The 56,271-nt window shown below is 46.9% G+C and carries 51 protein-coding genes; 31 read left to right on the top strand and 20 right to left on the bottom strand.

Going from position 1 to position 56,271, the window contains the following annotated elements:
* Positions 1 to 125 precede the first annotated feature (125 nt).
* From MJZ25_11125 to MJZ25_11115, 3 genes are all read right to left on the bottom strand, one after another.
* The gene (locus MJZ25_11125; protein MCQ2124726.1) at positions 126 to 521 is read right to left on the bottom strand and encodes a hypothetical protein; all 396 of its coding nucleotides are present in this window, start codon (positions 519 to 521) and stop codon (positions 126 to 128) included.
* Between the two features lie 207 nt (positions 522 to 728).
* Complete coding sequence (locus MJZ25_11120; protein ID MCQ2124725.1) at positions 729 to 1,733, bottom strand: hypothetical protein; 1,005 nt, start codon at positions 1,731 to 1,733, stop codon at positions 729 to 731.
* Positions 1,734 to 1,875: 142 nt separating this feature from the next.
* Complete coding sequence (locus tag MJZ25_11115; protein ID MCQ2124724.1) at positions 1,876 to 2,874, bottom strand: hypothetical protein; 999 nt, start codon at positions 2,872 to 2,874, stop codon at positions 1,876 to 1,878.
* Positions 2,875 to 3,066: 192 nt separating this feature from the next.
* Between MJZ25_11115 and MJZ25_11110 the strand changes: the two genes are divergently transcribed.
* Both MJZ25_11110 and MJZ25_11105 read left to right on the top strand, forming a co-directional pair.
* Positions 3,067 to 4,278 (top strand): exonuclease SbcCD subunit D, encoded by a 1,212-nt coding sequence (locus MJZ25_11110; protein MCQ2124723.1) that lies wholly within the window; start codon positions 3,067 to 3,069, stop codon positions 4,276 to 4,278.
* Complete coding sequence (locus MJZ25_11105) at positions 4,278 to 7,097, top strand: SMC family ATPase (protein MCQ2124722.1); 2,820 nt, start codon at positions 4,278 to 4,280, stop codon at positions 7,095 to 7,097. The genes MJZ25_11110 and MJZ25_11105 overlap by 1 nt, the downstream gene beginning before the upstream one ends.
* Here the strand turns inward: MJZ25_11105 and MJZ25_11100 are convergent.
* From MJZ25_11100 to MJZ25_11075, 6 genes are all read right to left on the bottom strand, one after another.
* Positions 7,094 to 8,014: a hypothetical protein gene (locus tag MJZ25_11100; GenBank protein ID MCQ2124721.1), complete on the bottom strand. Its 921-nt coding sequence runs from the start codon at positions 8,012 to 8,014 to the stop codon at positions 7,094 to 7,096. The genes MJZ25_11105 and MJZ25_11100 overlap by 4 nt on opposite strands.
* A gap of 278 nt (positions 8,015 to 8,292) precedes the next feature.
* Complete coding sequence (locus tag MJZ25_11095) at positions 8,293 to 9,786, bottom strand: hypothetical protein (protein ID MCQ2124720.1); 1,494 nt, start codon at positions 9,784 to 9,786, stop codon at positions 8,293 to 8,295.
* Between the two features lie 178 nt (positions 9,787 to 9,964).
* Entirely contained in the window at positions 9,965 to 10,120 is a 156-nt protein-coding gene (locus MJZ25_11090; GenBank protein ID MCQ2124719.1) for a hypothetical protein, read from the bottom strand.
* Positions 10,121 to 10,151: 31 nt separating this feature from the next.
* Entirely contained in the window at positions 10,152 to 10,808 is a 657-nt protein-coding gene (locus tag MJZ25_11085) for a hypothetical protein (GenBank protein ID MCQ2124718.1), read from the bottom strand.
* 32 nt (positions 10,809 to 10,840) lie between these two features.
* The gene (locus tag MJZ25_11080) at positions 10,841 to 13,399 is read right to left on the bottom strand and encodes a DEAD/DEAH box helicase (protein ID MCQ2124717.1); all 2,559 of its coding nucleotides are present in this window, start codon (positions 13,397 to 13,399) and stop codon (positions 10,841 to 10,843) included.
* 600 nt (positions 13,400 to 13,999) lie between these two features.
* Positions 14,000 to 16,351, bottom strand: coding sequence for a hypothetical protein (locus MJZ25_11075; GenBank protein ID MCQ2124716.1), 2,352 nt, complete (start codon positions 16,349 to 16,351; stop codon positions 14,000 to 14,002).
* Positions 16,352 to 16,427: 76 nt separating this feature from the next.
* On the opposite strand from MJZ25_11075, the gene MJZ25_11070 reads away from it, so the two are divergent.
* Entirely contained in the window at positions 16,428 to 16,760 is a 333-nt protein-coding gene (locus MJZ25_11070; protein MCQ2124715.1) for a hypothetical protein, read from the top strand.
* Positions 16,760 to 17,212 carry a hypothetical protein gene (locus MJZ25_11065; protein MCQ2124714.1) on the top strand — a complete coding sequence of 151 codons (453 nt, stop codon included), beginning with the start codon at positions 16,760 to 16,762 and terminating at the stop codon, positions 17,210 to 17,212. The genes MJZ25_11070 and MJZ25_11065 overlap by 1 nt, the downstream gene beginning before the upstream one ends.
* A gap of 3 nt (positions 17,213 to 17,215) precedes the next feature.
* On the opposite strand, the gene MJZ25_11060 is transcribed toward MJZ25_11065, so the two are convergent.
* Positions 17,216 to 17,590 carry a hypothetical protein gene (locus MJZ25_11060; GenBank protein MCQ2124713.1) on the bottom strand — a complete coding sequence of 125 codons (375 nt, stop codon included), beginning with the start codon at positions 17,588 to 17,590 and terminating at the stop codon, positions 17,216 to 17,218.
* 394 nt (positions 17,591 to 17,984) lie between these two features.
* On the opposite strand from MJZ25_11060, the gene MJZ25_11055 reads away from it, so the two are divergent.
* From MJZ25_11055 to MJZ25_11035, 5 genes are all read left to right on the top strand, one after another.
* Entirely contained in the window at positions 17,985 to 18,542 is a 558-nt protein-coding gene (locus MJZ25_11055) for a chromate transporter (GenBank protein MCQ2124712.1), read from the top strand.
* 55 nt (positions 18,543 to 18,597) lie between these two features.
* Positions 18,598 to 19,227: a chromate transporter gene (locus tag MJZ25_11050; GenBank protein ID MCQ2124711.1), complete on the top strand. Its 630-nt coding sequence runs from the start codon at positions 18,598 to 18,600 to the stop codon at positions 19,225 to 19,227.
* A gap of 9 nt (positions 19,228 to 19,236) precedes the next feature.
* Positions 19,237 to 20,472 (top strand): dicarboxylate/amino acid:cation symporter, encoded by a 1,236-nt coding sequence (locus MJZ25_11045; GenBank protein MCQ2124710.1) that lies wholly within the window; start codon positions 19,237 to 19,239, stop codon positions 20,470 to 20,472.
* 151 nt (positions 20,473 to 20,623) lie between these two features.
* Entirely contained in the window at positions 20,624 to 21,004 is a 381-nt protein-coding gene (locus MJZ25_11040) for a hypothetical protein (GenBank protein MCQ2124709.1), read from the top strand.
* Between the two features lie 28 nt (positions 21,005 to 21,032).
* Positions 21,033 to 22,412 carry a formylglycine-generating enzyme family protein gene (locus MJZ25_11035; GenBank protein MCQ2124708.1) on the top strand — a complete coding sequence of 460 codons (1,380 nt, stop codon included), beginning with the start codon at positions 21,033 to 21,035 and terminating at the stop codon, positions 22,410 to 22,412.
* 264 nt (positions 22,413 to 22,676) lie between these two features.
* On the opposite strand, the gene MJZ25_11030 is transcribed toward MJZ25_11035, so the two are convergent.
* Complete coding sequence (locus MJZ25_11030) at positions 22,677 to 23,984, bottom strand: glycosyltransferase (protein MCQ2124707.1); 1,308 nt, start codon at positions 23,982 to 23,984, stop codon at positions 22,677 to 22,679.
* Positions 23,985 to 24,019: 35 nt separating this feature from the next.
* Positions 24,020 to 24,517: a hypothetical protein gene (locus MJZ25_11025; GenBank protein MCQ2124706.1), complete on the bottom strand. Its 498-nt coding sequence runs from the start codon at positions 24,515 to 24,517 to the stop codon at positions 24,020 to 24,022.
* 31 nt (positions 24,518 to 24,548) lie between these two features.
* On the opposite strand from MJZ25_11025, the gene MJZ25_11020 reads away from it, so the two are divergent.
* The 4 genes from MJZ25_11020 to MJZ25_11005 all read left to right on the top strand — a co-directional run bounded on the left by MJZ25_11020 (position 24,549) and on the right by MJZ25_11005 (position 29,131).
* The gene (locus tag MJZ25_11020) at positions 24,549 to 26,429 is read left to right on the top strand and encodes a DUF4954 family protein (GenBank protein ID MCQ2124705.1); all 1,881 of its coding nucleotides are present in this window, start codon (positions 24,549 to 24,551) and stop codon (positions 26,427 to 26,429) included.
* 16 nt (positions 26,430 to 26,445) lie between these two features.
* Positions 26,446 to 26,997, top strand: a complete 552-nt coding sequence (locus tag MJZ25_11015) for a M48 family metallopeptidase (protein ID MCQ2124704.1) — start codon at positions 26,446 to 26,448, stop codon at positions 26,995 to 26,997.
* A gap of 264 nt (positions 26,998 to 27,261) precedes the next feature.
* On the top strand, positions 27,262 to 28,239 hold the full coding sequence (locus MJZ25_11010; GenBank protein MCQ2124703.1) for a hypothetical protein: 978 nt from the start codon (positions 27,262 to 27,264) through the stop codon (positions 28,237 to 28,239).
* A gap of 271 nt (positions 28,240 to 28,510) precedes the next feature.
* Entirely contained in the window at positions 28,511 to 29,131 is a 621-nt protein-coding gene (locus MJZ25_11005; protein ID MCQ2124702.1) for a hypothetical protein, read from the top strand.
* 121 nt (positions 29,132 to 29,252) lie between these two features.
* On the opposite strand, the gene MJZ25_11000 is transcribed toward MJZ25_11005, so the two are convergent.
* The 4 genes from MJZ25_11000 to MJZ25_10985 are packed head-to-tail and all read right to left on the bottom strand — an operon-like array spanning position 29,253 to position 33,447.
* Positions 29,253 to 30,632, bottom strand: coding sequence for a Na+/H+ antiporter NhaC family protein (locus MJZ25_11000; protein MCQ2124701.1), 1,380 nt, complete (start codon positions 30,630 to 30,632; stop codon positions 29,253 to 29,255).
* A 39-nt stretch (positions 30,633 to 30,671) separates the two neighbouring features.
* Positions 30,672 to 31,562: an MBL fold metallo-hydrolase gene (locus MJZ25_10995; protein ID MCQ2124700.1), complete on the bottom strand. Its 891-nt coding sequence runs from the start codon at positions 31,560 to 31,562 to the stop codon at positions 30,672 to 30,674.
* A gap of 4 nt (positions 31,563 to 31,566) precedes the next feature.
* Positions 31,567 to 32,070 (bottom strand): hypothetical protein, encoded by a 504-nt coding sequence (locus tag MJZ25_10990; GenBank protein ID MCQ2124699.1) that lies wholly within the window; start codon positions 32,068 to 32,070, stop codon positions 31,567 to 31,569.
* Positions 32,071 to 32,079: 9 nt separating this feature from the next.
* Entirely contained in the window at positions 32,080 to 33,447 is a 1,368-nt protein-coding gene (locus MJZ25_10985) for a sodium:solute symporter (protein MCQ2124698.1), read from the bottom strand.
* Between the two features lie 156 nt (positions 33,448 to 33,603).
* On the opposite strand from MJZ25_10985, the gene MJZ25_10980 reads away from it, so the two are divergent.
* The 13 genes from MJZ25_10980 (at position 33,604) to MJZ25_10920 (ending at position 46,716) form a co-directional block, all read left to right on the top strand.
* Positions 33,604 to 34,413 carry a TIGR02147 family protein gene (locus MJZ25_10980; GenBank protein ID MCQ2124697.1) on the top strand — a complete coding sequence of 270 codons (810 nt, stop codon included), beginning with the start codon at positions 33,604 to 33,606 and terminating at the stop codon, positions 34,411 to 34,413.
* Between the two features lie 16 nt (positions 34,414 to 34,429).
* On the top strand, positions 34,430 to 36,625 hold the full coding sequence (locus tag MJZ25_10975) for a hypothetical protein (GenBank protein MCQ2124696.1): 2,196 nt from the start codon (positions 34,430 to 34,432) through the stop codon (positions 36,623 to 36,625).
* Positions 36,626 to 36,751: 126 nt separating this feature from the next.
* Positions 36,752 to 37,255, top strand: a complete 504-nt coding sequence (locus tag MJZ25_10970; protein ID MCQ2124695.1) for a hypothetical protein — start codon at positions 36,752 to 36,754, stop codon at positions 37,253 to 37,255.
* Positions 37,256 to 37,620: 365 nt separating this feature from the next.
* On the top strand, positions 37,621 to 39,090 hold the full coding sequence (locus MJZ25_10965; GenBank protein ID MCQ2124694.1) for a putative DNA binding domain-containing protein: 1,470 nt from the start codon (positions 37,621 to 37,623) through the stop codon (positions 39,088 to 39,090).
* 755 nt (positions 39,091 to 39,845) lie between these two features.
* Complete coding sequence (locus tag MJZ25_10960) at positions 39,846 to 40,856, top strand: DNA cytosine methyltransferase (GenBank protein ID MCQ2124693.1); 1,011 nt, start codon at positions 39,846 to 39,848, stop codon at positions 40,854 to 40,856.
* Between the two features lie 2 nt (positions 40,857 to 40,858).
* Positions 40,859 to 42,349, top strand: coding sequence for an AAA family ATPase (locus MJZ25_10955; GenBank protein ID MCQ2124692.1), 1,491 nt, complete (start codon positions 40,859 to 40,861; stop codon positions 42,347 to 42,349).
* 103 nt (positions 42,350 to 42,452) lie between these two features.
* Positions 42,453 to 42,977, top strand: a complete 525-nt coding sequence (locus tag MJZ25_10950) for a hypothetical protein (protein ID MCQ2124691.1) — start codon at positions 42,453 to 42,455, stop codon at positions 42,975 to 42,977.
* Between the two features lie 10 nt (positions 42,978 to 42,987).
* Positions 42,988 to 43,164 carry a hypothetical protein gene (locus MJZ25_10945; GenBank protein MCQ2124690.1) on the top strand — a complete coding sequence of 59 codons (177 nt, stop codon included), beginning with the start codon at positions 42,988 to 42,990 and terminating at the stop codon, positions 43,162 to 43,164.
* 260 nt (positions 43,165 to 43,424) lie between these two features.
* Complete coding sequence (locus MJZ25_10940; protein MCQ2124689.1) at positions 43,425 to 44,666, top strand: LlaJI family restriction endonuclease; 1,242 nt, start codon at positions 43,425 to 43,427, stop codon at positions 44,664 to 44,666.
* Positions 44,667 to 44,739: 73 nt separating this feature from the next.
* Positions 44,740 to 45,198 carry a hypothetical protein gene (locus tag MJZ25_10935; GenBank protein ID MCQ2124688.1) on the top strand — a complete coding sequence of 153 codons (459 nt, stop codon included), beginning with the start codon at positions 44,740 to 44,742 and terminating at the stop codon, positions 45,196 to 45,198.
* A gap of 232 nt (positions 45,199 to 45,430) precedes the next feature.
* Entirely contained in the window at positions 45,431 to 46,015 is a 585-nt protein-coding gene (locus MJZ25_10930) for an NADH peroxidase (GenBank protein MCQ2124687.1), read from the top strand.
* 36 nt (positions 46,016 to 46,051) lie between these two features.
* Positions 46,052 to 46,459, top strand: coding sequence for a transcriptional repressor (locus MJZ25_10925; protein MCQ2124686.1), 408 nt, complete (start codon positions 46,052 to 46,054; stop codon positions 46,457 to 46,459).
* 29 nt (positions 46,460 to 46,488) lie between these two features.
* The gene (locus tag MJZ25_10920) at positions 46,489 to 46,716 is read left to right on the top strand and encodes a hypothetical protein (GenBank protein ID MCQ2124685.1); all 228 of its coding nucleotides are present in this window, start codon (positions 46,489 to 46,491) and stop codon (positions 46,714 to 46,716) included.
* Between the two features lie 47 nt (positions 46,717 to 46,763).
* Here the strand turns inward: MJZ25_10920 and rsmA are convergent, their stop codons facing one another.
* Entirely contained in the window at positions 46,764 to 47,543 is a 780-nt protein-coding gene (gene rsmA, locus MJZ25_10915; GenBank protein MCQ2124684.1) for a 16S rRNA (adenine(1518)-N(6)/adenine(1519)-N(6))-dimethyltransferase RsmA, read from the bottom strand.
* A 67-nt stretch (positions 47,544 to 47,610) separates the two neighbouring features.
* Complete coding sequence (locus MJZ25_10910) at positions 47,611 to 48,480, bottom strand: patatin family protein (GenBank protein ID MCQ2124683.1); 870 nt, start codon at positions 48,478 to 48,480, stop codon at positions 47,611 to 47,613.
* A gap of 32 nt (positions 48,481 to 48,512) precedes the next feature.
* Here MJZ25_10910 and MJZ25_10905 point away from each other — a divergent pair, with 32 nt between their 5' ends.
* Entirely contained in the window at positions 48,513 to 49,052 is a 540-nt protein-coding gene (locus MJZ25_10905) for a hypothetical protein (GenBank protein MCQ2124682.1), read from the top strand.
* Here the strand turns inward: MJZ25_10905 and MJZ25_10900 are convergent.
* Complete coding sequence (locus MJZ25_10900; protein MCQ2124681.1) at positions 49,049 to 50,656, bottom strand: hypothetical protein; 1,608 nt, start codon at positions 50,654 to 50,656, stop codon at positions 49,049 to 49,051. The two genes, MJZ25_10905 and MJZ25_10900, sit on opposite strands and share 4 nt — an antisense overlap.
* A 153-nt stretch (positions 50,657 to 50,809) precedes the next feature.
* Here MJZ25_10900 and MJZ25_10895 point away from each other — a divergent pair, with 153 nt between their 5' ends.
* From MJZ25_10895 to MJZ25_10885, 3 genes are all read left to right on the top strand, one after another.
* Positions 50,810 to 51,019: a glycoside hydrolase family 5 protein gene (locus MJZ25_10895; protein MCQ2124680.1), complete on the top strand. Its 210-nt coding sequence runs from the start codon at positions 50,810 to 50,812 to the stop codon at positions 51,017 to 51,019.
* A gap of 126 nt (positions 51,020 to 51,145) precedes the next feature.
* Positions 51,146 to 52,681 (top strand): phosphomannomutase, encoded by a 1,536-nt coding sequence (locus MJZ25_10890; protein MCQ2124679.1) that lies wholly within the window; start codon positions 51,146 to 51,148, stop codon positions 52,679 to 52,681.
* 58 nt (positions 52,682 to 52,739) lie between these two features.
* A complete protein-coding gene (locus tag MJZ25_10885; protein ID MCQ2124678.1) occupies positions 52,740 to 53,672 on the top strand; it encodes a hypothetical protein in 933 nt (310 codons plus the stop codon).
* Here the strand turns inward: MJZ25_10885 and MJZ25_10880 are convergent.
* Complete coding sequence (locus MJZ25_10880) at positions 53,628 to 54,629, bottom strand: sigma-54 dependent transcriptional regulator (protein MCQ2124677.1); 1,002 nt, start codon at positions 54,627 to 54,629, stop codon at positions 53,628 to 53,630. The two genes, MJZ25_10885 and MJZ25_10880, sit on opposite strands and share 45 nt — an antisense overlap.
* 223 nt (positions 54,630 to 54,852) lie before the next feature.
* On the opposite strand from MJZ25_10880, the gene MJZ25_10875 reads away from it, so the two are divergent.
* Positions 54,853 to 56,172, top strand: coding sequence for an aspartate kinase (locus MJZ25_10875; GenBank protein ID MCQ2124676.1), 1,320 nt, complete (start codon positions 54,853 to 54,855; stop codon positions 56,170 to 56,172).
* Positions 56,173 to 56,271 lie beyond the last annotated feature (99 nt).

The following is a 56,271-nucleotide window of genomic DNA, read 5'->3' as shown; positions in this document are numbered from 1 at the left end:
GTAGGTCGCTGCTGGATTCACGCCCCCCTCGAGGTAAACCTCAAGGGGGGCTTTTTTTATCCTCTGGTTGGCAAAAGGCGGCAGCGTTGAGCTGTCGCCTTTTCTGTTTGTGGCTAAGGTAAGGGTTAGCGGTGTTTGGCCTGGTAGGCAGCGAATGCCGCCTGGCTTTCGGCGCGGCTGGCGTCCATGAGGGCCTGGGAGGCGTTGCCGACCCACTTCTGGGGGATGGCTGCCGCGGCGGCACCTCCAGCGGCTCCAAAAGCTGCCCTATAAGCGCCACTAGCGTTGCCGTCTACAGCGAGTCCGTCTTCCAGGTCGGAGAGTTTGTCGTTTACATCGGCAAGTTGCTCGCTGGTGGCGGCAATGCGCTGCTGCAGAGCCTGCACGTCCTGATCGCTCAGGGCGAATCCATACTTCTCGAGGCGATGCTCAGCGAAGTTCAGACGTTTAATGAGCTTGTTCTTTTCGTTTTTCAGCTGGTAGTAGTTTTTCATAAAAATCTCCCTTTTTAGGATTGTCATGTTTCGCTAGAATCCATCGGCGAAAACTCGCTTTGCGCGATGGATACAATTATTGCTAGCGATTTTTGATCAAAACAATCCGTGGGTTTTTATAGAGCCCGCCGGGAGATTATTTTTTTATAAAACGACATTTGTCAATCGGAACAAAATCCAGAAGAACTTCTCCGATATTCGAAATATAGGAACAGAAATTCCAACCGTCAAGATTTAGTTATCGGAAGCTTGATTCCCGCCGTATACTTCCTTGCAGCGTTCAATGCCTTCGAGAAATTCTTCGCGGACTGTAGATTTGCACTGGGCTTCCTTTTCATCGCGGGCCTTGACGTCTGCTGCGTATTCCTCGGTTTCCTCTACGGTTCCATCGACGCATACAAATTTTGCGTTCTTCCCGCTCTTCTCGATGGTCTTGGGATAAGAAATTGTCGTAGCTCCAGAACATTGATTCATAGGTCCTACAATGCTTACTATGCCATACAGCGGCTGTTCCGGATTTAGAATATAATGCAATTCATCTTTAATGCAACTTTTGACAATATCCAAAATCGTGGGATCTTTTTCTATTTCATTATAAAGATCCTCTGAAGCTTGGTTGGACAATTTTTCACACTCAGATTCTGAAATGGCGTAATAGTCTTTATTGTATGTGTCTCGACTCTTGATTCCGCCGTGATCATCGCAATAGGTGGTAGTCTTGTTCAGGCTGTCGATAATCCCTGCTTCGTATTCTTTGCTTAGGCGAGCACTTTCTGCAACCACTCGGCTGTTACGTTCGTTCAATCCCTTTTTTGTATAAAGGGTATCGTGTACCCAGTGGGAAGGAAGGGTGTCAGGATCGGTGGGAGTTTCAAAATAGCTGCTGGGGCAGTTTGTATAAATCTTTTTGGGTGATGGGATCTGAGAGCCGTCGCAACAGGTGTACAGCGTGTCCATTTTTCCGCCGGCGCAACGTAGGTCGGAATTTTCCACCGCCAAGTTGAATGTTTCAGTGTCCTTGCAGGCTTCTTCCACACTCTGGTAGGAGCTGGAGCTTTCCGGCTCGGGCAAGGCTTCTTCACTGGAAGATGACGGTTCATCTCCAGATTCGATGGATGCGGAACTTTCCGGATTATTAGTGTCGGGGGAAACAGCGTTGCCCTTGTCTTCTCCGCAGCCTGCCCAGAGGATTGCCGCGGTGGCTAACATAACGTTTTTCCAACATTTGCGAATATTCATACTTAACCTCCCTTCATATTCACCAAAAGAAATGTATAAAAAGAATGCGGGAAAATTTTTTTCCGCATTTCAAATAGTGTTGTTTTTTGTTGTATGGCTCACAACCGCGAAAAATGATTCGAAGCCGCGAGGTTTTAGCAGCTTAGCCGTTCACCTTCCAGAGGGCGGGAATGGGGCTTGCGCTGTCGTAGATATCCTCGGCTTCGCGCATGGGCACGGACTTGCTCTTGAGAGGAAGCATGCGGTGAGCGTCTGCGTTGGCGGCACTATTGAATTCGACAGCCTTCTTGTACCAGCGAAGGGCGATGTTGTACATCTTTGCGCGTTCCAGGATTTTGCCCACGGCGATGTAGGCGCTACCGAATGCGGCGCTGTCGTCACCGGAGAACTTGTGGTACGCATCCAGTTCGCTTTCCCAGAAGTCCACTTCTTCGTAGCAAGGCGGTACCACGGTTTCAGCGATGGTCACGGCGTCCATGTTGCCGGCCTTGGCGGCTTCTGCGATGGCGACGATGGATTCTGCAAGTTCCTTACGGCCAGTCTTCTTTGCGATTTCAAGCCAGGGGGCCATGTAGCGGGTGACACCGTGGAAGGACTGCATGCGGGCAAGTGCAGCGTTTGCATCGGCGAGGCCTGCGTCCTTAGCCTTCTTGAACCAGATAGCGGCCTTGGCGTAGTCGCCTGCGGCTTCGCACTTCTTGCCGAAATCGTTTGCCATGTTGCCGGATTCTGCAGCGGAGATGGCGGCCAGTTCTTCGGCGGAGCTGCCGTCTTCATCAAGTTCGCTTGCGGAGAGGTACATTTCGTAGGCGGCATCCAGAAGGCCTGCCTTTACGAAGTAGGCGGCAAGGGCAAGGGAAAGCTTGCGGGTGTAGGGCGGATTTTCCAGCACATAGTTCTGCCAGTCTGCGGCTTCACCTGCGGGCGGCACAGCGTCAGATTCAGCACCTGCGGCAATGGCTGCGGCGTGGCCCTTGGCCTGGGCGATCTTGTCCATGGCCTTGCGGTAGTCGGGGGCTGCGGAGTCCAGGTCCGTTGCGCTTTCCATGAGGGCGAGGAGGGCCTTGGCGATGGCGAAATGACCTTGGTTCTTTGCCATGACCAGACGACTGTAGTAGCTAATGACTGCTGCGGTTTCCATATAAATACCCTCAATAAAAAAGATTCTTGAGACAAACGCCCCGATAGGTGTATAAATAGAATTTTTTGTGATTACCCGCCGGCCACCCATGGGAAAAACGGCCATTTTTGACATTTTATGACGTTCTGGCGATACTATATTTGTACGACAGACGGTTTGATTGTGCGTCTTCTTGAATAGGAGTCTTAAAACATGAAGTTTCTGCATTTGGCTGACTTGCATATCGGTAAGCGAGTATGCGAACATTCCTTGATAGAAGACCAGAAGTATATTCTTGGTGAAATTCTCAAGATTGTAGAAGTCGAGAATCCCGATGCAGTCCTTATTGCCGGAGATGTCTATGACAAGTCCGTTCCCAGCGCCGAGGCGGTGGATGTACTGGATGATTTCCTGGTGAACTTGTCTGCGACTGGCACCAAGACTTTTGTATTGAGCGGCAATCATGATTCCGCAGAACGAATCGCGTTCGGCGGCCGCCTTATGGCTGGCCGTAACGTGTTCATGTCCCCGGTTTATTCCGGCAGGTTTGAACCCGTTACCCTGAAGGATGAATTTGGCGAAGTTGATGTGTGGATGCTTCCCTTTGTCCGTCCGGCAAATGTGCGTGCTGGTCTGGGAATGGGTTCCGAGGCGGATGTAGAACGTGAAGAAGTTACAGACTATACCAGCGCAATTCAAAAGGCTGTCTCGAAAATGCAACGTACAGCCGGTCGCCGCAATGTTTTGGTTGCCCACCAGTTTGTGACAGGTGCACAGGTTGATGAAGGTGGATCCGAAGAATTCGTTGGTGGCTTGGATAATGTGGAAGCCTATGCATTCAATGGTTTTGACTATGTGGCCCTGGGACATATACACCGTAGCCAGAATGTGGTAAAGGATGGAAATGGTGTCGGTCGAATCCGCTACAGCGGAACCCCGCTCAAGTATTCCCTTTCCGAGGCATCCCATGTAAAGTCTGTGACTATTGTGGAACTTGGAAATGTGGGTTCCACCGCAGAGGAACTAGCAGAGTTGCAAATACGCGAAGTCCCTCTCACGCCTATGCGTGATGTCCGCAAGATTGAAGGTGAGTTTGCTGAATTGGTTTCTGCTGGATTCCGTGACGCCCAGGTTCGCGGTGGCAAGAGCCTTTCCGACTATGTCTACTGCGTTCTAACGGATGAAAATGATGTTTCCGATGCAGCATCCAAGTTGCGCGCCTATTATCCCAATTTGATGGCATTGTCCTATAACAATTCCCGCACCAGAAGTGTCGCGAATCTTGATTTTGAAAATGTAGATCAAAAGTCTCCCATGGAAGTGTTCAGCGATTTTTTCAAGGAGATGAATAATCGAGAAATGGATGAGGACGAAAGTAATTTTGTCAATTCTTTGGTTCAGGATATTTGGAAGGGGGAAAACTAATGAGACCTTTGAAACTTGTTATCACTGGTTTTGGCCCCTATGCCGAACGTACTGAAATTGATTTTGAAAAGTTGGGTACGCATGGCCTCTACTTGATTAGCGGCGATACTGGTGCCGGCAAGACTACCATTTTTGACGCTGTGACCTATGCTTTGTTTGGAAAGGCAAGCGGCAATAATCGTGATGATGCCAAACTTTTCCGTTGTTTGAACGCCAAGCCGGAAACACGCACCGAAGTGGAATTGACTTTCGCATACGATTGCAAGGAATACCGCATTTGTCGAAATCCGGAATATGAACGCCCTAAAACTCGTGGCGAGGGGATGACAAAGGAAGCCGCTTCCGTTACCTTCTTTTATCCCGATGAAAGTGGCAAGGTGACTGCGACGAGCCGCTCTGTTTCCAAGGACAAGGATGTCGCTGAAGCCGTAAAGGCTGTCATGGGTGGTTTGGATCGTGATCAGTTTACGCAAATCGCTATGATCGCTCAGGGCGATTTTATGAGCCTCCTCCTGGAAAAAACGGATAAGCGAAAGGAAATTTTCCGCAAGATTTTCAAGACAGATAACTTTGAAAAACTTCAGAGGAAGTTGAGCGAAGAGTCTGCCAAGTTTGGCAAGACTTGCGATACCTTGGTACAGACGGCTTGCACTTATGTTTCTGGCATTCAGTGTGGCGAGCAGTCGAATTATACCGAAGATGTATCTGAACAGGTCAAGATGGCCAAGGGTATGTGCATCGGTGACTGGGATGAAGTCTGCGAACTTTTGAAGAAGCTTGTCACCGAAGACGATGTTGTTGTAAAGGCTTCTGAAAAGGAACTGGAAAATCTTAAGGATAAAATTTCCGAACAGGACAAGGAACTTGGCAAGGCTAGTGGTGTCGTAAAGAGCCGTGGCGAATTGAAGAGTGCCCAGGAAAAGCTTCCTCAAAAAGAAGCTGAACTAAAAGAAAAACTTGATGCCAAGACTGCTCAGGAACAGAAACAGCCTGAACGTGATGAACTGCAGAAGCAGATTACCACCATCACAAATTCTTTGCCGCAGTACGATGGTCTGGAACAGAAGCGTACTGAGTTGAAGCAGAAGGAAGCTGCACTAAAATCCGGCCTAGAAAAATTCAATTTGGAAAGTGCAGCAGTTAAGGCACTGGAAACTGAAATTCAGAAATTGAAGATTGAACTTTCCACACTTTCCAATGCAGGCGCAAACAAGGTCAAGCTGGAAACCGATATCAAGGATCTGGAAAAACGCCAGGACGATATTAAATGTGTTGCAGTTCAGCAGAAAGCATATAATGAGGAATTGGACAAATTAAAGAAGGCTCAAGGCGAATTCCTTAAGGCTGAATCTAGTTACAGTGCATTTCATGACGAGTACGAAAATAAGCATCGTGCTTTCTTGAATGAACAGGCAGGCATCCTTGCGGACGCCTTGGAAGAAGGCTGTGAATGTCCGGTTTGCGGCTCTACTCATCATCCTCATAAAGCCTGCAAGTCCATGGAGGCTCCTACTCAGGCAGAACTTGAAATTTTGAAGGACCGCGTGTCTGTTGCGGAAAAAAATCGTAACGCTAAAAGTGAAGATGCTGCCAAGTTGAAGGAAAAGTGCGATGTCCTGAAAACTGCACTTCAGGAAGAATTGAATAGTCTCTTCGGGGAATGCGCTATTGAAGATGCAAAGGAACGTGGCAACGAAGAGTTTTTGAAAAATCGCGACGCGTTGCAGCGTCTCAATGGTGAGCTGGCTACAGAAACACAGAAGGTTGCTCGCAAGCAGGAACTGGAAAATCTGGAAGCAGGAATCCCTGCCAAGGAAAATATTCTGGAAAAGAAGCGTTCCGCCAATGAAGAACTTGGCCGCAAGAATGCTGCTGCTGATCAGGAAATTGAAAGTCTGAAGATTGCTATTGAAGATTTGCTTAAGGGACTTGCTTTTGAAAGTAGGGCTCTCGCCTTCAGCGAAATTCAGAAGTTACAGACATCTTTGAATGCATCCAGCAAGGCGCTGGAATCTGCAGTAGCTGCCTACAATGATTGTGTAGGTGAAGTCAAGGCTTTGAACGGCCAAATCGATGGTCTGAAAAAATCTTTGGAAGGCGCACCGGAATATGACTTGTCTTCGCTAGAAACTGCAAGCCAAGCGTTGAAGGATTTACAGCAAAAGAAAATTAATGTGTGGAATATCGCCTCCGGACGCGTGAAGCAGAATATGAAAACTCTGGAAAATATCCAGAAGCTTGCTGCTGACTTGGGTGATGCCAGCAAGAAACGTCAATGGCTCAAGAATCTTGCAGACACGGCAAATGGCGGCCTCAGCGGCCGTGAAAAGCTGATGCTGGAAACTTACGTACAGACTTCCTATTTTGACCGTATTATCCGTCATGCCAACAGACGCTTCCATCTTTTGTCCAACGGCCAGTACGAATTGATTCGCCGTGAGGAAGCTTCCAATAACAGGAGCCAAAGCGGTCTCGACTTGAACGTTATTGACCATGTCAGCGGTAAGCAACGTGAAGTGAAAACTTTGAGCGGTGGCGAAAGTTTCCTTGCGTCTCTATCGCTTGCCTTGGGCCTTGCCGACGAAGTACAAAGTTCCGCCGGTGGCATCCAACTGGACACCATGTTCGTGGACGAAGGCTTCGGTTCCCTAGACGATGAAAGTCTCAAGTCCGCCATCAATGTACTTCAGAATCTTGCCGGCGATCACCGCTTGGTAGGTATCATCAGCCATGTGAACGAACTTGAAAACAAAATCGAGAAGATTGTTCGCGTCACGAAGGACGAGAACAAAATCAGTCGTGTTCAGATAGAATGCTAGTTCAGCAGTCTCGAGACGCACAAGGCGAATTCGTCGCTATTGTCGATTACATACGAAGTTGAGTAGATTTTGCCGTCCTCATCGCTATAGGCGAATGTTGCCAAATCTTCTGCATTTTCGGCTTTGCACAGTTCCTTTGTGGGGGCTAAATCGGCATGTCTAAAATTACATGTGTCGCCTTGGATTTGAATGGTGGCTGAAATCAGCGCATTTCCGTCATTCAATGAATCTAGCTGCACGTGTTCTACATTTACTGTGATTTCTTTTCCCTTGAAGGAAAGTCTCTGGAAACGGTCGGTACTTTCGTGAATTACGATGCCCTGCCTATAAATCATGTCTTCCAGAAAATCGGGCGCCTTCTTAGTAAAATGCCAATGCCCGAAATTGCAGTTGTACCCTTCGGCACCGCAACTGTACAGATCATAAATGAAATAGGAATTGGCGAGATCAATTTCCGATTCAACAGGCTCCTGTTCAGAATTGTCGGCGTTTGACTGTTCCGTGGTGTAGATAAATTTGTCGGTAATCTCCATTACGTCTTCACTGCTGTCGTAATTCCAGGTACCGTAAAGAGAATTGTCGCCGCCAACCTTGGTATATGTGAGGGCGCTGGAAGGTCCCTCTTCCTTTTGCCACATGGTAAGTTTATTCGCCGTGAGTGTGTACTGCATTTCCAAGGTAAACTGCAATGACATAGTATCCCACTTTGTGGAATATTTTTCACCATCTTTAATAAGTTGGCAGGCGTTGTAGTAGTAATCAATCTGCATAGTCAAGGAATTTTCACTTTGGTCTATGCTGATGGGAAATTGCGAGTTCCATTTAGATTCGCCATTCGGGTTGCTAATGGATTCTTCACTGGTGCATGCAGCGAGAATGGCCATGCCGAGAAACGGCAAGAGCTTTATCTTGTTCATCTTAACCTCCAAAAAAAGTTGTGCAGATAATTTAATATACGAAACGAAAACGGCAAGGGTTTTTCTTCCCTTGCCTTCATTTTGCAAACAATTGTTTGCAAAATTTGATAGCGAGAGCGTTTATGCTCTCATTAGCAAATTGCAGCGCAAAGGCCCTTTGGGCCCATTGTTTGCAGAGCAAACTTCGCCTCAGCAATGTAAGCAAGTAAACTTGCTTCCGCAGCATTCGGCTTACATTTGCTTGCAAAATTTGATAGCGAGAGCGTGGCAAACCAACGCTACGTGGGGAATAGGAAGGTGTTTCGTAGGTCCTTTGCACAGTTACTGAATCCGGAAGCGGTTTCGCTGGCAGTGGAGGCGGTGCTGGCGATATAACGGTCGTCGCTGCCAAAGGAAATTCTGCCGTGATTATTGTGGTGGTCGTTAAAATCCAGGTTGAATGGCTTCAGAAGGTGTTTTTTCTTGTCAAGTTCACCACCGACAGTAGCGTTCTTCAGGGCTTTCGTATCGTTGCAATATTGTTCAAAAGCCTTCTCAAGATCAGGATTGGCGTCGATGATGGCTTGCCACACGTCAATGCTTCGCGTGTGGGGAGAGTTGTTTTTTGTGGGCGTCTTGTCGATGGCCTTGTGCAGGGCGCTTAAAATCGCGATGCCAAATTCATTCTCGTATTTTTCACCTTCATTTTCCGGCGCTGCCAAAAGTCCGTAGATTCCATTGCCCATGTTTTGCTTATTGAGTCTGCCCTTGAGGGAGGTGATTTTCCCGTTAGCCGTGTCAAGATCGAGCGTCAGTTGATTTATACGTTCGTTCTTTTCTGTGGCTTCCGTTTCGAGCCTTTCCAGCTCTTGGTCAAAGTGTTCGCAGAATTCCTTGACATCGCCTCTGGCGGCTTCCTTTGCGCGGGCTTCGGCGCTATCGGCACGCTTCTTTAGTACCCTGAGACGTTTCTTTTGCTCTTCGATATTTTGGATGTAGGTTTTCTGGTTCTTCTTTAAGTCGCGATTGATATTTGTGAGCTGCTCGTTCTTTTCGGACAGTTCCTCGTTCTCGCTTTTGTATTTTTCCAGTTGTTCTTGGAGTTTTGCAATGTCCTGGGAGGTTTCGGACTCTGTAGCTGTTGATGATTCAGCTTCAGGGCTGTCAGCTTCGACGTTTGTCGAGGTTTCAATAACCGCGGTCTCTGCGTTTGGCGCAGCTTCGTTCACGGCCTCGGTAACCGCGTTTTCGGCGGATCGCACTTCCATGGTATCTACATGGAGAAACTTTCGTTGATAGTTGATAATTCTTAAAATCCAGTGGAGAGGAGTCTGGTCCAGCAGAATTCGCGGAGCAGATGATGTCCACGTGAAAGGAGTGCTTTCCTTGATTATGTTTCCGTACAGTATGCTCCATAGAGAGAAGAATTTTTTCTCTATGGGCTTGCCTTGCGGAAAGTTCAACATTGTTACGTAGATTTCGCCTGTGAATTCTGAGTCACCGAAGCGCATGACCATCTTTGTTTTTACTGCGCAATCGCCCTGCAGAAGCAAGGTTCCTTCAAAGAGGAGGCCTAGCATCTTTCGGCTTCCATTGATGAATTCGTCACTTATGATTCCTTCGATACAGGGACTACTGAGATCGCCGTCCGAAGAAATGAATCTTTGTGCAGCCTCGACAATGCTGATATCCGATAAACGCCTTACACCATCTTCCCATGAAAGCAAACACTGCTTAAGAACATCGGCAGTTGTTGGGCGTGCAGAGAAATGTGAAACTAGAGTCAGAGTCATAGAATTAAAATACAAATGCCATAATGAAAAAAGTTGGCACAGCCGTAATAAATTTTGGGTGAAAATTTATTCTGTTGAAAGAAAAAGGCAAGGTTTTTTTCGCCCTTGCCTTCATTTTGCAAACAATTGTTTGCAGGAATCATCTGCGAGAGCACTCGTGCTTTCGTTGGAAAACGGCTTATTTACCACGGCCTCCCTTGTAAAGCTTGTTGTTAGGGTTCAGCTGGTTTGCGCGGTTATTCACGGCAGCGGTATAAGCCTTGTTGAAACCGCTTGTGCCCTTGTTTGCGTTCAGCTGGTTTGCGTGATTGTTGAGGTTGGTCTGCTTGGACATAGAAGTCTCCTTTGGGGTTGGGGTTTGTGAGTTAGCCGTCAATGATGGATGCGTAGGTATCTTCATTGATGGTGAAATTAAGTTCGTAGGAATCCATGCCATCTACTTTGGGATTGGCCTTGATATTGACCTGGCGCTTGGAATTTACCTGGGCGGAAAAATCGGTATTGATGTGGGTGGGACGGTAGTACTTGCCGATGGAATCAAGCTTAACGGAGTCGCTGCAGAGAATCAGATTCTCCAGATTCGTTCCGTATTCTTCGGGAATATCTTCCAAACCGTTCTTACCATTATCGTACCAGTGTTCAGGAACCGGTTGTACGTTCAGAATAAACGGAACCTGGCTACCATAGGGCTGCCACAATGTAATATCAAATGCGCCCTTCATGCCCAGCCAAATGGAAGACGTCAAGAAAACATCATTGCCGGTTTCCGTGAGCGAATAACCGTTTACATTGTCGTAGGAAATAAGGCCTTGCTGCTTAAAGAAAAACAGGATGTTCTTTACGGCCGACTTGCGTGCTGCTCCGTTATCGCAGAACAAATCACGGCTGATGCCTTCTTCGTTTGTGTGAGGGTGTTCCTCGATATAGCGCAGGAAAGGGAGAACCCAGGGATTCTTACGCTTGATTTTAATTTCGCCCTTGACCAGGTAGTTTTTAATTTCATTGTCGATGTAGAGTTCCATAATGAAGTCTCCTTTTAGTGTTGTTCTGTATGTTAAGAGTTGTGGGTTACGGGCTTGAGTTTCTGGGTGATGCGTCCGATTGCGCCCTGGCCCTTGCTCATGGCGTTCCAGTTGCCGACGTGAACCATCATATAGCGTGCGCGGGTGATAGCCACATTCAAGCGGTTGGGGGCGCCAATGAAACAGGTGGGAACCTGGTTGCTATAGCTAAGGAAGATGATGTCTGCTTCGTGTCCTTGGAACGAGTCTACAGAACCTGCGCTGAATTCCACGAACTTTTCGCACTTGGCAAAGATCTTCTTGCAGGACTTATTCAGTTCATCTGCCTGTTCCTTGTAGAAGGAAAGTACGGCGACTGTCCACTTGCCTTCCTTCTTGGGATTGACCTTAGTGAAATCGCGGAACTTGATTAATTCCTGTTCAATCCACTTTTGTTCCTTCTTGTTGCGGTTCTTGATATCGCAACTGCCCTTGATGTTCTCCCAATGGTTGTGATGCTTGAAACGGTGGTAGTTCCATTCGCGTTTTCCGACCATGTGTTCAGAACGCATCGCCTTTCCGTCATAAAATTCTTCAGAGGCGAGCTGTGCAATTTCCGGATCGCTGCGATGCTGGTAGGAGAGCTTGATGAGGCGCTCGTCCAACATCTTCTGGGGAATGCCACGGAAGAGAGCCAAGTCCTTGTATTCGCCAAAGCCACGAAGCAGAAGTTCCATGTAGGAAGGCAGGTAAATTTGTTCAAAGATGCGGATGCTCTTCATACAGGCTTCCTTGTCTCCGGTAGGAATCAGTGCTTCCAATTCGCTTGCGAGGCGAGCCAATGTGCTACGGTCTGCGTTGACGTCGTTATCGCGCTGTTCAAACATGCGGATCAAGCGCCATGCCACTTCATCGTGCCATTCCTTGGGCTTGTTCTCGTCGAAGCGTCCAAACAACTGTTCACGATTGTAGCGGGCAATGCTCACCCATTCCTGCATCTCGTCTTCATGAAGAACGCGGCAAGTTTGTTTATCACGTGCAAGGCGTACGGTTGTAATACGCGGTGCGATCATGGAACAATTCTTCTTGAAGGATTCATGGGAACCTACGATAATTGTTGCGTAGGGCAGGATGTCCTTATATTCCTTCTTGTCAGCATCAGCAAAAAGGACGTTGTTTTCGGTGGCATATTTCTTGTACAAGTAGGCGTCCATTTCGGATTCCTTTTCTACCAGCAAGACCGTTTGGTGATTTTTGTTTCCTGAGGCGGCCAAAAGTGTATCCGCGGCAACTGTGTATTCGCGTTCCTTGTCCTGATTATCGGGGTAGCAAATCTGGAGGTTTTCAGCCATGTCATCGTCGCTTACATAGGGCGGCAACTGCATGATATCGCCAACCACAATCCAGTGCTTGCAAAGGCAGGCTGGAACCAAGAATTCCTGGATAGTGGTCTTTGAGGATTCATCAAGAATCAGATAGTCAAAGGGAGGTTCTGTTTCGCCCTTATCGTGCATCTTTCGCATTTCTGCCAATGCTGCTCCAAAAGTGGTGCCGGCAACGATAGGTGCGTTCTCCTGAATGATTTCATAGAGAAGTTCATTATTCTTGGTATCGCAATTTTCAAGAAGTTCCTGTTGTATGGTGGAGCGTACATTTTCAGGAATACATTCCAAACGTGTCTTTAAGGCTGTAGCTTCCGTTTTCTTGAAAGGCTTTTCTACGATAAACTTCTTTGCCTCGTTACTGATCTTGTCGCTGTCTTCGTTTCCATAGCGTTTGACGCAGACGAGGTCCAGGTGCTCCTTCAGTTTTTCCAGAATGTTATCAATGGCTACATTGGTGGAGGCTACCAGTAGAACGCGCTTGCCGCGTTTTACCAACTGAATAATCAATTCCACTACAGAGGTTGTTTTCCCGGATCCGGGAGGGCCCACCTTGATAGTAAAATCAGTGGTGGACAGGGCATTGCATACAAAAGCACGCTGTTCGCTGTTTCCCGGGCGGTTATTGTCTTTCAAAATGACGTAATCTTTTTCGGGGATTTCTTTGACCTTGAAGGAAGGGAGATTCAATTCGGTAGTCTGCATCAGGCTGGAAAGAGCTTTCGGAATAACTGTAGGCAAAGCGAAATACTGATTAAAGTTCTCAACTTCGGCTTGGGTTTCTTTGCTAAGATTTCCTTTATGGCCGCTGATGTGTTCCATCACGGCGATTTCGGCAGCAATCTGGATGGTACTTGGAGGAATGCAAAGCAAATGGCCGTCCTTGATTTTGTCGGCAACCCAGATGTAGTATGTTTTTTCCTTTGTGTATTTATCGATTTGTGTGAAGACGTGTTTAATTTCAATGCGGTTGTCGGGGGTGAGTTTTGTACGAGGTACTTCGCTTTCAGGCACCTGGTAACAGGCACAATTCTTTTTAGCGCAGTTCATGATATTGAAGGCGATATCATCGAACTTTGCGTTGGTACGGGGTGTTTCAATGAGCTGGTACTTATATCCTTTTTCATCCTTGGAGATGAATTCAACGGCAGCGAGTCCGCTTTGGGATCCGTTTAAACGGAGAAGGATTCCTTTATCAAGGGCGTGAAGGTAATTTTTTGTGGTACACATGGTTTATTTCCTTTTTAAAGGGTGAGGTAGTGATCGTAATGCTTGTGATCCATTAGTCGGAGGATGGATGTGTTTCCAATCTTCACTAGTCGAAAACATTGTGTGATGCGATAGGAAAGAAGATTGTGTTTCCTTTTGGTTTTTCTCCACTTGAATGGCTTGCGGACAATGTCCCGTGCTTTTTGATAAATTTTGTCTGGAACGTTTCCCTCGGTTACGATCTCGTAATTTGGTGTTGTTGTCATAATTGACTCCTTTTTTGAAATGGGTTGATTTGGTGTTATATTTGAAAAAGGCCCAAATGCCGGTGATGTCAATCTGCTGCACAAACTCGGTGGTTTGGCAAATGAGGGTGTGTCGCTACTGCGTGATTTTTTTTGTCTAAGCGGCTCAGCCGCTTACGTTTACAGATTTAGATTTGCGTTCTAAGACAAATCGGGACAAGTTTCTTGTAGCCTGAAAAGTGGCGATTTTGACTCAAAAAGGCCAAAAAGTGTGAAATTTAGTGGAATGAATGCATGATGGACTCTTTGCTTGAAGTGATGTCCATAAACAAAAAAAATCCCCCGAGAAATGCTCGGGGGAAAATGGCTGAGTTTTTTAACGGGATAATCGGACTATTTTCCGGAATAAATCTTGTCTAATTTGCATGGGTGGGTATGGAGTATGTTGTTTTTTAGTGAATATGTTCGCATAGTAGAGATATTTTTCTTTGCGGTGTTCCCAGTGTTCCTTGAATTCCGATTTAATATACTTGCACAGCAATTCGACACAAGGTGTCCATCCTAGTTCTATGGCGTACATGATGCTGTCATAAGGTTTCAATTCCTGTGGGTAATCCTGAGGTTCCTCTGCGTTTAGGCAAGGATTGAAATGATTCGCGATGAGCAGCTTTATGATGCTTAAAAGATCCTGTTCATAAATAAGTTGACAGGAACTTTCAAAATTATATTCAGGCATGGTCAATTCTGAAAATAATAGGCATCCTTCGTTTACTTTTCGGGCAGATTCGTATTCTGGATTGTTTATGAGTTCTTTGTAAGTGGATTTTATTTTACGAAATGGATCAAGGTTTGGATCACGTTGAATCCCGTTTCTATACATAAAAACATTACTATATAAACCCAGTGCGGCCTCAAAATAATTTTCATTTTTGTTCTTAAATACGTCAATGCCAAAACCGTTTAGAATTTTTTCAACAACTTGAACATCTCCAATACGTGCGATTGCTGCATAAAGAATATCTTTATCATTAAAGAATGTTAATTGTTCAGGAATTCTTTTTGATTCTACATATTTTGAAATGACTAAATCAAAAATCTCGCGTCCTTTTTTTAGTTCTTCGGCATGAACCTGGTGATACTCTTTAAGTGAACTAATGGTTTTCTTACCCCCAGGAAAAATGAAGTTGACAATTCGCTCATCATACATGTGTTCTCCAGAATGGGGAAATATTTCAGATCGCCAAAATCCGATTGGTAAATTAATCATCATATTGTGAATAGACCAATACAATGCGTTTTTATGGTCGTTCTTTGTCTTAGTAACATCACCACCTTTAGATAGGATATCCTTGAAACTATGTACATCATTTATTTGTGCCGCAATTTCAATGGCATAGCCAGAAATATTCCCGAAGGTAATCTCTTTTTGGTTTAGTTTTGCATCATCATATTTTAAGTCAAGGGATAGTTCCCTCTTGTTATAAAAAGAACTGGGTAGGAATACATTTTGAAATAAAACATTTGATGTTTTCTTAAGGCTGTTTAGATCATCGCTATTTGAAAAATCAAAATTTTGCAGATTCTTTAGATCAAAAGGATCAAGGTCAAAGTTGACTAGGTAAGAGTAATTACATAAGCGGGTATATAGTTTTGAGGCGGAAGACTTTAATTTTCCAATAGAATCCTCCATGGCAATGTGTGCAACGAATGGTGCCATATTGTTAAACCATAGGGATGGAGTTTTATCAATGAAACCAAGTCCCCCTGAACCTACGTAGAAAAAAATATCGGATATAATTTTCCCGAGCTCTATGGCTTCATCATTTTTTTCTTGATAAACGGCGTGACGGTATTCTGCAAAAAGTAAAACTGGATAATCTGTAGGCGGTACATTCTTTTTTAGGAAAGAAATTTCCTGAATAATTTCCTCTTTGGTATTTTCCCCTTTAGGACCATCTATTTTTTCATTCAATTTATTAAGTTGATCTGTATAAGGACTTTCATCTCTTCGCAAGGGATTTCGGGGATCATAATCTCTAAAAATTTTTTCGTCAAAGGGAAAGTCTTTTTCGCATTTAGAATAAAACCAGTTAATTAAAAAGCCTCTCTTGTCAACTGTTTCCTCGCTAGAATTTACATCCCTTAAAAAGGATATAATTGATTTGATTTTGATAGAGTTGAAGGAATTGTTGGAAAATTTTTTCCAGTTTTGATAGTTCTTTTTATTCGCTTCATCTGTGAGGTGGTGCAAAATTTTTTCATCATCAAGGCAATTCAAATAGATGAAGAAATCTTTCCCTGTTTCGGAGTTAGGAACATTGTCTATCCATGAAATATTAGTGGTAGATTCCCTAAAACCAAAGGCTTTACAAAAGAAAAAGCGGAACCATTGACGAATGTATGAATTCTTGGTAGAACCCATGACCATTTGTTTATTGATTGCTTTGATATACCAACTAATAATCTGATCTACGGATGCTGTATTATTTCCAAGATCAAAACACTCAATGTATTTTTTGATTGTATCCTTATTTACGATTGTACGGTGAGTCTTTGATCGGGAACCATCTCTTACTTTGTTGTAAATATCCTCATAATCGGACCGGTTAATATCATCCCTTAACGTGAAGAAGTCGTCAAAGGCAAGTGCGAATTCTTCAATAGTAGGATAGCGCTCCTCCAGTTTTAGGGGATCGTTAAGGAATTCGTCATAGGTCAAGGTTTGCATTGTTTTTTGAAATTTCTGCTATAAAGTGTTTACATTTCTACCTTATTCAATTATATTAACAAAAAAGGAGAAAATAATGAAGAAGTTTTTTGCAATGGCTATTTTATGTGCAACCGCTGCTTATGCTTGGATTCCTGGTGTTTGTGATGTTGGGGATGCGAAGAAGGATGGCTTCGGTAAGGCCTATGATTATATGATTATGAAGGAGCTGGTGGAAGGGTATTCTCAAAACATCCCTGTTTCCGGATACAATGATAGGGTGACGTGGAGTGCTTGCTATGTGGGGGCATTGGCATGCTATTTCGGCAAGGATCCTGAAAAGCTGGAAAAGGCATCTAGCGATGAATTAGAAAAGGCTCGTGAGAAGGCTACGAAATTAGCCAACAAGTGCTTTGAGAAAAGTAAGTAATGGCGAAAGCTTCTGAAAATTCAGAACTGAAAGGAGAGTTCAATGAACTTGTCAAGAAAATTGACGAGTTCATTGCTGATTATGGCGACTTGGATATGGAAAGCCGCTCTCGAAAGCAAGAGGGCTTTACCATTCTTGTTAGAAAATATGTTAAGGAGCGTTGCCATTCCGATTCCAAAGTCAATAGAAATGAAAGAGAATCGTTGGTGACTGATCAAGACAAAACGGTTGAACGATTCAAGAAATATCGAATTCGTTGTTCCGAAAATTCTATAGCACAACTGAAGGATTTCTATTCCTTCCTATTAACGTTAAAAGGGCAGGTCGTGCCTGCCCAAAAATTGCTGCCTGCAGATAATCATCCATTAAAGTCTTCTGCACTAGTCCGAATGCTTCGTAAGGTATCTCAGGAAATGGATAAGAATATCGCGGACGTAGAAAAGAAACGATAGTCCTTACTGAGGGTTTTGTGTCTGGTCGTCAGGTTGATATTCCTGATGTTCAGCATCATCAGTTTCGCAGCACTTTGAAATTTCAGATGCAATTCGTTTCAGTTCTGAAACGTGACCAGGAATGCTTGCAATCTTTTTTTGTTCCACAGCTAATAATTCATCGTAATGGTTGGCAATCTTTCTTTGCTCTATAGCCAAAAGTTCATCGTAATGTAAACGGACGACTTCGACTTTTTTATCAAAATTTTTTTTGAGATCAAGATACTTTATAACATAAGTTATCAAGGCAATCGTCAATCCAATAATAATGACCGTGGTAAAGATATTCTCTAGAGTAAATTCCGAGGGAACAAAGAAGGATATTGTTTCGCGGCTCATATTTGCAAATGTTCCAATGTTTGGTTCTTTGCATAATGATAGAAATTTATTTCCCTATGCCACCATCAGATTGGTAATTGTATCCCTTTGAAGATTGGTGAAAATGGGTAGCTGACAAGACGATAGGCTATCTCATTGACCTTATAGACGTTTACGGGTTTTGGGCTGCTTTCGCGATTGATGATTTGGCGAGCAACATGGAAATGGTCAATGAGTGCTTCGAACATAATAACCCTCGAATAAAAAAATGGGCGGGACGTATATTTAAAGATCTCAAATAGGAACGTCCTTTGCCCTACATTCTCTTATCGCGGGTGAGAAATTATTTGTAAAACAAAAAAAGAAAAAAGTGGTTTGTGGATTTGAACACGCCATGTTTTGTTAAATTTGTCTCATGTCCGAAAAATTCCGCAATATTTATCTTGATGCTTTCTTGACGTTCTTCAAGATCGGCTTGTTTACTATTGGCGGGGGCTACGCCATGATTCCGCTGATTGAATCGGAAATCATCGAGAAGAAGAAGTGGGTAGGCAAGGAAGAATTTCTGGACCTGATGGCCATTGCACAGAGCTGCCCGGGGATTTTTGCGGTGAACATCGCCATCTTTATCGGGTATCGCCTGAGGCGTGTGAAGGGGGCGCTTGTGAGCTGCATCGGGACCGCGCTCCCATCCTTCATCATCATTTTGCTGATTGCGCTTTTCTTCCATCAGTTTAAGGACAACCAGATGGTGGCCGCGGCGTTCCGCGGAATTCGCCCTGCCGTGGTGGCATTGATTGCGGTGCCCACCTTTAACCTAGCGAAGAAAGCGAAGCTGAATCGCTTTACCTTCTGGATTCCTATTGCAAGCGCTCTGTTAATTTGGTTTTTGGGCGTGTCCCCGATTTTGATTATTTTGGCTGCTGGCGTTGGCGGCTACCTTGTGGGCCGTTTCAAAAGGAAAGATGCATAATGAATACATGTGCATTTTTCCTCATACCTGTAGCCTGTAACCTGGAGCCTAATTCATGATTTTCCTCCAGCTGTTCTATACGTTCTTCCAGATTGGCCTTTTCGGATTTGGCGGCGGCTATGGCATGCTTTCGCTGATCCAGCGCGAGGTGGTTTATAATCACAGTTGGATGAGCGCTGCCGACTTTACGGACATTGTGGCTATTAGCCAGATGACGCCGGGCCCCATCGGAATCAACTCTGCGACTTTTGCGGGATACACGGCTTTGCAGAATTCTGGGGCAGAGCCCTGGGTTTGCGTTTTGGGAAGTTGCGTTGCCACCTTCTCCGTGGTGCTGCCCTCCCTGATTTTGATGCTCCTCATTAGCCGCTTCTTTATGAAGCACATGAACCATCCTGCAGTGCAATCCGTTTTCAAGGGTTTGCGCCCCACGGTAGTAGGACTTTTACTTGCGGCTACCTTGATGCTTATGACCGCCGAAAACTTCGGAAATCCTTTCACGGAACTTTTTGGAAAGCCCATGGGTGGCGATCCCAATGACACTTTCCATTTCGCAGTGAGCATTTCGCTGTTTGTTTTGACTTTTGTCCTGACCAAGGGCTTTACGGTTGGACCTTTTAAAATTAAAATTAGTCCTATCAAAATGATTGTGGTTGCGGCCGCCATTGGCTGCGTCTTATTATAAGAGGAAACAATGACAACTCCTAAAGTAAAATCTTTCCCCAAGAAGCAAATCATCATTTGGATCGTGGCTCTCGTCGTTGGCGCCCTTCTGGGCCTCATCAAGTGCGAAGGTCTCACCAACCTGATCAACTTCATCGCTTCTGTCTACACTCGCCTTTTCCAGTTTGTGGCGGTTCCCACCATCGCTCTCGCTTTGATGACCACCCTTTCTGCTCTCGGTGTCAAGAAGAACACTGGCCGCATTTTTGGCCGCACTATCATTTACACCCTCCTTACCACTTTCGCTGCCGCTGCAGTTGGCCTGATTCTTTACCTGATCATTGCTCCGGGTAACTTGCCCATGGATGTGGTGAGCGGCGCCGCTGGCGACGTGCCTCAGAACCTGAGTGCCATGAGCTACTATGACCACTTCTTGAGCGTGGTGCCCAACAATATGGTGCAGCCGTTCTTGAGTGGTAACGTTCTCGGTATCTTGATGGTTGCTGCCGCTGTTGGCCTTGGCCTTGCTTTCATGCCGGATTCTGAAAACAAGTCCGCTTTGCTGAAGGTGATTCTTGGTCTTCGTGAACTCCTCTTCACTTTGATTCGCGCTCTCGTTTGGGCTTTGCCTCTTGGCGTTGTTGCCTTTGCTGCTCAGCTTTCCGCTCAGGTGAATGCTGGCGTGGTTGTGGGTTCCTTGGGTAAGTACCTCGCTGTGGTGATGGGCGGTAACGTTCTTCAGTTCTGCATTGTGCTTCCGCTGTTCCTCTTGGCTCGCGGCCTCAACCCGCTCCATGTTCTGAAGAAGATGAGCCCCGCTGTGATGATGGCTTTCTTCACCAAGAGCTCCGCTGCTACTCTTCCTGTGACTATGCAGTCTGCCGAAGACAACCTGAAGGTGAATCCTGAAGTGTCCCGCTTTGTGCTCCCCATCTGCACCACCATCAACATGAACGGTTGCGCAGCCTTCATTCTGGTGACCAGCCTCTTTGTGATGCAGAATAGCGGCATCGAGCTTTCCATCGGCACCATGCTCATGTGGGTTCTGATTTCCGTGGTTAGCGCTGTGGGTAACGCAGGCGTGCCTATGGGCTGCTACTTCCTGACCCTTTCCCTCATGGTGGGCATGAACGCAAACATCGGCGTTATGGGCGTGATCCTTCCGCTGTACGCAATCATCGATATGATCGAGACTGCAGAAAACGTCTGGTCTGATTCCTGCGTCTGCGCCATGACCAATAAGGACCTGGAAAAGTCCGCTAAGTAATTGAAACGATTGCGACGAAATGTCGCTGCAAAACACCTCCGCGGAAAATCAATTCGCAAAAAATTAAAACTCGCCGGTTTTGCCGACGAGTTTTTTTTGTATAAAACGAGGCTGGAATCCTGTAACGGGAGGAATTGTTTGGGGAGGGCACTTGGTGGGGGACGCTTCATTAAATACAATAGTCCATGAAATTGGACATTCGTTTGGACTTACAGATTTGTTTATTGCAGATGACGATCTTTCTTATCCTAGCAATTATGCACGATATGTAAAAGACCTGGAAAATCCTATTGACGCGATTCCTTCTTTTGCTTTTGATGAAACCAATTTGATGGGATGGAAAGATGATTCTGGTTATAGGCTTCGTTATAGACCATTGTTTGTTGTTGAAACGGGATCCAATGATAGGTGTTATTTGGGGAAGGATTCTGAAGGAAATAAGGTTTATGGTATAGAAAATCAATGGGATTGTATCCGCTCAAGTAGTGCTTGTTTTATAAAAAAATGTATAGTTGAAGATAAGGGAAAGTAGGTATTTTATTATAAAAAGGGTTTTAAATATGAAAATGAAAATTTTTTTAGTATTTATTGCATCTGTTGCGTTTGCGGCAAATACGCATTTGTATGAGGTTAATGGGGCTGAAACAAGTGGTGCTAATCGGACTAAAGGGCCAAAGGCTTTGTTTGAAAAAACATCTAATCCCTTATCTAGGAAAACTGCTGAAAATAATATATATACAGCACAAGACTCCATCAGCGTTCCGCTGAAAGATTCTGTTGCTTGGCTCGAGATGGAGAAAAACACAGATTACACCATCTGTGTTGATGGCAGCGATAAGGGACTTTGGAAGGTCAAGGACTTCTCTTACGAAAAAGTGGGCGACTGCATTCAACTGAATTCCGGCAACTACGTGAAAAACGGGAAAATCCAGTACGTGACTCAAATCGGCCATGTGGTTACGTTCAATCTCCTTGTCGGGATGAAATATATTGACTTGACTGCAAAGAAACATAGTCTAGGAACGGAAACTGTGTTTGAAGCGCCATATGATAGTAAGGGTAGACGTCTTTATCGAGATCCTATAAGGTCCGAGGAAATGAATAAAATTCTTGCGGTAGATAAGTATAAGGTGACTGAATGTGAATTTGTTCAAATGTTGTGGGATTCCATTCCTGCACAAGCAAATGAAATGTTGAGCGATAACAAGAATTTTTGGATAGAAAAGAAAAAAATGATGCGAAAGGGGGAAACTTGCTATGCTCATGATTCGGCCGCTGTTCGTGTCGATTTTTATTATGCAATGGCTTATGCGAACCTTCGTAGTTTACGGGACGGCTTTAAACCTGTCTATTCTCTTGTGATTGCCGAAAAGAGATTTTACAGTTTTAGGGAAGATGGCTCGTTTGGGGTGCGAAATGAAAGGTTTTCTGTTGTTGATAGGTTTTCTGTAGGGTCTGTTCATGTGAATGTCGATAAAGAAGCGGATGGCTATCGCTTGCCGTATTATGATGAGTGGATGGCTCTTGCGAGTGCTTATACGGGACGCTTAGATGATGCGTCTCTTAAGGATGATTCTTCAAGAACCGCTTCAATTGCATGGTTTGGCGTAGTTGATAGCAATGATGTTTGGACGAAACTTGATAAGAATAAATATGATGATCGGATGTCTTTAGAACACTCTTGCTGTCAATGGCGGCAGAAATCTCGCCCTGTTGGATTGTTAAAGCCCAATGGTTATGGATTATATGATATTTTTGGACTTGTTTGCGAGAGAACCATGTTGCCTGGCAAAAGTATTTTCAATGGGGAAACTTCTATATGCAAGGGTGGTTCCTTAACGTCGCCTCGTGAAGATATAAACAAGTATACCCGTTGTGGTGATGATGGCGTTAACTACAAGCCTTTCCAAGGCTTGCGTTTAGTGAGAGAAATTAAGTAATTGTAATGGCCGAACTTTGTTCGGCTTTTCTATTATATTTGAAACAAGGTAACTTCTTTGATTATGAAATGCAGGGCTTTAAATATTATTTGGGTGTTTTGAAATTGTTCTCATCCCTAATGCTGGTGAAGATACGGAAAAGAATGTAATAGTTGTTGCTGCCCGAAATAAATCAGGATTATGTCCAAAAGAACTTGTCCTTGATTCCGCATTAATCTTCGAATTCGAAAATAAAGCTCGCCGGTTCGCCGATGAGTTTTTTAATTACTTCTTGCAAACCTTGTTATAGACTGCGATTTGTCGCTGGATGATGCCATCCCAGGTGAAGCAATCGTTGATGCGTTTGCGGGCACCGGAGAGAAGGTTTGCGACGAGGGCGGGGTCGCAGGCCAAACGCTTGTAGGCGTCTGCCAAGGCCTCGGGATTTTTTTCGGGAACAAGCAGGCCGCTTACGTTGTCTACAACCACGTCGGGGATGCCGCCAACGTTACTTGCCACGATGGGTAAATTCAATTCCATGGCTTCGATCAGAACAACGCCCAGACCTTCGGTATCGCCCTTGCTATCCACGATGGCAGGCAGCGTAAAGACGTTGGCGGTGCGGTATTCGTTTTCAAGTTCTGCAGGAGAAAGCTTTCCTGTGAAGATGATATCGCAGGGATTGATGCTAGATCCTTCGCTTTGCTCAGGATGACACTCAGTATGCTGTACATCCCTCGAGCCTCGAACCTCGCGCCTGGAGCCTAATTCCTTCGCCTGCTTCTTCAATTCTTCGGTCAGGTCACCGACGCCGACGATGCGAATTTCAAACTTGTCCTTGGGCAGGTACTTGGCGGCTTCAATCAGGTAGCAGATGCCCTTGCGTTCAATGTGACGGCCTACGAAGAGAATCTTGAACTTGCCATTTACGGGATGCGCGGCACCGTTCATACCCGAAGCGTCGGCGCTTTCCTCGCACCTGGGGCCTGGAGCCTCGCTTCCTAATGTAGTTCCATAGGGGCTCCATTCCACTTCTACGTTACGGAGAGCCTTGATCTTGCTGGCGGTAAAGCTGGAGTTTGCAAATACAGCCTGTGCCTGACTGATGGCGAACTTCAGGAATGGCTTCACCCATTTCTTCTTGCGAATCAGCAGCAGTTCTGCACCGTGGAAATTCAGGACCAACGGAATGCGGAAAAGCTTTGCGGCGCCCAATGCAATGAACGCATGGGGGAAGGGCCAGTGGGCGTGAATCACGTCGGGCTTCCACTTGCGGCAAAGGGAGAGGCAACGGAAGAAACCGCTGATGATGTAGGGAATTGCCAAAAGCTGCAACCAGGGCTTGCTTGCCATCTTGCTGGGGGCGCCTTCCTCGTGGGTCAGCATTTCCCAATCCTTCGGAGCATAGCGGAAACGATTGACAGGCACGCCATCGATTTCGTGGCTCTTCAGGCCTTTGTAAGTGGGAGCCAGAACTTGAACGTCCACACCGGCGTTACGCAAGTGTGCGACAGAGGCGCGAAGCCAAGGCACTTCTGCGTCTTCATGAAAACGCGGATACACGGACCCGATAACTAAAACTTTTTGAACCATAAGTTACAAGGCGGTAGAACCGTCGACAGAAATTTTTACAAAGCTGCGGCAGTGTTTGCTGCAGTATTGGCGGCATTACCCATTGCATTATCAGCAGGTGCTGCAGGATCTTGGATACATGCCGGATAGACAATGGGGCGGACTGCGCCTTCCAAAACCTTCTTGGCCAAGTCGAAACCTTGGCTAGAGGACATCTGTTCAATACGTCCCTTCACACGGTTCCAGCCTTCGATCTTGGAGTCCAGCAAAAGCATGCCGATGCCGGATTCATGTTCCAGGAAGCCGATAATATCGCTGCCACGGTTGCTCTTGTGGAGGGAGGCTAGGAACATTTCCCAGAAGGTATTGTTGCTTTCTTCGTTTTCCAGCTGCTTTTTCACATTTTCGAAGTCAAATTCAATGTAGACAAAGGAGCTATGGTCCTCATCGCTGCGGATGATTTCCTCTTGGCAACGACGTTCAAATATTTCTTCTGTGTAGATAGAAATATCATACTTGTGTTTTCCAATCAAATTAAAAAGCAAGTCTTTCATCAGTGGGTAGAATTTAGACTATTTTTTAACCATGCAACGATTGTTGAAATTGAAAAAAGTCCTTAAGAACAGTGTTTTTGCCGCCGCCGTTGAAAATTTCAAGGGAATCAAGGCTGCAACCGCCAAATGTCGTGCTTTGACCGAAGCTGAAATCCAGGTGCTTGTCAAAAATGGCAACCGCTCCGAATCCTGGGCCAAGGTCATGGTGGATCCCGATTTCGATCCGACCCGCATTCACGGCTCCACTTTTGCAGGCGAAGTTTACCTGCCCCGCTTCTTTGGTACTTTACTTTTGCCGGGCGACATTTCCTACCCGACCGGTATCTACGATAGTTTTGTCCATAACTGCATTATCGAAAATGCTTTGATTTACCGTGTGGCCATGTTGTCCAACGAACTGATTCGCGTGGGTGCCGTTGTGGAAAATGTGGGCTCCCTGGTGAGCAGTGGTAAGATCAACTACATGATTGGAACTTCCATGAGCGTGGGTAACGAAATGGGCGGCCGTCGCCTGTTGGTGTTCCCCGAAATTTCTACCGACCTGGTGGACGCCCAGTTGTTCCATAAACCCGAGGCCGAGGTGGCCAAGGCTTTTGCTGAACAGTTGCAGGCTTATCGCGACGAAACCGCCTTGCCTTTCGGCGTGGTGGGAAAGGGTGCTGTCATTTCCAACACCAACATCATTCGCAATAGCTGGATTGGAGCCCATGCCCGCATCGAAGGTGCGGCCAAGATCCGCAACTCCGTGATTCTCAGTTCCCTCGAAGAATCCAGCCACATTTATGATTCTGTGATTCTTGAAAACTCCGACGTGCAGATGGGCGTTACCGTCCATACGGGTGCCGAGGTTCAGGGATCTATTTTGATGAACCGTACCAAGGTGGCCTGCAAGGCCATCGTGAAGTCTTCGATTATTGCACCGTGCTGCCATATTGAAGAAGGTGAAGTCAACAGTTCTTATATGGGCCCCATGACCCAGATGCATCACCATTCTCTCTTGATTGCCGCTTTGTGGCCTGAAGGCTGCGGTAATCTTGGCTATGGAGCCAACGTAGGTAGTAACCACACCGGTCGTATGCCGGACCAGGAAGTGATGCCGGGACAGGGCTTGTTCTTTGGCCTTGGTGTGAACATCAAGTTCCCGGCCAACTACCGTGAAGCTCCGTTCACCTTGATTGCTAGTGGCGTAACCACTTTGCCCCAGCGTCTCAAGTTCCCCTTCTCCCTGATTCGTCCGGGTGATCCGCAACTGAACGGTGTTCCTGCCAAGTTGAACGAAATTGTTCCAGGCTGGAACTATGCCCGCAACGCCTACGCCTTGGATCGCAACGCCTACAAGTATTCCATTCGCGGTAAGGGTGTTGTGCCCGCTACTTTCTGCAGTATCTTTAATGCTGAAACAGTGCGTGCCGTTTTTGACGCTTACTGCCGTTTGCAGGTGGCCACCATCCGTGACGTCTATACCAAGGAACACATCGATGGCCTTGGTGAAAACTTCCTCCGCGAACGTGTGCGCCAGCAGGCCTTGCATACTTACGCCGAGTATATGGAACGCTACGTTCTTGAAACCATCATCACTTTGGTGGTGAACGACAGCAGCTTGCAGAACCAGCCGGTGAAGGAACTTCGTCGCATGATCACTACGGAATCCAACAAGGATATTGTCCGTGTGGTTCCGCTGCCGGAAACTTTTGAAGAACTCATCAAGCGTTACCGTCAGTTGGAAAAGGATTGGTTTGAAAGAGTGTCCCATGGTCTGGACAAGGACAACGAACGCGGTCGCGAAATCTTCGACGATTACGACGATGCTCATCCGGTGGACAAGGGCTTTACGGAATGGGAAAAGACCCGCGTGGAAGAAAAGCTCCGCCGTCTCAGTTCCATCGTGAAGCTTTCCAAGCCGGAACTTTAAGCGCTGCAGGACTAACGTGATTTGGCTTATCACCTTGCTGATTATGGAAGTGATTCTCCGCATTGTGCTGGAGATTCGTGAACGCCGTGCCACTCAGATGCCTGGCGGATTTCTTGCAATCCTTCGTGTGATTCCGTTGGTAAACGACTTTTTCCCTCTCCCGGAAAACCGTAAGGAACCTGAGGTGGGCAAGTTTGTTTCCGCCCACGAAGAAGGCCACAAGAAGTTGCACCATGCGGCTCTTCGCAACTTGGTGAAGGTCATTATGCTTCTGCTTTCGCTAGGTGTTATCGCCTTGGTGATTGGCCGTTACGGAATGCCTTTCTGGGTCGCTATTCTTTGGCTTCATCTTGTCGCCATTCCCGGTCGCGTCATTTTCCACACCTATTGCTGGGGCCAGGAATTTGAAGCGGATCAGTATGCCTTTGAGCATGTGGAAAAGAATATCGCCAAGAATGCGCTGCGCAACTTGGTGGAATGCGAAATTCCCTACACTCCCATATTCGCCTTGATTTACCGTGAGCATCCCACTGCGGCTCTCCGCCGTAAAAAGCTGTTGGGCAAATAGCTTGTTTATCGTTGTTTACCTCCAATGTCATTGCGAGGAGCGGAGCGACGTGGCAATCTAATAGAATGTATTTTCAGAGTTTAAATTTGTATATGGCGCATTTCATGCGCTATACATTCGGCTCGGCAATGTCCAAGTAAACTTGGCCACTGCTCTCGCCTTTTTTGATATTGCATGCTTCGCATGCATATACTTCGGCTCGGCAATGCCAAAAACATATATGTTTTTGTCGCTGCTCTCGCCTTTTTGTATATTCTCTCCTGTATGAATAAGTTTTTTTCTCGCTTGTGTGTTTTGGCTGCCGTTTGTGCGCTGCCGGCATTTGCCTTTGACGTAAGTGTCAAGGCTAACGTAGATAACGCTCAGGTTTTTATCGGCGACATGTTCAATTATGAAATCGCCGTGACCGCACCCGAAAATGCCATTGTGGACTTGCCCAGTTTTGTGGGTAACCTTGGCAGTTTCGAAGTCAAGGAAATGAAGAATGAACGCGTTACTGAAGGTATGCCCAAGGGTACCGCAAAGTTCACTTGGCAGGCAACTCTCAATACTTTTGTCAGTGGCGACTTCATGATTGCTCCGCAGCAGATTGTGGCCATTGTGGACAAGGATACCGTCAAGACAAGTACCGACCCGGTTGCCGTGAAGGTTGCAAACCGCACCACCGGCGAAGAAGATGATATTCTCGATGTTGAAGAACCTATGGCCGATCCCCGTCTGCCTCAGTGGCTGATTATTGCCCTGTGTGTCTTGGGTGGTGTTGTGCTGGTTCTTCTGGGCTGGCTCCTGCACAAGAAATTCCGTAAGCCGGGTGAAGCCCCGCGCTTGCCTCCTTATGAGGAAGCGGTGCTGGCACTTAAGGATTTGCGCGTCCGCAATTACCTTGCCGAAGGCAATCAAGGCGACTACTTCATGTCCATGGGTTTCATCACCCGCCGTTATATCCAGCGTCGTTTTGATGTTGAAATCCTGGATGCTACCGTTGCAGAACTGAAGCAGCGTATGGCTCACGTTACTGGCCTCCCGCAGGCTTACAAGGAATCTGTGGTGACGCTGGCGGTAGAAACGGAACCTGTCAAGTTCGCCAAGATGAAGCTGGACGGTGAACGCTGCCGCTTCTGGGACGAATGGGCTGATCGCCTTCTTGAAGATACCAAGCCTACTCCAGAGGAGAAGGCTGCCGAGAAGGAAGCTCTTAAAGCTGCTGTAGACGCAGTCAAGAAAGAACGCAAGAAAAAATAATCTGCTTTTATCGCGGGTATAAAAAACGGGTCGGCGCCGAAGGGCCGACCCATTTCTATTGTTGCAGTGCCCGTAGGCCCGCGTTCCGGTTTACATCCGGTCTATGTCAATAATATACGGCTCCAAGTGCCTGCGGTCAAGACCCGGACCGCTAAATCACTATTCCAATGTGGAACTTTGGAGACTTTTTTGAACAAAAAAAATTGAAATATTCTCAAAAACAACTATTCTGCGTAAGTTTTTTGTACTTTTTGAGGACAAAGGAGGAAATATGAAAAAGGCATTTTCAATTTTCGCAGTATCCCTTGCTGCTCTATCTCAGGCGGCTTTTGCCGAGTCATCCAATAGTTTGTTCCTTAAGGGCAGTGCTGGCGCTGCATATAATTCTGTTGAAGGTAAGATGTCCGCTTATGGCGGCAAGGTCAGTGCTGATAACGCTGCAGCATCCTTTGGCATAGACGCAGGTATGAGTTTCTCCCACCGTGTTCAAGCTTATCTTGGTGCCGACATTTCTGTTGGTGGTGGCGATATGGATCTCGATATTGGCACAAAGGATGTAGACTACTTTGCAACTGGTTTCCACATTGGTTGCATGGGCTTTCCTTTCGATCAGGCATCTGCATTGAAGGGCGCTTTCGTTGGCGTTGAATTTGGTGCAGATGAATATGAAGTGGGAACTTCCAAGATCAACTACCTTGACGACGAATGGCGCCTTAACATGGGTCTTAAAGTTGGTCACACCTGGTCTATTACCAAAATCATTGATCTTGGTGTAGAAGCCACCTTTGATTATCATATGTATCCGTTTGATGATGACTCTTTCCTGCGTGGTTCTTTGAGAGACATGAGCGGCTATACCATTGGCCTCAATTTTGTTGCCATGCATAAGTAAGCAAAAAAACAGAGCGTAACATTAACCAATAAAAAAGCGTAACTACCTTGAGTAGCTACGCTTTAATTTTTTGTCTTCCAGAACCGTCATTCTGGAGGGCTGTTGGCCCGATAGAATCAGGTTATGCTTTCTTTCTCTTGGGCGAGACAGCGATGAAGATCAGTACGCTGACCAGGAGGAGGAAGGGATAGAACATGTAGGGAATGATGTCGAAGGCGCTGACGTTTACGGCTTCGGCACCGTTGGCTACTGCGGCGGCGCTTGCGGTAGCGATGGCAGAAAGTGCCACCAGCATCTGTGCGCCATAGGGGAGCAGGCCTTGCACGATACATCCGAAAATATCCAGGAGGGAAGCGGTCTTCTGCGGGGAGATTCTGTATTCGTCGCCCATCTGCTTTGCGATGGGAGCTGCCATGACGATAGCCACGGTGTTGTTTGCGGTAGCCACGTCCATAGCGCTTACCAAGAGGCCTACGCCCAGCTGACCGCTCTTGTGGCCTTTAAAGACCTTGTGGATGAAATCCAGAAGCGCAGCGAAACCGCCGTGAATGCGGATGAGGCCGCAGAGAGCGCTTACGAGAACGGCCACCATGATGGTTTCGTACATTCCGGAAATACCGTTGCCGATGTGTCCCAGAAGTCCGACGAAATCAAGTTCACCGCTCCCTACCATGATGATGGCTGCGGCGACAATGCCCACCAGCAATACGGTAAAAACGTTAATGCCGGTGAGTGCGAGAACCAGTACCAACACGTAGGGGATGAGCTGCACCAGATTGTAATCGGCAGCAACGACTTCGTGGGCGTCTGTGGCGAAGGAAATCAATGCGATGATTATTACCGCGGCGATGGCTGCGGGAAGGGCAATTCCGAAGTTCACGCGGAACTTGTCCTTCATGGCGCAGCCCTGTGTGGAGGTGGCTGCGATTGTCGTATCGGAAATGAACGAAAGGTTGTCGCCGAACATGGCGCCGCCAATAACGGAAGCGACGCAGAAAGGAATGCCGAATCCTGCGGCGCCTGCAACTTCAATGGCGATGGGCGAAACCACCGCGATGGTACCTACGGAAGTTCCCATGGCGGTAGAGACGAAGGCGGCCACGACAAACAAGACGACAACTGCAAACTGCGCCGGGATGAAATCCAGCAAGAGGTAGGCGGCAGCGCTTGCACTTGAACGCCCCAGGATTCCCGCGAAGATGCCTGCGCAGAGGAATACCAGAATCATGAGGAAGATGTTGCGGTCGCCGATGGCGCCTGCCATCACGTTCATCTTCTTGTCGAAATTCAGTTTGCGATTCTGGATGCAAGCGACGAAGATGGCCACCAGGAATGCTGCCACAATGGGAATGTTGTAGAACCCCATGGGAATCTTCAGGACGTATTCAAAGGAAATGCCCATGCCCAGGTAAAGCACCAGGAATACGGCGATGGGGAGGAGGGCCTTGGGATTGCCCTTGATGTGGTCAAGATTTTCGAGAGAGATATTTTCGTTCTTCATAAGCTAAAAGATAATAAGGACTTTGCGAAAGATTTTGAGTTAAACTTCGATTTCCATGCCGGTATGCATTTGTTCTGCGCGGTCGCCAAGAACGTCTTTTAGAATTTCAAAGGCGCGCGTTCCGGTGCAGTGGCCTGTGTAAATTTTCTGGACGTTCAGTTCGTAAAGTCGTTCGGCGAAGGCGCGGACTTTTTCGTCGGGAGATTTGAACAAATGAAATCCGCCCAGCATTGCATAAATGTTTTTGCCGGGAAAGGCGGCCATCACTTCCTTGATGATATTGTCTGCGCCGCCATGGCTGCAACTGTTCATGATGAACAGACCCTTGGGTGTATCGAATACCAGACTTTGTTCGTGGTCATAACTGTCGGGGCGGAACTTTCCATTTTCCTTGACAAACTGCCCTACGGATTTTCCGATGGCGGCGCGTCCTGCAGCGTTTAAAACCGCGTCGGAATGGCCTACCAGAAATACACCTGGCAAAATTTCTACGGGACTGCCGGCGGAGTTTGCGGAACCGCCCACAAATTCAATGCGGTGACTGTAGCGCTCGAGCCATCCGCGGTGTATGCCTATGTACTTATGGCGGGTAAAGAATTTCAGAAACTTGCGGGTGCTGTAGCAGTTTTCGCTGGCGCCTTCCCGCAAATAAAATTTGGCGCGGCCGTTCGCCTTGAAAAAAGCTTCCAGGCCGTCGGCGTGATCAAAGTGGGCGTGACTCAAAACGCCGCATTCCACTTTCGTCAAATCCACTCCCATAGCGTCAGCATTTTTTGTGAATTGAGCGGAAGCCCCTGTGTCCAATAGAATCTTGTGACCATTAAAATCGATGTGAGCGGCAAGCCCCCATTCCGGGCACAACTTTACCTTACTGCCTTCGCAGTTACAAACTTCACCCTCGATGTTATCAATAAGAATTTGGACTTTCATTGTTTTATCCAAAGATAACCATCACGATTACACCACACAGCAGGCTAGGAATTAGGCCCAGTCCCATGCCAATCATGGATTGTACAAAATGATATTTCTTTTGATGGTATTCCTTGTCCATGTCCTCTGTTCCCGGCAAGCGAATTCTCTTCATGTTTGCGAATAGAACCCAGTCCAAAAAGAAACAGTCATACCAGTCAATTACAAACCAGATTCCGTAACCCAGTAAAAAGGCTGAGGTAAAATCTCTGGCGCCCACAAGTACAACGAGGCCTGTTAGCAAGGCTAGGGCAAATAAAATAGCGCATCCCTTCTTTAAGGCCACGGTGGGGGTGAACAGTTCGGTGGGAACGCGTTCGTGGTTTTCGAAATATTTTTCTTGAATATCCTTGGGATAGTCATGAATCCACCAAAGTGGATTTTTGCACAGGGGAATTATGATCATGCAGGTGAATGCAATGGTCATGACTATAATCTCGATGATGTAAATAACCCAATTGATATCCATAAAATTCCTTTAGCAAGATTTCTTTCTTAAGCTTGCGAGTGCGAAGATCAATGAAATAGCAATACCGATGTGAGGCATGTAATCGGGGGTGCTGACTTTTGCAGTAGATAAAATGGCGGGGACCAGGCCGAAGAGGCCGCCGAGGCAAACCCCTGCGTACCACAAGTTCTTCTTGATGGCGAATTTCTTGTGGGCGATGATAGCTACAGCCAAAGGAGCCACAATACCTGGGGTATAAACGGAATATGCCATCGTCAGGAGTGCAATGATATCCTTACCGCCTAGGGCGAGAATCATGGCAATTATACCGATGATAACAACAAGAATCCTCACCACTGCAATACGCTTCGTGCCGAGAATGTCACTGCCGAAAATTGCCGCGGAGTTAATCAAGCAGGTGTCCGCAGACGACAGCAATGCGGAAAGCAAGCCCACGGAAAGCAATGCCGCAAGCGGCAGCGGCAAAACATTTGAAGCTAAGCGGAATAGAGGGTTTACACCTTCCGCGGGAGCATAGGCGTGTGCCCACATCCCGAGATAAACGATGATGACGCTGAAAATGAGAATGGCGAAGCTTCCGACGATTACCGCCTTCTTTGCTGCGGAGGCGTTTTTTGCCACAAGGTTTCTGGAAATCACGTCGGGCCCGAGGAAGTATGCGCCGCCCACGGTGAACAGCATCATGGCTAAATCTGCGATACCGAATTTTTCATTCAGCAGGGAAAAATCTCCGAGGCTTGCGACGGTGCTGGCAGCATTCTCCGCGGCGGTCTCTATCAAAGTAGCCTCATTCCCAGCCACCATGCAGTAAATTGCGGCTGCCGCAAACCCTACTGTCAAAATTCCAAATTGCAGCGCATCTGTTCTCACCACAGAAAGTTGCCCGCCAAGCAAAGTGTAAACGATGACGATGGCGGCGGTAATCACTACGGACATGGTTCCTGCATCATGGCCGAGAACGAGCCCGATGAATCCTGCCACGGCAGCAAACTGTGCCGCGATAATTCCGATCCATGAAACTGCAATAATGAAGCCCACCAGCTTGCGGCCCACTTTGCCCACAGTCTTTTCTGCAAGTTCCGGGAGCGTGCGCACATCAAGATCGTGGATGGGTTTACTCAGGAATGCTGCCTGGAACCAGAAGCCGATAGCGCCAACGCCCAACCACCAGAATGCGGCAAAGCCTATGTTTTCAGCACGGGCTGCGATGCCCACTGTTGCAGACGCCCCGAGAACAGTGGCCATTAGGCTCATGAACACGAAGGGCGCAGTCTGCTTACGGCCTGCCACCACATAGTCGTCAAAGTTCTTCACCTTGAACCAGTCCCTGACGCAAATAAATCCAAGGACCAGAAAGTAAATCAAAAGTAGTTTCATTGCGACAAAAATAGCTTAATAAATAGATCTTTATTCCTATATACGATTCAATGGTGATACATATAGAATTATGAAATTTAAATTTTTGTTATAAACTTTGATTTTTAGGTGATTTTTGTTGAATATCGTATCATAAAAATCATATATTCATTGAATATGAGAGATATTGTAGAATATCAGGACTACCGCAGTTATATGCGAGACTTCTTTGAGGAAAGGAAAAGGACTTCGGACTTTTCGTGGAGAGCTTTCTCAAGGTTGGCTGGATTTGCGTCGCCGTCTTATCTACGCCTTGTTTGTGAGGGAAAAACTCGCCTGAGTATGGTGGGGGTTAGCAAGGTAGTAGAGGCAATGGGTCTGACCGGCTTTCGAGTCATATACTTCGAAACGCTGGTCAGGCTTTGCGACGAAGCTGATGAAACAAAGAAGTTGAAGCTTCAGGAAAAGCTGCGTGAAATTATCAAGGAAAACCAAGTCCGCGTAGTAGATTCCGACGCGCTGGAATATTATGAAAAATGGTGGAACCCGGTCATTCGCGAACTGGCCCCGCAAATGCCCCACGCAAAACCCCTGGACATCGCTAAACGTTTCTATCCTGAAATTACGGCAGCAGACGTTCGCAACTCCATGAATTTTTTGGTTCATGCAGGTTTTTTGCAGAAGGTCGAAGAGGGCGTTTATAGGCAAACTGAAAAAGGAATTGTGGGCTCTAGCAAGGCAATTCCCATGGCGATTCGCGGAATGCATTATCAGATGGGTAAGTTGGCCGTTGATGCTATCAAGGAACTTCCTTCCACGGAACGTTTCGCTAATGGAATCACCATGGGTGTTTCCCGCAAAACATACGAGCGCATTACCCAAGAAATGGAAGACTTCCGCAAGAAGCTTTTAAGCATCATCGCAGATGACGAAAACTGCGAGCAAGTCTATCGAATGAATTTACAGTTATTTCCTATTACAAAATAGGGGTTAGGAGGAACTTATGAACAAAAAACTGCACGCCGTGCTAACGGCAACACCATTCTTCTTGATAGGATGTGGACCTCAGGGAATAGATCCAGGCACAGGCATAAATCCTGGTGATGATTTTGCTGACGGCTACACTACAGAAGCGAATGGTTTGTTGGCCGCTGACTTGTCGGATATTCCTATGAACTGGAAATATACTTCGGGTCTTCCGCAAGTAACGACCGGTTTCGAAAACAATTCTGAAACTGCAGGTCTTTGGCAGTTGCCCGAATCCTCAGAACAAGTCAAGATTTCCTGGGGTATTGGTGGCGAAAAAGATGCTGATATTGAAACCGCATTAAAGAAGTGCGGTGGCGTTTGCGGAACGTTTGAAGTTCCTAAGAACTATTCCGGTACTGTAGTCAATGGCGCTTTCTTCAACATTGTGGGTAATGATGAAAATGGAAAGGTCGTTGCAGCAGATGTTTCTGAATGGGGTGGCATTTGCATTGTCTATGAATCTGATCACGATGGAAGTATCAGCCTTGTTTCTGATGAACTGGTAAACGGGAACGTTGCTGGCTATCAGCCTGCAGCCAAGTTACCAAAGGCTTCTTCTGCCGTTGGTAGGTGCTTTAACTGGTCTCATTTCAGTCAGGGCAACCTTGTTGCCAAGAAGACACGAATTGCTGCTAATACTGGCGAAGATTTCACCAAGAACTTGGCTAGAGTGCAGGTCAATTTCAATGTGTCGAATGGTGATAACGTCGGTACCTTCAATATCAAGGCTATCGCCTCCTACATTGATCCGGACGCGACTTCTCCCAAGTCTTCTTCTTCCGTAACATCCTCAAGTTCCTCTGAAACGCAGGTTTCTGCAATTGATGGACTGAATGGTCGCCTTATGCGCTGGGTTGGCGCTGACGGGGATTATCATGTGGAGACAGGCCTTGACGTAGGTACTAATACTTCTGGTTACTGGTTCTCGTATTCAGATGATAGTGATGGTGGTAAATCTAAGATTGAATGGCCGGTTAAACTGGGTAATGATCTTTATGAAAAAGCTATTGACCCAGTTGTCGACTACTGTGGTGGTTTGTGCGGAACCTATATCTTGGATAGGGGAACCTTCACGTATGACCCGTATGTAGGTGTGGGTTTCAATGTGGGTGGCGAAGATGACTCAGGATTTCTCGCTGTTGTTGATGCATCCGCATGGAATGGCGTTTGCGTGGCCTATACCTCTGATTCTCCAATAAAAGTTGAAATGAGTCTAGGTGATGCTGTAAATGCCGAAATCGGTTATGATTTCCCTTACGTGACTATGCCGAAATCTGAAACGGCTGTTGCCAAGTGCTATAAATGGTCCCAGTTCAGTAGTGGTTGGGGTGCCAATTCCGGCACCACTGCTGCCGAGAAACTTGTGGCCTTGCATTTTAAAATCCAGAGTAAAACTGGAACCACGGGTGCGTTCAACATCTTAGGTGTTTCCTCCAATGAACTTACCGACGGCACTCCTGTGAAATCCAGTTCTTCCACGGCAAGCTCCAGTTCAACTACTATTGTTTCTGGTCACGTAATTGGTACAGGGTGCAATGATTCTATGACGGGCACCATGATGAAATGGTGTGGCGATGAAGAAACTTCCCGAATTGAAACGGGGCATGATGTTGGAACGGAAACTTCCGGCTACTGGTATGTATTCGGTGATGATGCTGATGGTGGAGCATCTCAAATTACATGGCCGCTAGAACTGGGCAACGACTATTCCATGAGTCAATTGGATCCGGTTATTGAATATTGTGTAGGTCTGTGTGGAACTTACTATCTAGACAAGGGCACTCTAGACTATAATCCGTTTATGGGTGTGGGTTTCAATATCGGTGGTGAAGATGCTGAATCTGGCATTTCTGTCGCTGTAGATGTATCCAGTTGGGGTGGCGTTTGTGTGACTTATGCTGCGGATAACGCCATGACCATTGAAATGGGCCTGGGTGATATTGTTGACGAGGAACTTGGTCAGGATCTTCCGTTTGTATCTTTGCCGAAGTCTCCAAATGGAGCAACAAAGTGCTTTAACTGGTCTCAGTTCAAACAGGCTGGTTTCGGCGCAAGCAGAATTTCCGGTGAAGAAGCCGCAGCAAAGCTTGTAGCTGTGAGGTTCAAGATCCAGGGTGCTTCTGGACTTGCTGGCAACTTCAACATCATGGCCGTTTCTTCCGTGAATTAAGTGATATTTGTCTTTTTGCTAAACTGACATTATAAAGCTTGCAACCCTATGGCTGCGAGCTTTTTTTGTACAAAAAATAACCTACGTCTATTGACGTTTTTTAAATAGTAGTTTATATTGTAGGTTATGAAAAGCGAAGAACAAATCAAGGCGCAAATCGAGTCTCTGCCTAAAGGCTCTATCACCAAAAAGTGTATCCAGGGCAAGGATCGATATTACTTGCAATGGCGAGAAGGCGACAAGGTAAAGAGCCGCTATGTAAAGGTTGCGGAATTGCCTGAGCTTGCTGCCCAGATTGAGCAGCGCAAGGCCCTGCAGCAGGAGTTGCTTGATTTGCAGATTACTACTGCCGAGAACTTGATTGCGGGTTCTTCCGTCAAGGTGGCCGCCGAACCTGCCGCCGACTACCAGGCCACTGTAAAGGTGGATGCCGAAGTGGCGAAGGGCGCCGAGCGCGTATTTGAATCCCTTGGTTTTGACTTGGCCACAGGTGTCAACATGTTCCTGCGACAGGTGGTCCGCGAACAGCGCTACCCCTATGCCCTTGATTTAAAAAAGTCAAAGTGGCCGAGATCGGCAAATCTGGCTGGTGCGCCGAAGTTGCACCGTAAAGCGAGAGGTGGCAAGTAGATTTCGCAAAAGCCGCCATGGCGAATGCCAAGTGCTTTGACCGTGGGGCAAAAAAGAGTTTTTATAATCCCGCTGACTGAGGCGAGCGAACTTTTGAAGAAAGGTTCCGAGGCATCCACGGGCGGGCCCGTTCACATTTTGTGGACTTGTAGGATAGCTGGCAGGAGACGCAGCCTGCTCGAGTACGCGATTGCGATGTGTCGAATCGCGCCAGGTAATGCCGGGGAATACCCTCGCCTACAAGAAATCGCAAAAACATCCAAGACATGAAACAGAAGTAATGGGCGTGTGCCGTAAGTGCGGTGCCTGCCTTGTTGAAAAATATCCTCGCTGCGGTTGTGGCGAGGTATCGTCAAGGATTGTGTATGATTAATGAACATGTAATGGAAATGCTCCGTGCAGGCGAAGGCTTGCGTGTGGAATTCAAGAAGGCGAAAGACAAGCTGCCAAACAATATTTTTGAGACGGTCTGTGCCTTTCTCAACGCAACGGGCGGTTTCATTTTTTTAGGAGTTGATGACGATGGAACCATTGTGGGTGTGAATCCACAGGCAGTTCCCCAAATGAAAAAAGATTTGGCAAGCCTTGCTCATAACCCTACGAAAATAAATCCCGCCTGCAATCTTTATCCTGAGGAGTGTGAAATTGATGGCAAGACAATCATTGTTTGCCAGGTTCAGGAAAGTTCCGAAATCCATCGCTGTGATGGGGAAGTTTACTTGCGCAGTGACGATGGGGATTTTGTAACTCGCAATACCAACGTGCTTTCGGGAGTGCTGACCCGTAAGCTTGGGCTTTTTACAGAGAAGCGCCCCATGCACGGATTTACTATGGCGGACTTGCGCCCGGAACTTTGCCGTAAGGCTCAAAACTTGATGGCGGTAACTTTCAATAACCATCCGTGGGCGAATTTATCCTTTGAGGAACTTTTGCAGTATGGCGGTTTCTATACGGTGGATCGTAATACCAATGAACGTTGCTTGAATCTGGCTGCTGTTCTAATGTTCGGAACGGATGAAGCTATTTTCAGGGCAGATCCTGCGTTACTTTTCGACTGCTTGTTGCGTCGTGAAGACGAAATCCGTTATGATGATCGAGAGATGATTCGAACCAACTTGATTGACACCTACGAGCAGGTGATGAATTTTATTGCGAAGTATCTGCCGGATCCGTTCTATTTGGAGGGAGATCAGCGCATCAGTTTGCGAGGCAAGATTTTCCGTGAGGCTGTTTCAAACATTATTTCTCACAGAGAGTATATGCATGGTTCGCCTGGTCGAATCATGATTTACAAGGACCGCGTGGAATTCACCAATCCCTGCGTTCAGTATTACATCGATAGGATTACCCCTGCAAACTTGGAACCTTTTGCACGTAACCCGACCATCTGCAATTTTATGGTCCAGATGGGCCGTTTTGAACGCCTCGGCTCCGGTGTGCGTAATACCTGGAAATACTTGCCCATTTACGCGAAGGGAGCGTTGCCAATCTTTGAAGAAACGAAATATGGCTTTAAGTTGACGCTTCCGTTGAACGGCACCCCCCATGATGCCCCCCATGATACCCAGCAAGTCACCCAGCAAGTCACCCAGCAAGTTGATGGGTATGTGTGGGCGTTGTTGAAACATTTAGATGGGGAGATGGGGCGCCGTGAATTGATGCGAAGGCTGTATTTAAAGGATAGGAACAATTTTAGTTGGAAATATTTGCTTCCCGCACTTGCTTTAGGCTATGTAGAACAGACAGTTCCAGATAAGCCAAACAGCCGTACTCAAAAGTATCGTCTAACGGAACTTGGCAAACAGGTGCTTGCAGGTTTGGATAAGGAGGTATAGCCAAAACGATTAAATAAACACAGCGCTCTATTGACCTGAAACGGATTTTAATTCTATATTCAACGTAAATAGAGAGTTTTGCTCTCGTTCCGTATCTGAAACTTAGACACTTTCTGAACCAGGAATGAGACGGACTCACGTCTGTCGGTAAGTTATACTTGTCGGCAACGTTTTGTGGTGTGCATATTCTATTCATTGAATATGCGCTTGCAATGCGGCCTTTATGGGGCGTGGGTTTCTGTGTTTATTGGTTCCGGCAGTCTAAGGCCTCAGATAGATAAATGCATTAACCCCTCCGCCCTTTTTCATTTAAATCGTGTCGGGGAATGTGGAACGAGCAAAGCTCTTGGTGAGTTTTGCTCTTGTTCCGTATCTGAAACTTAGACACTTTCTTGAACCAAGAATAAGACAAATCTCGGAATGCCCAAAATGTTTGGGCGTGTTGCACCCTGGGGGTCGTGTACCCAGTGGTTTAGACCCTCGCTTTCGTGCATGCGCGCCAAGGCGTTTTGGCGTACGCCCATTTTGTTTTCGCAGGTGGGCTAGGCGAGTTTTGTTTTTGAATTGTAGGGATTAGTCGTCGCATTTAGGCGGGAAGCAGCAATGCTCCTCGCCATTTTTTGTGCATCTGCAATCGCGGAATGGAACCGTGTACGGATAGTCGCTCTACTTAAGACTGCTGCAGAAATTGGCCAGGATCATCGCTCCGGAACGAGAGGGGGACTCGTTCACTTTCAACTCGAGGAGCGAGAGGAATGGCTGGAAAGAAGACTGTAGTTGCTGAACAGCAATGTATCAAAGAATTTCATTTGTTTGCGGGGATTGGCGGTGGAATTTATGGTGGAGAACTTCTTGGACATCAATGTTGTGCCGGAGTTGAAATCAATGAATTTTGTCAGCAGGTTTTGAAACAGCGCCAAAAAGATGGCTGGATGGATGAATTTGAAATCTATGGGGATCTTCGTGCTTTGAATGGCGCTGATTTTAAAAATCAGTTTGATGTATTGTGTGGAGGATTTCCTTGCCAAGCTTTCAGCACTGCAGCTCATGGTAAAAACATTGCAGAGAAAAATCTTTGGGATGAGATGTTTAGGTTTGTAAAAGAGTCTGAGGCTCCGATTGTCTTTGGTGAAAATGTTGTATTGCGCGCCATAAGCAAGGCTAAGTCGGATTTAGAATCTGTTGGTTATAAGGTTAAATTCTGTAGATTGAGCTGCTCTGATTTAGGAGCAGATCATCAAAGAAATCGTTTTTGGCTTTTAGCTGTGAAAGACGAAAAAGTATTTGAAAACATAAAAAATCATATCACGTCATTGCCGAAATTTAAGGGTGTATACTGGAGCAAAAATCCCGATGATCTTGGCGACGATGTTTCTGTTGTTAATCGTCGAGAACAATTGAAGGGTGTTGGTAACGCGCAATCTCCTTTTGTTGCTGCGTCTGCATTTAGAATTCTTGTGAATCGTCATATTGAAGACGGTGAATACACAGAAGTCGTTTCTGATGATGAAATTGCAAAGGTATTTGAAATTCAAAAAACATGGATTAAGCAAACCTTTGGTGAAGAACTGGGATTGGTTCATACTCCCACAACGATGGCGAATTATTCTGCGCCTTCTATGATGAAGCATCAAGGGTGCCGTAACTTCAAAAAAGTGTTTGAACGCCCTGCTCCTAAAAATGCAGAATACCTCATGGGTTTCCCACTTGGTGCAAGTTCTCCGGAAGCACAGAAGAAGAACAACTTTAAGAAGTGGGGTGTGTGATTATGGATTCTAGATATTATGTAGAGAACTTTCTACAAAAGAATGGTTTTAGCGAAGCTAAGGCTGATGAAACAATTATTGGAACATCAAAGGTTTTGGATTCGTCTCAGTATATTGCTGCTAGTCGAAACCGCCTAAATAGTGGAATTTTAAGAAATGAGTGTGTAGTTCTTTTAAATCCAATTAGTAATGAAGATCATCTAAATGACGCTATTTTTAGTGGCATTTCAAAGTTACGAGATGATCAATATGTTTTGGTTCAACAATACCCGGAAGAGTCTTTGTGGAATGTTTATCAGGGATTTAATTTTAATGGGATGATGAAGCTAATTCAAAAGAAAATTTCTCTTGAAATGTTTCTAGTTAAAAGACATCTTGCTAATCAAAATAAAAACATCCCCTCTAAAGCTGCTGAAGAAAAAAAACAGGAAATGCAATTGCATTCCCAAATCATCTATTACGGAGTTCCAGGATGCGGGAAAAGTAATACAATCAAAGAACAATTGAAGAATGTTCCTGACTTCAACAAAATTTCAGTTGTCTTTCACCCTGATTATACGAATGCGGAATTTATCGGACAGATTAAACCGAAGTTAAAAAATCACAGTGTAAGCTACGAATTTACACCGGGTCCATTTGCGAAAATTCTACGACGCGCATACCTGAATCCAAATCAAAATTTCTACCTCGTAATTGATGAAATCAACCGAGGTCAGGCATCAGCGATCTTAGGCGAAGTTTTCCAACTGTGCGATCGAATAAAACCAAATGATGATAAGGACGAATTTGGTTATGGAGCTGGCTGGAGTGTTTATGGTATTGATCATGATGATATGAATGACTACATACGAAGTATTAGTAGCTATCTAAAAGAAAATCATGATGGTTGTGAAACTCCTGTTGAGTATACTCCTGAGGATGGAAGAGGCGAGGTCTCGGCTTATAAATCGATAGATATCAACTGGCCTGGTTTTGGTGAAACTGGAAAATTACATTTTTCGGAAATTACCCCGATTCGTCTTCCGCCTAACCTCTCCATCCTTGCGACCATGAATACTTCGGATCAGAATGTGTTCACCTTGGATAATGCTTTCCAGCGCCGCTTTGATATGGAATTAGTTCGCAATGAATTTGCAAAGGACGACGCAGGTAATTTTAAGACGGAAGCTGTTTGTATTCAACACGATGCAAAGATTGCTGGTACAGAAACTTCCTGGAGCGAATTCTGGGAATGGGCAAATCGCAAAATGACGATCCTTCTCAAGGGACTTTCTAGTACCGAAGACAAGCGGCTTGGCGTGTGGTTCGTGTGTAACGTAAATGGTGAAATTTCTGAAAAGATTTTTGCCGAAAAAGTTCTGAAGTACTTGTGGGATGATGCCTTCAAGTTCAAACGCCCTCAGATTTTTATTGACGGCTGCGACACGCTTGAAAATTTGATTTCCAAATTCCATGAAGTAAAGTTTGGCGTGTTCAAAAATTTTGGGAATTAACTATTGACAATGGTGAAATTGCAACCTATATTTTAGGTGCTCAAACGAGCAAAAATATTTTTGTCTTCGCATATTTACGCTTGTCTGCGAGGAAGGAGTTAAGATGAATGATGTTGCAATTGGCATTGAAATAGATGCTCTTACTCAGTGCCTTGTCCACAGATTGTCTGGCGAAATTGTCCAAACTGAATTCCAGTTACATTCTAATAAAATATCAAAACAAACCGCGAAGAAATGGCTTGCGAATGGTTGGCTTTTTGATTGGAGTATCCCCCAAAAAAATGGTTTTGAAATTTACGATTTGTTCGCTGTGAATGATAGTCGAGTTCAAGGAAGAATTGCGTTGAAACACGAGTGCCAGAATTTATTTACCCATGTAAAACTTGTTGAATCTGCCCCAATTAACAGGGGCGCTGATAAGGAATACATAGGTGTTGGTGGTCAACTTTTTGCTTTTGCATGTAAGTTGAGCTTTGAAGTTGGTAATGCTGGCTTTGTTCAATTTGTTGCAAAAACGGACTTGATAGAATACTACACAAAGAATATTTATGCTCTTTCTATTGATGGTCAAAAAATGTATATTGATACATGCGGCGCGACAAAACTTGTTGCCCGGTATTATCCATAGGAGTACTTTCATGCCTGAAAATAAGAAGAATAAAATTCAGTTGCCGGACATAGACTCCTTTGCGCCGGACGGTCGATTGGTTGATCCATGGGGAAAGCCTGTTATTCGTTTGCATGATGCTATTGCTCTCATAAAGAAGCTGGGCCGTCCCCTGACTACAGAAGAAGTGCAGCAATTTATGCATTAGCTGGGAAAAGTCCGTGTGCCAGTTATCCATAGACATTCCAGAAGAAGTGCTGTTTGATACGCATATGGCTAAGGAAAGTGTGCTTTCCTTAGCTAAGCGTGTTGTAGCACTTGAATTCTACAAGAATCATGGAGTTCCTGTTGGGTACTGCGCTGAAATTGCGGGGATGGCCGAGGAGGACTTTATAAAGTTCCTTGGGACTCAAGGCATTTCCATATTCCATTTTGATGATGCAAATGAGTTTATGGAAGAGATGAAAAATGCCTAGACTGAATGACTATTGTACTTGCGAAGCAAAGCTGCATAACGATGAGTTCGTTGGCATTCGTAATAACGGATGTTTGCAGATATGTTTTCCGCTGGGCTACTTCAAGAATGATGTAGCGATTGCTAATATCAATGAAGATGAGCTCCGTCAAGAAGTGATGCATTTGTTTGATGTACTTTCCGATTCGGAACTAACGGATGCGCATGAAAATTCAAGTATTATTGGCAAAGATTCTGACTCCAAGTTATCGGATTTTCCAATGCGCGCCTACGTTAACCTGCTTAGAAATTTTATTGAGTATGGTTACTATTCTGAACAGGAGATTGTATTCAAACAAGGTGGCAATGGTAAGGTTGACTGGAATCGAACTATAAGGACTTTGCGTCTGGATGTTGTTGATGAAAACGTTGTCTACTTGAACCCTGTTACCCGTCATACGAATAATAATGAGCGCGAGCTAGTTTCTCTCATCCATAAGTACTGCGTTTGGGATGCGTCAAAAAGAATCGGATTCATTTTCGGCATTGATATTCAGGAACCTCCATCACTTGATTTTGATTACGAGATGTTTTCTTCAGTACTTATGGGGAAGGTCTCAAGGACATTTAATGACCGCTCCTTGGAATTGTTTCATGATATGGTTCGCATTGTTGAATATCTTGGAAAGAATGTATCCGAAGAGAATGTTGTTCCGGATGAATTCTATTTCGGGGTGAATACTTTCGCTCCTGTTTGGGAGGCAATGATTGAACGCATCTTTGGAACGGAGCGTAGAGAGGATTATTATCCGAAATGTGGCTGGGTAATTGATGGTGTAAATAAAGCTGAAGTTGAAATGCGTCCTGATACGATCATGCAGGTGGATGATTCAATTTTTGTTTTGGATTCCAAGTTCTATACGTACGGTGTTGATGGTGGAACGCTGCCGCAGTCTGAATCCATAACGAAGCAGCTGGCTTATGCTGAATTTGCCGAACAGAATACGCAAAAGACTACTTACAATGCTTTCATTATGCCGTATAATGCAGAAGGTGTAGATTCTTCACTTCCATTTAAAATGAAGTATCTAGGTTACGCCTATAGTGATTGGAAAAAATGTGATGCTGCAAATTGTGTTGCTAGACCATATCACAAAATTCATGGTGTTTTGCTTGACGTAAAATCTGTAATGCAGAATTACAATAAGAATACAATCGGCCAGACAGAATTGGCGATTTTATTGTTGTCGCAATAAAAAGGTTTAATTTCTTGGACCTTTTTACCCCTAAAATTTCTTAGGGGCTTTTTTAGTTGTGTTTTTAACAAAAATGAAAGTCAGCTCTTCCAGTGTACTGCCTCTGAGCAGTTCCAGCGAAATTGCAACTCCTGCGAGTTCCTCCAGTGAAGTGATTGTGCCGGAAACTTCTTCTAGCGAGATGATTACGGAAAGTTCCTCTAGCCAGATGGTTCTTCCGCCGACTTCTTCCTCCGATGAAATTGTAATCCCTGAGAGCTCATCCAGTGACGTAGTCATTGCGGAAACATCCTCTAGCATGGAATCCTTGCTCCCGTCTTCCTCTTCTGTGGTTGCTGCGGCCATTGCCAAGATTCACTTGCAAATATCAGAACGCGATTTACTTGTCTTCGATATGCAGGGAAAATTCCTAGGTAAAATTGAGGTCAAGAATGGCGAATCCTTGAATGAAGTTTTGAAGACTCGTTTCCGCAAGTCTGGCGCTTACTTGGTCAAGCAGGATCATTTGATGCAGCGCGTGAATGTGAAATAAAAGCCCTTGTCAGCTATAGTTCAAAAAATGCACATTGTAAAATGTGCGTTTTTTGTTTTGGAGTGAAAAATTATTCAAAAGAGAAAATTTGTAATTATTACAAATATTTTTGCACAAAGTCTTGACAAGAGATTGGAATGATTATATATTTGTAATCGTTACAAAAATGAAGCGTGAGACAAATAAAAACGCTCAAAACTTAAAATTCGCCAAAGGCGAAAGGAGACATATTATGAAGGTTTGGAAGTGCAAGGTTTGCGGTTACATCCACATGGGCGAAGAAGCTCCGGAAGTTTGCCCTCTCTGCAAGGCTAAGAAGGCTGCATTTGTTTGCGAAGGTGAATCTGCTCCCGCTGCAGCTGCTGCCGGTGCAAAGGCTGTTAAGACCGTCTTCGCCGACGAACACAAGGTGGGCATTGCCCAGGGCCTCGATCCGGAAGTGGTCCAGGGCCTCCGCGAAAACTTCAACGGTGAATGCTGCGAAGTGGGTATGTACCTTGCCATGAGCCGTCAGGCCGACCGCGAAGGCTACCCGGAAGTTGCCGAAGCCTACAAGCGCATCGCTTTCGAAGAAGCTGAACATGCCGCAAAGTTTGCTGAACTCCTGGGTGAAGTGGTCCATGCCGACACCAAGCTGAACCTCCAGCTCCGCGTGGCAGCCGAAGCTGGCGCTACCGAAGGCAAGCTTGCTCTTGCTAAGCGCGCCAAGGAACTGAACTACGACGCTATCCACGACACCGTCCACGAAATGTGCAAGGATGAAGCCCGTCACGGTGGCGCCTTCGAAGGCCTCCTGAACCGTTACTTCAACAAGTAATTCTATAATTACTCAAAATCCTTCGTCGAGGTTACAATGAGAGCTACCGCAGAATTCTTATCGCAGCATGGAATTCGCCCTTCCATCCAGAGGACGACTGTGCTCCACTATCTGCGTGGCGTAAAGACCCACCCTACGGTGGACGAAATTTACCAGGCCCTGCTGCCTGATAATCCGTCCCTTTCCAGGACCACGGTCTATAACACGCTAGAGCTTCTCAGTGATAACGGCCTTGTGCTGACCTTGGATTTTGGCGAAGGTTTCCTGCGCTATGATGCCGACTGCTCTCCTCACTGCCATTTCATTTGCGATGGCTGCAGGAAGGTTTTTGACATCATGGATGCACCTCCCGAATGCGGCTCCATGCTCCCTAGAGGTTTTAGGCTGAAGGGTGTGCAGTTGAAGCTTTTTGGAACTTGTGCAACTTGCAGCAAGAAAGCTTAGCTTGTGCGATGTGAATCCGCAAAAACAAAATGCTGAAATTTAAAAAGACCTGGGTTTACCCAGGCCTTTTTTTGTTGCCACATTTCGGTAGATTTCAAGCTTACGCCGACACCTTCGCCATCGTTGTTTTCGCCGATGAAGCTCTTGAGTTCTTCCCAGTCATCGATGCTCGGAACATGCCATCCGTCGGGGCAAATGCCTTGATGCTTTTCCTTGATTTTATCGCCGGCGGTTTCCTCGTTGTATACGGCTTGTAAGGAATAATGGACCCTATCGGCTTTGCCTCTAGGGTGACATCAAGTGACTATTTGACAATCACGTTGTAGAATTCAAGGAACTGTTCAGGGCTGAGTTCTTCAGCGCGGACAGTGGCGGGATAACCCAGGACCTCTATGGCTTCCTGGATTTTCTTTTTATCGTAGGCCTTTCCAAAAGAGTTGGAAAGGGTCTTGCGCTTTTGTGTGAATGCGGCGCGGACAAAATCGAAGAAACCTTCGGGTGCGACCAGGGCGTTTGTGCGGGGGGTGAGCAGCATGGTGGCGCTGTCTACGTTGGGCTTCGGAGTGAAATGTTCCGGACCGATCTTGCGGAGGATCTGGGTGTTCGCAAAGGCGGAAACCAGAACGGAGAGGCTGCCGTAATTGCTGCTGCAGGGGGCTGCGCAAATGCGTTCTGCAACTTCCAACTGAACCATGCCCATGAAGCCCTTGGTCAAATGGAGACGGGGCATGAGCCCTGCGATAATTGCAGTGGAAACGTTGTAGGGAAGGTTGCCGGTGACCCAGGGTTTTTCGTGGGAGTTCAGGAAGCCTTCCAAGTCAAATTTCAGGAAGTCGATGTTGGTAATATGGAAATTCTTGCGGTCGCCGAATTTCCCATTGAGCACTTCGACGCATTGCTCGTCAATTTCTACAGCAGTGAGGTCGACGCCGCGGTTCAGCAAATGTTCCGTAAGGGCGCCGTGGCCCGGACCGATTTCCAGAACGGCTTCGCCCTCGTTTGCGGGCAGATCACCTGCGATTGCGATGGCGGTGGGGACATCCAGAAAGTTTTGGCCAAATTTACGACGACGAGCTCTATCCATATTTTGAAATGTAGAAATATTGTGGACGCCGCGTTTTAGATTTGTACGAAAACAAGTCGGTGCGAAATTAGATGCCCAGGAATTTCTTGAGGGCGTCCATGTTTTCGCGGGCGTCCTTGAAGCCTAAGGCGTAGAGGGCGGTAATCTTTGCGGCGTCCTTTTCGACGCGGCCGATTTTCATATTCACGCTGGGGCGGAATACGAATGATTTTCCCTGCTTTTCCCAGTCGGCGAGGGTGGCGAGGCACTTGTTGTAACGAATGTGGCGGTCACCAACGGCTTCTACGAACTTGGGATACTTGCGGTATACCAGCTTGTAAATCGGCAACAGGGAATTAGCTTCTTTCTTATAGCCTTTGTGACGGGCGGTGATGACGACTTGCTTTTTGTACCCGATGCTGTCCATGAATTCAAAGGGGATGCTATCGGCAACGTTACCGTCCATCATTTTTTTGCCTTGGTAATGGACGATGCTGCTCATGAGCGGTAGCGAAGATGAACTGCGGATGGCATCCATGTCGGTGCGTAAATCGTGGACGATAAAATGTTCCGATCCTCCGGTTTCCACATTGCTTGCTGCGGCGTAGAAAGGGGTTTCTGCAGCGTTCCTTGCGAAGGTCTCGTAATCGAATGGATCGAGTTTTTCGGGAACGGTATGGTAGCAGAATTTCAGGTCGAAATAGTTTCCGGTGCGTAGCCAGTTACCAAGACTCATGTAGCGTTTGTCCTGGGAATAGATGGTATCCAGACGGAAATTCCTATCACGTTGTTCAGAAAGGTAATTGCAGAGATGCGTTGCTCCTGCAGAAGTTCCGGCATAACCGCCAAACTTTATGCCTTCATCGTAAAGGGCGTCAAGAACGCCTGCAGAATAGGCTCCGCGCATTCCGCCGCCTTCAAGAACCAGAGCTACATCTTTTACAAAAAACTTGAACATCGCTTTAAATCTAAATTTTTAAATTAAGTTCTGTGAACGAACAAGAAAAATTCCTCTGCGAAAATTTGAAAGCTTGCGCCGACCGTTTTGTGTCCGCAAACATTTACAAGGTTCTTCCTGAAATTGGGATGAACATCGGCTATACTGTGGACGGGAACTCTGCGGTGGAAGTTTGCGATATCCCTGGTCGAATTCGACGTGTGGAAAATGACTGTTGCTATGTTCGTGAACCCAAGATGGGAGGTAGTGTCTACATGGCACAAACGCTTCTCGCTATTCGCAAGAAGTTTCCTCAGGCCCAGTGCGTTGCCAACCTCCGCAGTAGTGAAAAGATTTTAGCCGCTTGTAGGGAACTTGACTTTGTCATGGTTGACATGCCCACGCCTCCCGGCTATTGGCAGCTTGGGAACGACTACTTTGTGGATTTAGAAAAGGTCATCGCTGAATGCGACGACCTCCCTGATGTGATTACCATTCCCGATAGAATCAATCTGGAAAAATTGATTCTTGTGGTGTCTGCAGATCTTGAGGATTTTGCAGACAAGGTTCTTGCATTAAATTCTATGGTTTAGAAGTTAATGAAAGCGCCGATGGAGAATCCGATTTCATCCGAGTTGCTGAAAGAGCTAAACGGATTCTTCACGAACTGATTTGTGAAAACCATTTCGAGGGCTGCGTAGTCGGTGTGAAGTCTCATACCGAGATTTGCAGTGGTGGTACCAGACTTTGTGCTGTATTTCTTGGTGCCGGCATTGACCTTGTATGCGTCGGAAATTTCTACGGCGTTCCACTGGTAGCTTGCGCTACCGAAGGCCATGACGTACTTACCGAGAACGACTTCACCGAGAATGTTGGGTGCGAGTTCCACACCGTATTCGTTATGACGGCTGACCACACCTAAAATTCTGTCGTAGGCTACCATAGGCACGGCGGTATTCAAGCCGACATAGAGTCGGGACTTTTCTGATTCAAGAACGGTGCTGCCGAAGTTGAATTCAGGAACCACGGCGACGCAGGAACTGGTGTCTGTTTCGACGGTCCTGATGGTAGACTTATAAATCTTGCCATCGGCACCCACGAAGTAGCTGACCTGCGTGGTGGATGTCTTTTGCTGGTGTCTCAGGAAGGACAGGTTAAATGCCCATGCAAATCTGCTGTTGTTGGAGTTTGCAAGGGTAAACTTGCCTTCGAAATCCCAGACGCTGACGTCTACTTTGGCCAAGGCGTTACTTGCGTAGAACTGGTCGCTCGGGTTGGAGAATTGCAAGTCCAAGCCCATGTCGAAACCGAGAAGGTTTGCAGAAACGACACCGCCAAAAAGGGTTCCGGAGGATGTTTCATTAAGTTTTTCTTCGGTGTTGGTTATATCGACATTGGTTGTGCTCCAATTCTTGCCGACTGCAAATCTTAAGGCACCACCTATTTTGCCAAAGGCTGCGCCGGCAGAAACAAGGCCGAGGTCGTTGCTGTTGTCAAAGGCAAGGAAGTAGGTGCGGGAGTCGCTTCCGAAAGAGGCTACACCATAGCCATTGATCGGTTCGAAGTATCCCAGTCTGTGGCCCAGCATTTTATGAGGCATTGCAAGATCGCCACCGATTGTGGAGGCGGCGGCTTCGTTGCCCACAATGTTGTAGGCGTTACCGTGAAGGACGTTTAAATCCTTATGGACTGCAAGAAGCTTGGCAAGGGAGTCGTCGGAAATGGATTCGTTTACGTTTGCCGAAATGATGGAATCCTTGATGGAGGCGTCTGTTTTTGCCAAGGTGTCGACAGCGGCAGAATCTGTGGCGACTGTGCCTTGTGCCAGAGAGTCGGTTGCTACGGGTGCGCTTGCTGTGGAGTCGTTAACAACTTCTGCATTTGCGACGGCACTATCGGGTGCCGGTTCAGGAAGCGGAATAGGAACGACTGGTTCTGCGGTTGTAGTAGAGTCTGTTGCAGCATCGGTCGGCTGAGCGATTTCTGTGGAAGACTGTTCGGCGGTTGCTACAGTGTCGGCAGTTGCTACTGCTTCGGTAGTTGCAGTGGCTGCGGAATCGGCAACCGCGGTTTCTGCCGGTACTGCGGAAACAGTTGCCGTGTCTACGGGAGCTGTATTTGCGGTTTGGGGGTCTTGGGCCTGGGCAAATGCGGCGAGACCTGCAGTAAGGACGATAAACTTTGTTTTCAAATTCATAGCATTATAAACTTATATAAAGAAACAAGAATATGAAAAAAAATCTTTTGATAATAGCGGTTTTTCTTGTGTAAAAAAAGTGCTGGCGGCTTTGAAATGTTGTTTTAAAAAAGGAATAGTTTTGAAATTGAATATTTTGAGGTTAAGGCTCCCATTGACGATCCCAATGTTGCCTACACTTTCCATTATTACGCCAATACCCATGCTGCCGATAAGGAAGGCAAGAATGTGGAAGAAGCTATGAAGGCCGGCTACTCTGTATTTATTACGGAATGGGGAACTGGCAACGCAGATGGCAAGGGCACTCCCGGTGTTGCCGCCAATAATAAATGGCAGACTTGGGTTGACGAAGTGCGCTACTAAGTAAAATAATGGTGCTTTGAATGAAGAACGGGGTATGTGTGAACCTCGTTCTTTTTTTATTTTGTTGATGTAATTTTGGCTCGGGTTTTGTGTTTGCTTGACCCGAAGCATTTTAGAGAGGTTTTTATGTCCGTTGCAATGCAAGATGTAATGAAACAGTCCGGCGTAGCTTTCGGTACCAGCGGTGCCCGCGGTCTCGTAAGTGCCATGACTGATCGCGTGTGCTACGTTTACGCACGTTCCTTTATCAAGTACTGCGAAGTTTCCTACAAGTGCGAAAAGGAAATTGCTATTGCTGGCGACCTTCGCCCTAGTACTGGTCGCATTTTGCAGGCTCTGGTGAAGGCTGGTCAGGATGCTGGCTGGAAGGTTACTTACTGCGGACGTATTCCTTCTCCGGCAATTGCCCTTTATGGCTTGGATAAGCATTTGCCTACCATCATGGTGACCGGTTCTCATATTCCGGCTGACCGTAATGGCATCAAGTTCAATCACCCGAACGGTGAAATTACCAAGGCTGACGAACAGGGCATCGTTTCCCAGTCTGTGGATTTCGATGAATCTATGTTCGGTGCCGACGGCATGCTCGTCGCTGCTCCTGAACTTCCCGCTGTTGAAACCGAGGCTGAAGAAAACTACTGCAAGCGCTATCCCGCATTCTTTGGTGAAAAGGCTCTCCAGGGTCTTACCATCGGTGTGTATCAGCACTCTGCCGTAGGTCGCGACATTGTTGTCCGTGTTCTTGAAAGTCTTGGCGCCTGCGTAAAGCCCTTTGGCCGCAGCGACGTTTTTGTTCCGGTGGATACCGAAGCTATCCGCCCCGAAGATGAAGAACTGGCTCGCGAATTTACCCACAAGGATTATGTGGACGCTGTGTTTAGTACCGATGGCGACTCCGACCGTCCGCTTTTGGCTGACGACGTGGGCATGTGGCTTCGCGGTGATGTGCTGGGCATTCTCGCTTCCCAGGCTCTCGGCATCAAGCGCATTGCTACTCCGGTGAGCTGCAATACCTCTCTTGAAAAGTGCAACAGCTTCGAAAAGATTTGCCGCACCCGCATCGGTTCACCTTATGTAATCGCCGGCATGGAAAGCTTGGTTGATGCTGGTTCCGCAGATTGTTCCGTCGCCGGTTACGAAGCTAACGGTGGTTTCTTGCTGCAGACGGACTTGACTCGCGTCGCTTACGATGGTGTGGCTCGTACCTTGAAGGCCTTGCCTACCCGTGATGCTTTGCTCCCCATGATTGCCGTGATGGTCATGGTCCGTGAACAGAAGATGTGCGTTGTGGATTTGCTCCGCAAGTTGCCCAAGCGCTTTACTGTGAGCGACCGTCTCAAGGAATTCCCCACCGAAATTTCCAAGGCAAAGCTTGCTGAAATCCGCGAACAGAAACTTGGTGAAAAGTTGTTCGGCAAGTTTGCTGCAAAGCCTAGCAAGTTCAAGCCCAAGGATGGTCCTGCTCCCATTTTCCACGGAAAGATGGTGGGCCTGAATGAAGTGGACGGCTACCGCATGGAATTTGATTCCGGCGATATCGTTCACCTGCGCCCCAGTGGCAATGCTCCGGAATTCCGCTGCTACGTGGAAACCGAAGGCAAGGAACGTTCCGCAGAATTGCTGGCTGACTGCCTCAAGGTCATGGAAGGTTGGCGTAAATAGCGTTGGTGTTCCGCTGCCGGCATCACCATAGGTTTAAATTTTTTGTATTTTGGATAGCATGATCAAGAAACTTCTTACATCCGCCCTGTTTGTTGGCTCCTTTGCTTCGTCTGCTTTTGCTGGCGAACATTGGAATGTTGATCTTGGTGGCGTGACCATGAAGTTCCTTTCCATGCCTGTTGCTGCCCGTTCCGCTGCACTTTCCGGCGCCGGTGTTGCCGACCCTGCGAGAGCTTCTGAAGCTTCCCGTAATCCGTTGGCTATGAGCACCATCAAGAATGCGGAATTTGGTGTTAGCCAGTTGATCTTTGGTGAAAACCGCGCGGATAATTTTGTTTCCGCCTACTACGGCATTCCCTTTGCCATTTCGAATTACAAGGTTGCCGCATCGGCATCTATTGATTTCATCGGTTACGATAACATCGAAGGCCGTGACGAATACGGCAACTTGACTACCGAATATGGTGCTTTTGCCTGGAGCATTCAGGCTGGCCTCGGAAGCCAAGGTGAAGTTTTCAACTGGGGTGCGAATGTACGTTTGGCACAGCAGACCATCGATGATGAATCTGCCCTTGCCTTCCTGGGTGACATCGCGGGCTCCTTCAAGGTGAACAAGTATTTCGCTTTCGCCGCTTCCCTGACAAACTTTGGTTTTATGGGTGATTATGATGGCGAGGATGAGGCGGAACCTATGGCTTTGCAGGCCGGCGTCTCCGGTTTCTTCCCCATTGCGGAAAAGTGGAATGCCCATGTTTCTGCCGACGCATACCGTCGTGCAGATACTGATGCCTACTGGCTCTTTGGTGGTGAAGTCAATTACTTGAAAACTTTGTCTTTCCGTATGGGTTACGCTATTCGACCGAATACCCGAAACGCACTCAGCTGTGGTCTTGGTATTGCCTTCAGCATGATCGTGTTTGATTATGGTTATAGTCCGAAGCCTGCATTACAGGCTGGTGACCATTACATCTCCTTGGGTCTGAAGTTCTAGTCCGTGCTTGCGGATTTGATAGGCGAGGCTGCCGCGGCTGATTCCGAGCTTTAGGGCGGTGGCACTTTTATTCCAGTTATTTTTGTGAAGTTCCGCCAGGATAATTTCTCGGTGCGGAGCGGTGTTGTTTTGACGCGTGGGAATGTATTGCCTTGTGGGGTCGTACAGCCGCGGCAGGGCAGCGCTTTCCAGTGCTGCAGATCTTGCGGTTGCAGAATCTGGACTCGCGAATTCCTCGTCTAGAATTTCCTGAAGGGATGCGCTGTAGGGCTTGAGCAGAGCATAACGCTGCAGCACGTTCTTCAATTGCCGAACATTGCCGGGCCAGCGCTGGATTTTAAGTTTGTACAGTTCCGCGGGGGAGAGCGGGAGCGCCCTGTAGCCGGGTAACGGATTGGACGGTGACATGTTGGCTTCCGCCCAAAGTTCCTGGGCGATATTCTCGAAGTCGCTGCGGTCCCTTAAGGCGGGAAGTTTTATGGGGAACACGTTCAGCCTGAAGTAGAGATCCTCACGGAAGCGGCCGGCCGCCACTTCATCACGAAGATTGCGGTTGGTGGCGCAAATCAACCTGAAGTCCACGGGAATATTCGTTGTTGCGCCTAAGGGCATTACGGAACGCTCCTGCAGAATTCGCAGAAGTTTGCACTGCTGTTCCATAGGCATTTCCCCAATTTCATCAAGGAACAAAGTTCCTCCGCTGGATGCTCGTACCACGCCAACTTGCTCCGAGTTCGCCCCCGTATAGGCACCTTTTCTCGCACCCTCCAAAATACTTTCCGCCAAGTTGGATGCAATGGCACCGCAGTTCACCGCCACGAAAGGCCCCCTGGACCTGGCGCTTCTGCCGTGGATATAGCGTGCCGCCACCTCTTTTCCGCAGCCCGATTCTCCCTGCAAAAGTACGGAAATATCGGAATTTGCGGCAATTTTTAGCATGTTCTCTTTGATTATCATAGTTCCTCCCGCCCTATACACGCTTTTTTCCCTTTAAATGAGCACCCTTTTTTGTTAATTTTACGCCCGCCTTGAAGATTTTACATTCGTGTACGTAGAATGGAGACGCTTCAGGGTGTTCACAAGAGGCTGGCTTAGGCAAGTAGGTCCGAGTCGAAGGTTTGTCGCTCCGAACGGGGCGCGAGGCTTGGGACCCAGGGGCCGGCAGCCCAAAGGAAAACACATGTCTAGAATCGTATGTAAGTTCGGCGGCAGCTCTGTTGCCGACGCTGGTCAGTTCCGTAAAATCAAGAACATCGTTTCCTCCGATGCAAAGCGCAAGGTGGTTGTGGTCTCTGCTCCGGGCAAGCGCAATCCCAAGGAAACCAAGCTGACCGACCTCCTCTACAGCACCTATGATCTGGCTTCCAAGCACCTGGATTTCTCCGAACCCTGGAACTTGATCCGTAACCGCTATCTCGAAATTTGCTCCGACCTGGGTATCGAACCCAAGGTTGCCGAAGACCTGGACATCCTGGAAAAGCAGCTCCGCGACGACGTTGAATCCATCACCACCGATTACCTGGTGAGCCGCGGTGAATACCTGAGCGCTCGCGTCATGTCCGTGTACCTGGGTGCCGAATTCGTGGATACTTTCCCCATCATCACCTTCGATGAAAAGTACCGCATTCTGCCTTCCAGCTACGAAACCATCGCCAAGGCCCTTTCCGACGAGAACAAGCTCTATGTTCTTCCGGGCTTCTACGGTTCCAACACCCGTGGCGAACTGAAGACCTTCAGCCGCGGCGGCTCCGACATTACCGGCGCAATTCTCGCCAACGCAATCGACGCCGAAACCTACGAAAACTGGACCGACGTTTCCGGCATGCTGATGGCTGACCCCCGCATCGTCGAAAATCCGCTGCCCATCGAATACGTGTCCTACCGCGAAATCCGCGAACTGGCCTACTCCGGTGCAAGCGTCCTTCACGACGAATCCATCGCTCCTTGCCGCGCCAAGAAGATTCCTATCAATATCCGCAACACCAACCGCCCCGAAGACGCCGGCACCATCATTGGCCCCACTCCGGAATCCACCAAGCTTCCCATCACCGGCGTTGCCGGCCGTAAGGGCTTCTCCATGATCTACATCGAAAAGTCCATGATGAACAAGGAAGTTGGTTTCGGCCGCCGCGTGCTGGCCGTTCTCGAAGGCGAAGGCCTTTCCTACGAACTGTGCCCCAGCGCCATCGACTCCATGAGCATCGTTGTGGATACCAAGAAGCTGGAAGCCGTTGAGCACGTGGTCATGGAAGACATCACTCAGCAGATGCATCCGGACCGCATCAAGATCTTCAAGGGCATCAGCCTTATCGCTACCGTTGGCCATGGCATGACCAACAAGATCGGTGTTGCAGCAAAGCTCTTCACCGCCCTTGCAGAAAACAGCGTCAACGTCCGAATCATCGACCAGGGTTCTTCCCAGATCAACATCATCACCGGTGTGGATGAAGACGACATGAACAAGGCCATCAAGGCCATCTACGACGCATTCACTAAGTAACTCTTAGTAGCGTGAAAAAACAGCCCGCAGTTCAACGCTGCGGGCTTTTTTGGGTATATGAAAACCACCGGCTAGGCCGGTGGTTCTAAAAAGCCTATG

The organism is Fibrobacter sp. (assembly GCA_024399065.1).
Taxonomy (GTDB): domain Bacteria; phylum Fibrobacterota; class Fibrobacteria; order Fibrobacterales; family Fibrobacteraceae; genus Fibrobacter.
The sequence above is the reverse complement of the archived record's forward strand: the minus strand, read 5'-3'. Positions and strand labels throughout refer to the sequence as shown.

What these genes read in the sequence shown, in the direction of transcription:
- MJZ25_10925 (MCQ2124686.1), top strand. Translation starts at nt 46,052, where the DNA reads ATGAGAGCTACCGCAGAATTCTTATCGCAGCATGGAATTCGCCCTTCC.
- MJZ25_10875 (MCQ2124676.1), top strand. Translation starts at nt 54,853, where the DNA reads ATGTCTAGAATCGTATGTAAGTTCGGCGGCAGCTCTGTTGCCGACGCT.
- MJZ25_11005 (MCQ2124702.1), top strand. Translation starts at nt 28,511, where the DNA reads ATGAAAAAGGCATTTTCAATTTTCGCAGTATCCCTTGCTGCTCTATCT.
- MJZ25_10890 (MCQ2124679.1), top strand. Translation starts at nt 51,146, where the DNA reads ATGTCCGTTGCAATGCAAGATGTAATGAAACAGTCCGGCGTAGCTTTC.
- MJZ25_11055 (MCQ2124712.1), top strand. Translation starts at nt 17,985, where the DNA reads ATGTCCGAAAAATTCCGCAATATTTATCTTGATGCTTTCTTGACGTTC.
- MJZ25_10965 (MCQ2124694.1), top strand. Translation starts at nt 37,621, where the DNA reads ATGATTAATGAACATGTAATGGAAATGCTCCGTGCAGGCGAAGGCTTG.
- MJZ25_11110 (MCQ2124723.1), top strand. Translation starts at nt 3,067, where the DNA reads ATGAAGTTTCTGCATTTGGCTGACTTGCATATCGGTAAGCGAGTATGC.
- MJZ25_10935 (MCQ2124688.1), top strand. Translation starts at nt 44,740, where the DNA reads ATGAAAGTCAGCTCTTCCAGTGTACTGCCTCTGAGCAGTTCCAGCGAA.
- MJZ25_11090 (MCQ2124719.1), bottom strand. Translation starts at nt 10,120, where the DNA reads ATGTCCAAGCAGACCAACCTCAACAATCACGCAAACCAGCTGAACGCA.
- MJZ25_10930 (MCQ2124687.1), top strand. Translation starts at nt 45,431, where the DNA reads ATGAAGGTTTGGAAGTGCAAGGTTTGCGGTTACATCCACATGGGCGAA.
- MJZ25_11025 (MCQ2124706.1), bottom strand. Translation starts at nt 24,517, where the DNA reads ATGAAAGACTTGCTTTTTAATTTGATTGGAAAACACAAGTATGATATT.
- MJZ25_11095 (MCQ2124720.1), bottom strand. Translation starts at nt 9,786, where the DNA reads ATGACTCTGACTCTAGTTTCACATTTCTCTGCACGCCCAACAACTGCC.
- MJZ25_10880 (MCQ2124677.1), bottom strand. Translation starts at nt 54,629, where the DNA reads ATGATAATCAAAGAGAACATGCTAAAAATTGCCGCAAATTCCGATATT.
- MJZ25_11120 (MCQ2124725.1), bottom strand. Translation starts at nt 1,733, where the DNA reads ATGAATATTCGCAAATGTTGGAAAAACGTTATGTTAGCCACCGCGGCA.
- MJZ25_11075 (MCQ2124716.1), bottom strand. Translation starts at nt 16,351, where the DNA reads ATGCAAACCTTGACCTATGACGAATTCCTTAACGATCCCCTAAAACTG.
- MJZ25_10910 (MCQ2124683.1), bottom strand. Translation starts at nt 48,480, where the DNA reads ATGTTCAAGTTTTTTGTAAAAGATGTAGCTCTGGTTCTTGAAGGCGGC.
- MJZ25_11045 (MCQ2124710.1), top strand. Translation starts at nt 19,237, where the DNA reads ATGACAACTCCTAAAGTAAAATCTTTCCCCAAGAAGCAAATCATCATT.
- MJZ25_10900 (MCQ2124681.1), bottom strand. Translation starts at nt 50,656, where the DNA reads ATGAATTTGAAAACAAAGTTTATCGTCCTTACTGCAGGTCTCGCCGCA.
- MJZ25_11070 (MCQ2124715.1), top strand. Translation starts at nt 16,428, where the DNA reads ATGAAGAAGTTTTTTGCAATGGCTATTTTATGTGCAACCGCTGCTTAT.
- MJZ25_10940 (MCQ2124689.1), top strand. Translation starts at nt 43,425, where the DNA reads ATGCCTAGACTGAATGACTATTGTACTTGCGAAGCAAAGCTGCATAAC.
- MJZ25_10975 (MCQ2124696.1), top strand. Translation starts at nt 34,430, where the DNA reads ATGAACAAAAAACTGCACGCCGTGCTAACGGCAACACCATTCTTCTTG.
- MJZ25_11060 (MCQ2124713.1), bottom strand. Translation starts at nt 17,590, where the DNA reads ATGAGCCGCGAAACAATATCCTTCTTTGTTCCCTCGGAATTTACTCTA.
- MJZ25_11020 (MCQ2124705.1), top strand. Translation starts at nt 24,549, where the DNA reads ATGCAACGATTGTTGAAATTGAAAAAAGTCCTTAAGAACAGTGTTTTT.
- MJZ25_11065 (MCQ2124714.1), top strand. Translation starts at nt 16,760, where the DNA reads ATGGCGAAAGCTTCTGAAAATTCAGAACTGAAAGGAGAGTTCAATGAA.
- MJZ25_11080 (MCQ2124717.1), bottom strand. Translation starts at nt 13,399, where the DNA reads ATGTGTACCACAAAAAATTACCTTCACGCCCTTGATAAAGGAATCCTT.
- MJZ25_10990 (MCQ2124699.1), bottom strand. Translation starts at nt 32,070, where the DNA reads ATGGATATCAATTGGGTTATTTACATCATCGAGATTATAGTCATGACC.
- MJZ25_10970 (MCQ2124695.1), top strand. Translation starts at nt 36,752, where the DNA reads ATGAAAAGCGAAGAACAAATCAAGGCGCAAATCGAGTCTCTGCCTAAA.
- MJZ25_11000 (MCQ2124701.1), bottom strand. Translation starts at nt 30,632, where the DNA reads ATGAAGAACGAAAATATCTCTCTCGAAAATCTTGACCACATCAAGGGC.
- MJZ25_11125 (MCQ2124726.1), bottom strand. Translation starts at nt 521, where the DNA reads ATGACAATCCTAAAAAGGGAGATTTTTATGAAAAACTACTACCAGCTG.
- MJZ25_11035 (MCQ2124708.1), top strand. Translation starts at nt 21,033, where the DNA reads ATGAAAATGAAAATTTTTTTAGTATTTATTGCATCTGTTGCGTTTGCG.
- MJZ25_10995 (MCQ2124700.1), bottom strand. Translation starts at nt 31,562, where the DNA reads ATGAAAGTCCAAATTCTTATTGATAACATCGAGGGTGAAGTTTGTAAC.
- MJZ25_11105 (MCQ2124722.1), top strand. Translation starts at nt 4,278, where the DNA reads ATGAGACCTTTGAAACTTGTTATCACTGGTTTTGGCCCCTATGCCGAA.
- MJZ25_11115 (MCQ2124724.1), bottom strand. Translation starts at nt 2,874, where the DNA reads ATGGAAACCGCAGCAGTCATTAGCTACTACAGTCGTCTGGTCATGGCA.
- MJZ25_11100 (MCQ2124721.1), bottom strand. Translation starts at nt 8,014, where the DNA reads ATGAACAAGATAAAGCTCTTGCCGTTTCTCGGCATGGCCATTCTCGCT.
- MJZ25_11010 (MCQ2124703.1), top strand. Translation starts at nt 27,262, where the DNA reads ATGAATAAGTTTTTTTCTCGCTTGTGTGTTTTGGCTGCCGTTTGTGCG.
- MJZ25_11050 (MCQ2124711.1), top strand. Translation starts at nt 18,598, where the DNA reads ATGATTTTCCTCCAGCTGTTCTATACGTTCTTCCAGATTGGCCTTTTC.
- MJZ25_10960 (MCQ2124693.1), top strand. Translation starts at nt 39,846, where the DNA reads ATGGCTGGAAAGAAGACTGTAGTTGCTGAACAGCAATGTATCAAAGAA.
- MJZ25_11085 (MCQ2124718.1), bottom strand. Translation starts at nt 10,808, where the DNA reads ATGGAACTCTACATCGACAATGAAATTAAAAACTACCTGGTCAAGGGC.
- MJZ25_10980 (MCQ2124697.1), top strand. Translation starts at nt 33,604, where the DNA reads ATGAGAGATATTGTAGAATATCAGGACTACCGCAGTTATATGCGAGAC.
- MJZ25_10985 (MCQ2124698.1), bottom strand. Translation starts at nt 33,447, where the DNA reads ATGAAACTACTTTTGATTTACTTTCTGGTCCTTGGATTTATTTGCGTC.
- MJZ25_10950 (MCQ2124691.1), top strand. Translation starts at nt 42,453, where the DNA reads ATGAATGATGTTGCAATTGGCATTGAAATAGATGCTCTTACTCAGTGC.
- MJZ25_10920 (MCQ2124685.1), top strand. Translation starts at nt 46,489, where the DNA reads ATGCTGAAATTTAAAAAGACCTGGGTTTACCCAGGCCTTTTTTTGTTG.
- MJZ25_10955 (MCQ2124692.1), top strand. Translation starts at nt 40,859, where the DNA reads ATGGATTCTAGATATTATGTAGAGAACTTTCTACAAAAGAATGGTTTT.
- rsmA (MCQ2124684.1), bottom strand. Translation starts at nt 47,543, where the DNA reads ATGGATAGAGCTCGTCGTCGTAAATTTGGCCAAAACTTTCTGGATGTC.
- MJZ25_11030 (MCQ2124707.1), bottom strand. Translation starts at nt 23,984, where the DNA reads ATGGTTCAAAAAGTTTTAGTTATCGGGTCCGTGTATCCGCGTTTTCAT.
- MJZ25_10885 (MCQ2124678.1), top strand. Translation starts at nt 52,740, where the DNA reads ATGATCAAGAAACTTCTTACATCCGCCCTGTTTGTTGGCTCCTTTGCT.
- MJZ25_10945 (MCQ2124690.1), top strand. Translation starts at nt 42,988, where the DNA reads ATGCCTGAAAATAAGAAGAATAAAATTCAGTTGCCGGACATAGACTCC.